53 protein-coding genes and 1 pseudogene are annotated in these 42,430 nt (G+C 42.8%); 34 read left to right on the forward strand and 20 right to left on the reverse strand.

Features of this window, described 5'->3' with window-relative positions; translation table 11 throughout:
• Together lhgO and OSCI_RS06075 are read right to left on the reverse strand one after the other, a co-directional pair.
• Positions 1-1,235 (reverse strand): L-2-hydroxyglutarate oxidase (gene lhgO / locus OSCI_RS06070; protein ID WP_083811282.1); only part of this gene is annotated, 1,235 nt, incomplete at its 3' end.
• Positions 1,236-1,277: 42 nt separating this feature from the next.
• Entirely contained in the window at positions 1,278-2,207 is a 930-nt protein-coding gene (locus OSCI_RS06075) for a WD40 repeat domain-containing protein (protein ID WP_007353997.1), read from the reverse strand.
• Between the two features lie 394 nt (positions 2,208-2,601).
• Between OSCI_RS06075 and OSCI_RS28240 the strand changes: the two genes are divergently transcribed.
• Entirely contained in the window at positions 2,602-2,775 is a 174-nt protein-coding gene (locus tag OSCI_RS28240) for a DUF4347 domain-containing protein (RefSeq protein WP_007353998.1), read from the forward strand.
• Here OSCI_RS28240 and OSCI_RS28245 read toward each other — a convergent pair.
• Positions 2,764-2,901: pseudogene (locus OSCI_RS28245) on the reverse strand (transposase); the annotation flags it as partial. The gene OSCI_RS28240 and the pseudogene OSCI_RS28245 overlap by 12 nt on opposite strands.
• Positions 2,902-3,320: 419 nt before the next feature.
• On the opposite strand from OSCI_RS28245, the gene OSCI_RS30585 reads away from it, so the two are divergent.
• Positions 3,321-3,839, forward strand: a complete 519-nt coding sequence (locus OSCI_RS30585; protein ID WP_007353999.1) for a hypothetical protein — start codon at positions 3,321-3,323, stop codon at positions 3,837-3,839.
• 148 nt (positions 3,840-3,987) lie between these two features.
• On the opposite strand, the gene OSCI_RS06085 is transcribed toward OSCI_RS30585, so the two are convergent.
• The 5 genes from OSCI_RS06085 to psbN all read right to left on the reverse strand — a co-directional run bounded on the left by OSCI_RS06085 (position 3,988) and on the right by psbN (position 7,770).
• Positions 3,988-4,998 carry a hypothetical protein gene (locus tag OSCI_RS06085; protein WP_019487921.1) on the reverse strand — a complete coding sequence of 337 codons (1,011 nt, stop codon included), beginning with the start codon at positions 4,996-4,998 and terminating at the stop codon, positions 3,988-3,990.
• 3 nt (positions 4,999-5,001) lie between these two features.
• Complete coding sequence (locus OSCI_RS06090; protein ID WP_007354001.1) at positions 5,002-5,235, reverse strand: hypothetical protein; 234 nt, start codon at positions 5,233-5,235, stop codon at positions 5,002-5,004.
• A gap of 180 nt (positions 5,236-5,415) precedes the next feature.
• On the reverse strand, positions 5,416-6,327 hold the full coding sequence (locus tag OSCI_RS06095; RefSeq protein ID WP_007354002.1) for an MBL fold metallo-hydrolase: 912 nt from the start codon (positions 6,325-6,327) through the stop codon (positions 5,416-5,418).
• A gap of 1 nt (position 6,328) precedes the next feature.
• Positions 6,329-7,429, reverse strand: a complete 1,101-nt coding sequence (gene aroC, locus OSCI_RS06100; RefSeq protein WP_007354003.1) for a chorismate synthase — start codon at positions 7,427-7,429, stop codon at positions 6,329-6,331.
• Positions 7,430-7,638: 209 nt separating this feature from the next.
• Positions 7,639-7,770 (reverse strand): photosystem II reaction center protein PsbN, encoded by a 132-nt coding sequence (gene psbN / locus OSCI_RS06105; protein ID WP_039961802.1) that lies wholly within the window; start codon positions 7,768-7,770, stop codon positions 7,639-7,641.
• 84 nt (positions 7,771-7,854) lie between these two features.
• Between psbN and psbH the strand changes: the two genes are divergently transcribed.
• The 8 genes from psbH (at position 7,855) to OSCI_RS32365 (ending at position 11,558) form a co-directional block, all read left to right on the forward strand.
• A complete protein-coding gene (gene psbH, locus OSCI_RS06110) occupies positions 7,855-8,058 on the forward strand; it encodes a photosystem II reaction center phosphoprotein PsbH (RefSeq protein WP_007354004.1) in 204 nt (67 codons plus the stop codon).
• Between the two features lies 1 nt (position 8,059).
• A complete protein-coding gene (locus tag OSCI_RS29675) occupies positions 8,060-8,203 on the forward strand; it encodes a hypothetical protein (protein ID WP_019487922.1) in 144 nt (47 codons plus the stop codon).
• Between the two features lie 3 nt (positions 8,204-8,206).
• Positions 8,207-8,461 carry a TatA/E family twin arginine-targeting protein translocase gene (locus OSCI_RS06115; protein ID WP_007354006.1) on the forward strand — a complete coding sequence of 85 codons (255 nt, stop codon included), beginning with the start codon at positions 8,207-8,209 and terminating at the stop codon, positions 8,459-8,461.
• A 12-nt stretch (positions 8,462-8,473) separates the two neighbouring features.
• Positions 8,474-9,109, forward strand: a complete 636-nt coding sequence (gene pth, locus OSCI_RS06120) for an aminoacyl-tRNA hydrolase (RefSeq protein ID WP_007354007.1) — start codon at positions 8,474-8,476, stop codon at positions 9,107-9,109.
• Positions 9,106-9,369, forward strand: a complete 264-nt coding sequence (locus tag OSCI_RS06125; protein WP_007354008.1) for a DUF3146 family protein — start codon at positions 9,106-9,108, stop codon at positions 9,367-9,369. The genes pth and OSCI_RS06125 overlap by 4 nt, the downstream gene beginning before the upstream one ends.
• 131 nt (positions 9,370-9,500) lie before the next feature.
• Positions 9,501-10,610: a DUF262 domain-containing protein gene (locus OSCI_RS06130; protein ID WP_007354009.1), complete on the forward strand. Its 1,110-nt coding sequence runs from the start codon at positions 9,501-9,503 to the stop codon at positions 10,608-10,610.
• Positions 10,607-11,257, forward strand: coding sequence for an MAE_28990/MAE_18760 family HEPN-like nuclease (locus OSCI_RS06135; RefSeq protein ID WP_007354010.1), 651 nt, complete (start codon positions 10,607-10,609; stop codon positions 11,255-11,257). Before OSCI_RS06130 ends, OSCI_RS06135 begins: the two co-directional genes overlap by 4 nt.
• 133 nt (positions 11,258-11,390) lie before the next feature.
• Positions 11,391-11,558 carry a ribbon-helix-helix domain-containing protein gene (locus tag OSCI_RS32365; protein ID WP_083811283.1) on the forward strand — a complete coding sequence of 56 codons (168 nt, stop codon included), beginning with the start codon at positions 11,391-11,393 and terminating at the stop codon, positions 11,556-11,558.
• On the opposite strand, the gene rsmI is transcribed toward OSCI_RS32365, so the two are convergent.
• Positions 11,525-12,379, reverse strand: coding sequence for a 16S rRNA (cytidine(1402)-2'-O)-methyltransferase (gene rsmI / locus OSCI_RS06140; protein ID WP_007354011.1), 855 nt, complete (start codon positions 12,377-12,379; stop codon positions 11,525-11,527). The two genes, OSCI_RS32365 and rsmI, sit on opposite strands and share 34 nt — an antisense overlap.
• 78 nt (positions 12,380-12,457) lie before the next feature.
• Between rsmI and OSCI_RS29680 the strand changes: the two genes are divergently transcribed.
• From OSCI_RS29680 to OSCI_RS06165, 6 genes are all read left to right on the forward strand, one after another.
• Positions 12,458-12,601 carry a hypothetical protein gene (locus tag OSCI_RS29680; RefSeq protein ID WP_007354012.1) on the forward strand — a complete coding sequence of 48 codons (144 nt, stop codon included), beginning with the start codon at positions 12,458-12,460 and terminating at the stop codon, positions 12,599-12,601.
• Between the two features lie 36 nt (positions 12,602-12,637).
• On the forward strand, positions 12,638-13,516 hold the full coding sequence (locus tag OSCI_RS06145) for a sugar kinase (protein WP_007354013.1): 879 nt from the start codon (positions 12,638-12,640) through the stop codon (positions 13,514-13,516).
• 286 nt (positions 13,517-13,802) lie between these two features.
• The gene (locus OSCI_RS06150; protein ID WP_007354014.1) at positions 13,803-16,541 is read left to right on the forward strand and encodes an adenylate/guanylate cyclase domain-containing protein; all 2,739 of its coding nucleotides are present in this window, start codon (positions 13,803-13,805) and stop codon (positions 16,539-16,541) included.
• Between the two features lie 79 nt (positions 16,542-16,620).
• Positions 16,621-17,745: a cupin-like domain-containing protein gene (locus OSCI_RS06155; RefSeq protein ID WP_007354015.1), complete on the forward strand. Its 1,125-nt coding sequence runs from the start codon at positions 16,621-16,623 to the stop codon at positions 17,743-17,745.
• Between the two features lie 249 nt (positions 17,746-17,994).
• Entirely contained in the window at positions 17,995-18,867 is an 873-nt protein-coding gene (locus tag OSCI_RS06160; RefSeq protein WP_007354016.1) for a 3'(2'),5'-bisphosphate nucleotidase CysQ family protein, read from the forward strand.
• Positions 18,868-19,181: 314 nt separating this feature from the next.
• Entirely contained in the window at positions 19,182-19,478 is a 297-nt protein-coding gene (locus tag OSCI_RS06165) for a hypothetical protein (RefSeq protein WP_007354017.1), read from the forward strand.
• A gap of 3 nt (positions 19,479-19,481) precedes the next feature.
• Here the strand turns inward: OSCI_RS06165 and OSCI_RS06170 are convergent, their stop codons facing one another.
• The gene (locus OSCI_RS06170; RefSeq protein WP_007354018.1) at positions 19,482-20,027 is read right to left on the reverse strand and encodes a GNAT family N-acetyltransferase; all 546 of its coding nucleotides are present in this window, start codon (positions 20,025-20,027) and stop codon (positions 19,482-19,484) included.
• A gap of 284 nt (positions 20,028-20,311) precedes the next feature.
• Here OSCI_RS06170 and trxA point away from each other — a divergent pair, with 284 nt between their 5' ends.
• Together trxA and OSCI_RS06180 are read left to right on the forward strand one after the other, a co-directional pair.
• Positions 20,312-20,635 (forward strand): thioredoxin, encoded by a 324-nt coding sequence (trxA, locus tag OSCI_RS06175; RefSeq protein WP_007354019.1) that lies wholly within the window; start codon positions 20,312-20,314, stop codon positions 20,633-20,635.
• Positions 20,636-20,879: 244 nt separating this feature from the next.
• Positions 20,880-21,947: an LOG family protein gene (locus OSCI_RS06180; protein ID WP_007354021.1), complete on the forward strand. Its 1,068-nt coding sequence runs from the start codon at positions 20,880-20,882 to the stop codon at positions 21,945-21,947.
• Here OSCI_RS06180 and OSCI_RS06185 read toward each other — a convergent pair.
• A complete protein-coding gene (locus OSCI_RS06185; protein ID WP_007354022.1) occupies positions 21,929-23,353 on the reverse strand; it encodes an NB-ARC domain-containing protein in 1,425 nt (474 codons plus the stop codon). The genes OSCI_RS06180 and OSCI_RS06185 overlap by 19 nt on opposite strands.
• A gap of 203 nt (positions 23,354-23,556) precedes the next feature.
• Between OSCI_RS06185 and OSCI_RS06190 the strand changes: the two genes are divergently transcribed.
• Positions 23,557-23,976 (forward strand): hypothetical protein, encoded by a 420-nt coding sequence (locus tag OSCI_RS06190; protein ID WP_019487924.1) that lies wholly within the window; start codon positions 23,557-23,559, stop codon positions 23,974-23,976.
• A gap of 187 nt (positions 23,977-24,163) precedes the next feature.
• Here the strand turns inward: OSCI_RS06190 and OSCI_RS06195 are convergent, their stop codons facing one another.
• Positions 24,164-24,628, reverse strand: a complete 465-nt coding sequence (locus OSCI_RS06195) for a hypothetical protein (protein WP_007354024.1) — start codon at positions 24,626-24,628, stop codon at positions 24,164-24,166.
• Positions 24,629-24,915: 287 nt separating this feature from the next.
• On the opposite strand from OSCI_RS06195, the gene OSCI_RS06200 reads away from it, so the two are divergent.
• A complete protein-coding gene (locus OSCI_RS06200) occupies positions 24,916-25,455 on the forward strand; it encodes a hypothetical protein (protein WP_007354025.1) in 540 nt (179 codons plus the stop codon).
• Positions 25,456-25,596: 141 nt separating this feature from the next.
• Here the strand turns inward: OSCI_RS06200 and OSCI_RS06205 are convergent, their stop codons facing one another.
• From OSCI_RS06205 to OSCI_RS06225, 6 genes are all read right to left on the reverse strand, one after another.
• A complete protein-coding gene (locus tag OSCI_RS06205; protein ID WP_007354026.1) occupies positions 25,597-25,854 on the reverse strand; it encodes a type II toxin-antitoxin system HicA family toxin in 258 nt (85 codons plus the stop codon).
• Entirely contained in the window at positions 25,847-26,053 is a 207-nt protein-coding gene (locus OSCI_RS06210; RefSeq protein ID WP_007354027.1) for a type II toxin-antitoxin system HicB family antitoxin, read from the reverse strand. Before OSCI_RS06210 ends, OSCI_RS06205 begins: the two co-directional genes overlap by 8 nt.
• 60 nt (positions 26,054-26,113) lie before the next feature.
• Entirely contained in the window at positions 26,114-26,248 is a 135-nt protein-coding gene (locus OSCI_RS31870) for a hypothetical protein (protein WP_007354028.1), read from the reverse strand.
• A 93-nt stretch (positions 26,249-26,341) separates the two neighbouring features.
• Positions 26,342-26,596 carry a hypothetical protein gene (locus OSCI_RS06215; RefSeq protein WP_234708709.1) on the reverse strand — a complete coding sequence of 85 codons (255 nt, stop codon included), beginning with the start codon at positions 26,594-26,596 and terminating at the stop codon, positions 26,342-26,344.
• Between the two features lie 5 nt (positions 26,597-26,601).
• Positions 26,602-26,832 (reverse strand): hypothetical protein, encoded by a 231-nt coding sequence (locus OSCI_RS06220; protein WP_007354030.1) that lies wholly within the window; start codon positions 26,830-26,832, stop codon positions 26,602-26,604.
• Positions 26,805-27,068, reverse strand: coding sequence for an element excision factor XisH family protein (locus tag OSCI_RS06225; RefSeq protein WP_083811284.1), 264 nt, complete (start codon positions 27,066-27,068; stop codon positions 26,805-26,807). Before OSCI_RS06225 ends, OSCI_RS06220 begins: the two co-directional genes overlap by 28 nt.
• Positions 27,069-27,118: 50 nt before the next feature.
• On the opposite strand from OSCI_RS06225, the gene OSCI_RS06230 reads away from it, so the two are divergent.
• From OSCI_RS06230 to OSCI_RS06240, 3 genes are all read left to right on the forward strand, one after another.
• Positions 27,119-27,340: a hypothetical protein gene (locus tag OSCI_RS06230; RefSeq protein WP_007354032.1), complete on the forward strand. Its 222-nt coding sequence runs from the start codon at positions 27,119-27,121 to the stop codon at positions 27,338-27,340.
• Positions 27,298-27,660, forward strand: a complete 363-nt coding sequence (locus tag OSCI_RS06235; RefSeq protein WP_019487926.1) for a type II toxin-antitoxin system PemK/MazF family toxin — start codon at positions 27,298-27,300, stop codon at positions 27,658-27,660. The genes OSCI_RS06230 and OSCI_RS06235 overlap by 43 nt, the downstream gene beginning before the upstream one ends.
• A 216-nt stretch (positions 27,661-27,876) precedes the next feature.
• Positions 27,877-28,362, forward strand: coding sequence for a hypothetical protein (locus OSCI_RS06240; RefSeq protein ID WP_007354034.1), 486 nt, complete (start codon positions 27,877-27,879; stop codon positions 28,360-28,362).
• 168 nt (positions 28,363-28,530) lie between these two features.
• Here the strand turns inward: OSCI_RS06240 and msrA are convergent, their stop codons facing one another.
• Positions 28,531-29,184 carry a peptide-methionine (S)-S-oxide reductase MsrA gene (gene msrA / locus OSCI_RS06245; RefSeq protein ID WP_007354035.1) on the reverse strand — a complete coding sequence of 218 codons (654 nt, stop codon included), beginning with the start codon at positions 29,182-29,184 and terminating at the stop codon, positions 28,531-28,533.
• A gap of 93 nt (positions 29,185-29,277) precedes the next feature.
• On the reverse strand, positions 29,278-29,892 hold the full coding sequence (locus OSCI_RS06250; RefSeq protein WP_007354036.1) for a TetR/AcrR family transcriptional regulator: 615 nt from the start codon (positions 29,890-29,892) through the stop codon (positions 29,278-29,280).
• 106 nt (positions 29,893-29,998) lie between these two features.
• On the opposite strand from OSCI_RS06250, the gene OSCI_RS06255 reads away from it, so the two are divergent.
• The 11 genes from OSCI_RS06255 to OSCI_RS06305 all read left to right on the forward strand — a co-directional run.
• Positions 29,999-31,399: a biotin/lipoyl-binding protein gene (locus tag OSCI_RS06255; RefSeq protein ID WP_007354037.1), complete on the forward strand. Its 1,401-nt coding sequence runs from the start codon at positions 29,999-30,001 to the stop codon at positions 31,397-31,399.
• Positions 31,396-32,580 carry an ABC transporter permease DevC gene (devC, locus tag OSCI_RS06260; RefSeq protein WP_007354038.1) on the forward strand — a complete coding sequence of 395 codons (1,185 nt, stop codon included), beginning with the start codon at positions 31,396-31,398 and terminating at the stop codon, positions 32,578-32,580. Before OSCI_RS06255 ends, devC begins: the two co-directional genes overlap by 4 nt.
• A 317-nt stretch (positions 32,581-32,897) precedes the next feature.
• Positions 32,898-33,635 (forward strand): DevA family ABC transporter ATP-binding protein, encoded by a 738-nt coding sequence (locus OSCI_RS06265; RefSeq protein ID WP_007354039.1) that lies wholly within the window; start codon positions 32,898-32,900, stop codon positions 33,633-33,635.
• Positions 33,636-33,971: 336 nt separating this feature from the next.
• A complete protein-coding gene (locus OSCI_RS06270) occupies positions 33,972-34,190 on the forward strand; it encodes a hypothetical protein (RefSeq protein ID WP_007354040.1) in 219 nt (72 codons plus the stop codon).
• Between the two features lie 85 nt (positions 34,191-34,275).
• Positions 34,276-34,893, forward strand: a complete 618-nt coding sequence (locus OSCI_RS06275; protein WP_007354041.1) for a DUF3611 family protein — start codon at positions 34,276-34,278, stop codon at positions 34,891-34,893.
• Positions 34,894-34,977: 84 nt separating this feature from the next.
• Complete coding sequence (locus OSCI_RS06280; RefSeq protein ID WP_007354042.1) at positions 34,978-36,267, forward strand: DUF389 domain-containing protein; 1,290 nt, start codon at positions 34,978-34,980, stop codon at positions 36,265-36,267.
• Between the two features lie 15 nt (positions 36,268-36,282).
• A complete protein-coding gene (locus tag OSCI_RS06285; RefSeq protein WP_007354043.1) occupies positions 36,283-37,098 on the forward strand; it encodes a potassium channel family protein in 816 nt (271 codons plus the stop codon).
• Between the two features lie 207 nt (positions 37,099-37,305).
• On the forward strand, positions 37,306-38,721 hold the full coding sequence (locus OSCI_RS06290; protein WP_007354044.1) for an Nramp family divalent metal transporter: 1,416 nt from the start codon (positions 37,306-37,308) through the stop codon (positions 38,719-38,721).
• A gap of 63 nt (positions 38,722-38,784) precedes the next feature.
• Positions 38,785-39,678 carry a haloacid dehalogenase-like hydrolase gene (locus tag OSCI_RS06295; RefSeq protein ID WP_007354045.1) on the forward strand — a complete coding sequence of 298 codons (894 nt, stop codon included), beginning with the start codon at positions 38,785-38,787 and terminating at the stop codon, positions 39,676-39,678.
• 133 nt (positions 39,679-39,811) lie between these two features.
• Complete coding sequence (locus OSCI_RS06300; RefSeq protein WP_007354046.1) at positions 39,812-41,434, forward strand: alpha-amylase family protein; 1,623 nt, start codon at positions 39,812-39,814, stop codon at positions 41,432-41,434.
• A 32-nt stretch (positions 41,435-41,466) separates the two neighbouring features.
• The coding region (locus OSCI_RS06305) for a TIGR03885 family FMN-dependent LLM class oxidoreductase (RefSeq protein ID WP_039961807.1) at positions 41,467-42,430 on the forward strand (964 nt) is incomplete at its 3' end.

The raw sequence follows: 42,430 nt of genomic DNA on the forward strand, positions 1-42,430 counted from the left end.
TGTTCAGTAATTTGAGCAGCTATCGCTTCTCCAATTGCTAGGGAAGCAGTAGCAGCCGGCGAAGGTGCATTACAAACATGAATCGCATTTTGTCCTTTAACTAATAAAAAATCATCCACTAATTTACCATCATTTGTTAAAGCTTGAGCGCGGACACCTGCATGGGTGGGGACTAAATCTTGAGCTTGTACTTCAGGAATTAACCTTTGTAAACTCCTGACAAAAGCAGCTTTGCTAAAAGAGCGAATTACCTCTTCAATCCCAACTCCTGCATATTTTGCTGCCAATTTCCAGAAGCCAGGATAAGTAAAAACCTCCGCTGCATCGCGCCAGTCAATATCAGTTTTTCGGTAGCCTTCTCGTTTCAAACTCAGCACAGCATTCGGGCCGGCGTGAATAGTCCCGTCAATCATCCGGGTAAAATGAACTCCTAAAAAGGGAAAATTAGGATTAGGAACTGGATAAATTAAGTGCTTGACAAGATAACGTTTCTCTGGTATTAGTTCGTAGTATTCTCCCCGAAAAGGTACAATCTGAATTTGGGGATTAACTTGACCGAGTTTGGCAACGCGATCGCTTTGAAGTCCCGCACAATTTACTATAAATTTTGTCTGGAAAGCACCTTGATTAGTTTCGAGGATGTGAGTGTTGTTGCTAGTAATAATCTTCTCAACTTTGGTATTGAGATGCAGTTCGCCTCCTCTTGATTCAACTAACTCAGCATATTTTTGGGAAACTTGCTTGTAGTTGATAATTCCTGTACTTGGAACGCGAATGGCGGCTAAACAACTTACGTGGGGTTCAATTTCCTTTACTTGTTCGTTAGAGATTTTTTCAACCTTTAATCCATTTTCTAAACCGCGTTGATAGAGGTTTTCTAATAATGGTAGTTCTTGCGGTTCTGTAGCGACAATTATTTTCCCACAAATTTCGTAATCAATCCCATGCTCTTGACAGAATTCTACTAAAGATGTATTACCATCGCGGCTGAATTTTGCTTTTAGGCTCCCTGGTTTGTAGTAAATTCCAGAGTGAATTACTCCGCTGTTGTGTCCTGTTTGATGAGGTGCCCAGTTGGACTCTTTTTCTAAAACTAAAATCCGGCGATCGGGGTAAGTGCGACTTAAAGCCATTGCCGTAGAAAGTCCGACAATTCCACCGCCAATAATTGCGAAGTCATATAAGTTTTGGGTTGGGGATGTAACTGGAACCATTAAATCAGTATTAATAGACATAGTTGATAATCTCTTATTCGATCCTCTTCCTTCTTTTTTCTTCTAGAGTTTTTGCCAAATTTTAATTGTAGCGTCATTACTGCCACTAGCGATCGTGTTCCCATCAGGACTAAAGGCTACAGAGCGAACTGAGTTTGAATGGTCTGTGAGAGTGCGATCCGGAGATATTTTTACTCCTACTTCTAAATCTTTACTTAATTGCCATAGCATCACAGTTCCATCTATACTCCCGCTAACTAAAGTATCACCTTGAGGGCTAAAAGCTAGAGATTCAACAGAATCTGAATGACCGATCAGGGCAGCAAAATCTCTACCCATACTTAGCTGCCAAATTTTTATAGTTTTATCGCCACTACTGCTAGCCAGAAGCGTACCGTCGGGGCTGAAAGCAACAGACCAAACTGGATAAGAATGACCTAATAAGGTAGCCAAGGGTTTGTTGGTACTTACATCCCACAGACCAATAGTGCCATCGCCGCTACCACTGGCTAGGGTTTTGCCGTCGGGACTGAAGGCAACAGACCAAACTGGGTAGGAATGGGCGTTGAGGGTGGTGAAGGGTTTGCAGTTGGTTAAATCCCAGAGTCCAATTGTGCCATCAGAACTGCCAGCAACGAGGATCTCGCCGTCGGGACTTAAAGTAATGGAACAAACTGGCACGGAGAAACCGCTTTTGATGTCTAGTTTTTGATTGCTGGCAACATCCCATAAGTCGATCAGTTCGTCGCTGCCACTGGCGAGAGTTTGGCTATCTGGGCTGAAGGCGAGGGGGTAAAAGGAAAAAACTAAGTCTGGTTCGGGGTTAAGGGTGCTCTCTTGCCCGGTTTTCAGATCCCATAGTTTAACGGTTTTGTCGTTACTGCTGCTGGCTAGGGTGTTTCCGTCGGGGCTGATGGCGATCGCCCTAATTCCTTGTGTGTGCCCCGTGAGGGTTCGCACGCATTCCCAAGTCTGGTTTTGAGGCTTTGGCATGGACTGAAATAATTGTACCGTTAGGGGCTATGCCTGCGGACTTCGGCTCTGCGCTCAGTCGAATGCTGGCTACGCCTATGCACTGCTATTGACAAGTTATAGCAGATTCGGCTGTATGGGAATAGTTTATTGTTTATTTTGGATTGTGGGCGCTACGGGTTTTGGCTGTTAGGGGGTGGCGATCGCGTTAATTGTTAACTATTTAAGCTGATTTACCATTAGACACTTCATTTTACTTAAGAGCTAATATTTTAATGCAATTAACTCATATCATAAAACTTCCTAAATCCATGTGCATTATTGTCGCCACATCAAAAGAAACATAGATTGTTGACTTTGACGAGTTACGAGTATTGATATCTAAAAGCAGTCCAAAATTGTCAGGGCATTTATCATGAACCAAGAAATCATTTTCGTTGACTCCTCCGTACAAGATTATCAAAGCCTAATTTACAACAACGATGCCGCTCAAACTTTTATTATAAATGAAAATTTGAGCGGCATTGAACAAATTACCAATACTTTAGTAAATCAAAAAAATATGGGTCTTCCGTACTTACTGTGCTAAAATATTAGGTGAATGCCAAAAAAGTAAAGCTCTGACTTGAAAGTTTTGAAAGTTTTTAAATCCAAAACCACAGCGTTTTAACAACTTTAATTTGTTGTTGATTCCTTCGACTATTCCGTTGGTTGTTATGAGCGACATTCTTCAGATGATTTAATCAGGTTACGTTTAGGCGATCGCTTTCAGATAAAGGGAAAGCGATCGCCTTTTAGTATTTAAAACCCTGTCCCTAGCTATATAGCACCCCATCGTCACAACCTCAACCGATAAGGGTATTAGAAACAGGACTTACGCAGCCAACCAAAGAAACCGGGTTTTTTGACGAAAATACTTCGTTTTTACCCACAGATGCTCTCAAAAACCCGGTTTCTGTGACGACCTGCGTAAGTCCTAAGAAATTTGCGATCGAAGTACCAAGATTTCTATACAACCCAAGTTTTAATGACAATTTTGTGATAAAGAGTTATAAATGTGGGGTACTACCCTTCAGGGGTATTAACAAGGTACGAGGGGTTAGAACCCTTATGTTATAAACCGGAGAAAAGGTTATGCCTGAATTATTGCAATGTATGGAATGCGGTGCTCAATTAAGTTCCGACGCTGAAGAATGTCCCCATTGCCATACAGAATATCCTCGTGGGGTGGTATGTCTAGGTTGTTTTGAAACTCTCAAACAATCGGAAGCAGTTAAACATGAGACTCACAACACGCATTCTACTAAATATTTTCATGCCGCTTGCTATCATCAAGTCATGAAACCCCTGATCTTAGATTCAAGCTTTTCTAGAGGAAATTTTACTCCTTCTAGTATAGGAAAAACTTACGATCGAAAGACTCTAAATGCGCTAATAAAAGCTGACGCTAAAAGAGTTAAGAAACAAAATAGTAGAAATCGCTATGAACATCTAAAAAAGATAGTCAGTAAAGTTTTTACCATCTTATTACTGTTAATAATAGAATTTATTTTTTGGGCAATAATCTTGAATTTAATGTTTGGAGAAATTGGATTAGTAATTGCATTTATAGTTACCATCCTTCTTACTCTAGTAATTGTTAAAGAGATGTAAAATTGACTTTTAACTAATAGCTAATAGCTAATTGAGGTCAGTTAATAATCATAGAACTTACACAGCGATCGCGTAACAATGCCAACAGGCGTGGTGACTTTACCGCACCTGTTGGCGGCGTTACGGATAGTTTTGCATAAGTCCGAAATCAGTATTTAAAGTGATATGAAATACTGCCTTCTTTTTTAACTTCACAAGTAGCATTGAAAGCTTCAGCTTGTTGATTCAAATATTGCTGAGCTTCCTCAGCGGATAGCTTTGTTTCCATCGCAAAACGAACAAGAGTTATTTCTCCGCTACCTTCTTGGATCAGCCGATATAAAGTTGCTTGCAAGCGATCTTGCTCTTGTTTTCTGTAAACCGCTTTCTGTCTCCCAGTAGCAAATAACGGAATTAAACCTAAACTGACTGCTAAACCAACAAATAAACCACTTCCCAAAATAATAAGAACAATAGGATTAGAACCTGGATAAGCGATAATTTGGGGAGCTTGAGAGAATGCTAAACTACTGCTTATTTCTTTCTCTGCTGCTTTTGCATCTGCTAAAGCACTCTGGGTTTTATCATAAATTCCTTCCTGAAGTTTGACTTGTTCTTCGAGACGCGATCGCTCTCGTTCATCATCTTGATAAAATTGGTCGAGGTTTTGTTCGGCTTGTTTGAGTTCTTTCGTTACTTCTTCTAAACGCTGATTAATCGATTGATTAATTAGTTGCCATTTATCTAAATTAATCAGGCGGCTTTTTTCAACTATCGCCTTCATCAGTACATCTGCTGTTGTAAGTGTTTGTTGGCGATCTCCGGCTCGATATTCAACTGCAATCTCTAAGGGTTTTTCCGGTTCAGAAACTTTGACGCTAGCATTTTTGCGGACTTGCTGCGGATCAATTTTGGCTGCATCTGCTACTGCTTTGACTACATTATCCGCTAGCAAATCATCGGTAGTTAGTTTCTCACCTTGCTTGAGAATTGCACCGCCAATAGTAGAAAATTTTACAGGTGGAGTGTTAACAATTAGAGTGCCTTTAGCAGTATATCCAGGCGGCGGCGCTAGGCTGTAAGCAGTTATGCTAGAAGCCGTCATAATTGTCGCAAACGTTATTAAGGCAATACTTTTGTATTGATTTAAAGTTGTTAAATAAATTGATTTAGTTGTCATAGTTCAAATATTGTCGTAAATAGCATCTTCCTCACTATATCCAGCTAAGAGTTGTTCGGCTGCAAGGCGATGCCAAGCAGCGTTTTCCTCTATTTCATTTTCTTCTATATCTATCGATTCATTTACTAAAACTATAATCCTCACTTCTTTGTTATTTGGCAAGTGTTTTAAAATATTATCGGGGAATTCGATTTTCCCTTCTGCTGTAACTTTTGCTCGAAATTCGTAGGCTTTCATAGAATATAGCTAGGGGCTAGGGAAGAAGGGAATAGAATCTATGGTGGCAGGAAATCATAACGTCCTAACCGCCTTAGCGGTTGCTATAATTTGGAATAGAGTAAAAATTAGATATTTTTTACTAATAACTAATGGCTAATTACCCACTGCAATTAGCCATTAGCCATTAACAATTAAACTTTATAAACCTATCGGCAAAATTAGTCCTTCACGAGCCATAACAGCCTTCGGGAAAACGTGCTGGACTTCCTCACCTATTTTGTCCAAAACATCATCGCTGTGAGCAGGATCGTGATGAAAAATCACCACTCGTTTTACCCCCGCCGCCTGAGCCATTTTTACTGCTTCCTGCCAAGTTGAGTGACCCCAACCCACCTTGGGAGATTTAGGATTATGATACTCTTCATCGGTGTACATCGCATCATAAATTAGCACATCAGCATCAAGGGCTAACTCATACACATTTTCATCTAAACGGTCTGGGAAATGTTCAGTATCCGAACAATAAACAACTGATTTCCCCCGCCAGGTAATCCTATATCCCATTGCAGTATTTGGGTGGTTGAGGCTACCCGTTCTAATTTCAATATCGTCGAGCATCATTGTCTCGTGACGCTTAAGTTCGTAGAATCTTAAATCAGCCTGTATTCCCTGTAAAGGCACTGGCGAATTTGGGTGCAAAACTCGTTCAATAAAATGCCTTTTCATCGACTCGCTATCAGGGGGAATCGATCCGTAAATGTGAAAGCAATTGCCGGGAATAAAAGCTGGAGCAAATAGAGGAAATCCTTGGATATGATCCCAGTGATAGTGAGTAAAAAACATATAAGCTTCTACTGGCATTTCTTGCTGCAACTGTTCTCCCAGCATTCGCAAGCCAGTACCACCGTCAAATATGAGGCGTTTTCCTCCTACTCGCATTTCTAGACAAGAGGTATTGCCACCGTAACGGACGGTATCTTTTCCAGGGGTGGGAATACTACCTCGGACACCCCAGAACTGGACAACAAAATCGTCTATCCTTTCAATTGGTTCGGACGGGTGAGGGCAATCCAGGGGATTTGCCGCGACTGAGGAAGGGCTGATTTCCATTTTAAACTTCAGGCTTCAAGGTTCCACATTGTCCATGATGGCGCAGGAGATGGTCGCACAACACTAAAGCAACCATTGCTTCTACCATAGGCACGGCTCTTGGCAAAACGCAAGGGTCGTGTCTTCCTTTTGCCGCCAGCAAGGTTTCTTCACCGCTGCTGGTGACTGTACGCTGTTCTTGACGAATTGTAGCAGTTGGTTTAAATGCTACTCGCAATATAATATTTTCACCGTTGCTAATCCCACCCTGAATTCCGCCGGAGCGATTAGTTGCTGTGCGGATGGCACCCTGTTTATCAGTATAGTATTCATCGTTATGCTCGCTGCCTGTCAGGAGTGTTCCTGCAAAACCGGAGCCGATTTCAAAGCCTTTGCTGGCTGGCAAAGACATGACTGCTTTGGCTAGGTCTGCTTCTAGTTTATCGAATACGGGCATCCCTAGACCTTTGGGGACGTTCCTAGCGGCACATTCGACAACGCCGCCGATTGAATCCCCATTATGGCGTACTTTTTCTATTAGTTCTATCATCCGTTCGGCACATTCTGTATCGGGAGTGCGGACGATATTGCTTTCTACTTGTTCTAGGGTGACGGTATTGGGGTCAACTAAGCTTTCTATGTCTTTAATGCGTTTGACGTAGCCGATGATTTCTACGCCTGCAAATTGTTTGAGGATTTTTTTGGCGATCGCACCTGCTGCTACTCGCCCGATGGTTTCTCTCGCTGAAGACCGTCCGCCGCCCTGCCAATTTCTGATACCATATTTAGCGTCATAGGTCGCATCCGCATGGGATGGGCGGTATTTTGTCGCCATTTCATCATAATCTTGGGAGCGGGTGTCTTGGTTCCGCACTAAGATGGCGATCGGCGTTCCTAAAGTTTTGCCTTCAAATACCCCAGATAAAATCTCGCAGGTATCGGCTTCTTTCCGGGGCGTGGTAATTTTACTCTGACCGGGGCGACGGCGATCGAGTTCAAATTGAATCTCAGCGGCGCTAATTTCCAGTCGGGGCGGGCAACCGTCAATTACGACCCCCACACCGCCGCCGTGAGATTCGCCAAAAGTTGTAATCCGAAATAGATGTCCGAAAGTGTTGCCCATTATGCGATCGCTAAAACTCTAAAAATGTTTAATCTCAAAAAATTCAATATTCTTTCCTAGTTTTCGATTTTAACACTGGCGGCGATCGCTGAGCTTAGCCGAAGTGCAGCTAAAATCGCGCCCGGAGCCAAACCTCATGTCTGGACAAAATAGCCTAGACAGTAAATGGCTTTTAGTCCGGGTCGCTCTGGAGCCGATGCGATCGCGCTTTAATCTTCGTGTTCTTCAAAGGGATCTCTCAATTCTTTAGAAGGTGGGCCAAAAGAAGTGTAGATTGAGAAGCCAGCTATAGCTACAAGGCATAAGCCCAGAGAAATGCTAAGAACTGTTGCAGGTTCCATAAGATAAAAAAAATTATGAGTGCTATCCCCCTATAATATTACAAAACATTAAATATTTCTGTAGAGATTCATCACAGGTGACTTATGGCACAACGCACTTTGTTGGGAGATATACTCAAACCCCTAAATTCTGAGTATGGTAAGGTGGCTCCTGGTTGGGGCACAACCCTACTGATGTCAGTGTTTATGGGGCTGTTTTTCGTCTTTTTGCTAATTATTCTCCAAATCTACAACTCCTCACTGATCCTTGAGAATCTAAATGTCGATTGGTCAAGTCTAGGAAGTTAAGATGAGTGAGGATGGGGAAGATGAGGAGGATGGGGAAGATGGGGAAAATTTAGCTACCCGATCTCCCTCCTCTCTCTTATCTTTCCCATCTCCCCCCTCTGCTTTCCCCCAGTTTAAAGACGTAGAACGACATCGCAGGAGATAGAAAGTGAATATTTTTGGCATTGGTCTACCGGAGATGGGCGTAATTTTGGTAGTAGCCCTGTTGATATTCGGCCCGAAGAAGTTGCCAGAAATCGGTCGTAGTATGGGAAAAGCCCTTCGCGGATTTCAGGACGCTTCGCGAGATTTTGAATCCGAGTTTAAGCGAGAAGCACAGCAGCTAGAGGAGGCGGTAGCTATTACGAAGCCTGAAGCTGAAAAAGCGATCGCAACCCCTAAAGATGACATTACTGGCAGTTAAGCACTCAAGATCATGAACGAGGCTACACCGCCGAAGGTTTTGGTAATTCCCCAGTTGATAGTTGGCCTGGGGAATCCAGAACCAAAATATAACCGCACCCGGCATAATATCGGTTTTGCCGCCGTTGATGCTTTGGCGAATTCTTGGCAAATATCGCTTTCGGAGAATCGCAAGTTTCAGGCGGAGTTTGGCGAGGGTATGGGGCCGCAAAGGGAGAAAATTCGGTTGCTGAAACCACTGACTTACATGAATTTGTCTGGTCAGGCAATTCGTGCGGCGATAGATTGGTACAAGCTACCGCCAGAGTCGGTGCTTGCGGTTTACGATGATATGGATTTGCCTGTGGGAAGGTTGCGGCTGCGGCTATCTGGTTCTGCGGGGGGTCATAATGGTATGAAGTCTGCGATCGCACATCTCGGTACTGACAAATTCCCACGCTTGCGAATTGGCATTGGTAAACCCCAATCCTCTAGCAATGATAAAGAAACTATTTCTCATGTTTTAGGCAAATTTTCTCTAGAGGAGAGCCAGTTAATGGATAAGGTGCTTAAACTGGTAGTAGAAGCAGTAGAACTGAGTCAAAAGCAGGGGGTAGAAAAAGCGATGAGTCTTTATAATAGTCGCACGGTTGCAGAAACAATAGGGTGAGTTCTAGATTACCTAAAACGACTGCTTATGTCCGCGTCACTCGCCAGTCTTGGCAACAAGGCACTATTGAAGGCGAGGTGAGCGCTGGTGCTTTTGAGTGGCAGTTTCAATGGCGATTTCGAGAGGAGAAGACTTTGGTAATTGAGCCTTCTCAAGGTCGCGCTTTAATTCAGGAACCGTTAAATCGTTTTCTGGAAAAATGGGATTATCAATTGGAACCTGGGGGCGATTATTCGTTTACAATTCGCGCTCAGTTTTAGGTTGAGAACTTTGTGAGAGTGCGGAAGTATTGAACTTACTAAAAATATCAACTATTTTAGTGATATTATATTTTAATACTGCTGTTCTGCAAGAATAGCTATACAAAATAATACTTAGGACTTCTTAAGCCATGCCTTTACAAGAAGAAATTGACAAAACAAGGCAAGAAATTCGGACAGATCGATACTCAATGTCTATTGGCGAGTGGATCAGTCTTTATGAAAACAAAGAGATTGACATTCATCCTGAGTTTCAAAGATTTTTTCGCTGGTCAGACCATCAAAAATCAACTTTTATAGAATCAATTCTTTTAGGCATACCGATTCCACCAATTTTTGTGAGTCAAAGAGATGATGGTATTTGGGATGTGATCGATGGTTTACAGAGACTTTCAACTATCTATGAATTTGTAGGTCTTTTGAAACCCGAGCGTCAAGACCAAGATACATCTTTTTTCACTTTACAAGAAACCACCTACTTACCTTCCTTAAAAGGTAAAAAGTGGGACGACCCAGACGATAAAGATAACTCTCTAACTCAGACACAACGTTTATTGATAAAGCGAGCAAAAATAGCTGTTAATATTGTTGAAAAAGAAAGTGATGAAATGATTAAATATGAGCTATTTCAGCGGCTAAATACAGGAGGATCAATTGCAACACCACAAGAAGTCAGAAATTGCATTCTTTTAATGTTAAATAAAGATTTATATGATTTGATGCGTTCACTTGCAGATCGTGAGTCATTTAAAAGCTGTATTGCTTTGAGTGATAGACTTTATGAAGAACAGTACGATATGGAATTAGTATTGCGTTTTATTCTTCTATTCGATCAAGATGATGCAAGTCTTCAAAAGTTGGGTGGTGATGTGAGCGAGTTCCTAACTGCTAGAATGCGTGAAATGGCACTTAACACAAATTTGAATTACAGCCATATAAAGAAAGCATTCGATGTCACCTTCAATATTCTTAATCAAGCTATGGGAGATAATAGCTTCAAGCGATATAAATCGGAAGGTAACAGATTTCTTGGAGGCTTTCTATTGTCTGCTTATGAAGTAGTAGCACTGGGAATTGGATATAACTATCAAAATCCACTTCCAACAGACAAAATATCTGAGCGTATAAAAAGTATTTGGTCAGCTCCGACTTATCAAAAATGGTCGGGAGCAGGGGTAAATGCTGCAAGACGTTTACCCCATCTTATTAAGCTTGGTAGAGAGGAATTTTCCCCTTTATGAGCATCCGAACTGCTGAACAATTAAGTGATAAGCTGTCTACCGATCTTGCTTGGCGAAAGAAAGAATTTTCAGAAATTAAATCTTTAGTAGAGACAAAAAGTTTTTCTGACCAAAGACATAAAGCATTACTTCGGAGTGGAGTATGTATTCTCTATGCTCATTGGGAAGGTTTTGTTAAGTTAGCAGGCAACTCTTATTTAGAATATGTTAAGTTCAAAAGGCTTACCTATAAAGAGCTTTCTAGTAATTTTTTAGCTTTGGTCATGAAAGAAAAACTTAAAGAGGCAAAAGAGACAAATAAGCCATCATTGTATATTCCTGTTTGTGACTTCTTTCTTTCCGAATTAGATAAAAGATGTCTCCTGCCTAAAGATGCAATATCTACTGCATCTAATTTATCTTCTGAAATTTTAAAAGAAATAACTGATATTCTCGGAATAGACTTTTCAGTATACTCTACTAAGTCCGTGTTAATCGATACTAAGCTTTTAAAGACAAGGAACGAAATTGCACACGGCGAGTATGCAGTGTTTGATAAGGATGAATATATAGAGTTACATATAGAAGTTATAGGAATGCTTGATATATTTCGTAACCAGATAGAAAATGCAGCTATTGAGAAAAAATTTATGCAGAACTCACCTTAGAGTTTTCATAGCCAAAACGCGATCGCACAGAACCGCTACCTAAATTGTGCGCGATCGCCGCCCTGCAACTGTAGTATACTTATTATTAAATAGATTTGTGTAAGTCCTGACATAGTTTGAATAAAAATTTACTATGAGCATTAATCTAACACTTGAGCAAGAAGGTTTTATTCAAACCAAGCTTCAAGCAGGGAAATACCAAACCGCTGAAGAAGTCCTTGAAACTACCTTGCGGTTACTAAATTTTGAACTTATCAAAACCGAGTGTTACTCACCATCAACAATTGTCAAAGCGAGTTGATAAATTTGGCGGCGAGGAAGAGAGGTTTTTTCTGCTAATTCTCGACTGGCCTGAGATTTCGTCACACCCTGACCGATTAACTCTTGCAACTGGGCCTTAATCTCCTCTTCCGACAATATGGGCACTACCGCTGAATCACCCGCGATAACTATGGTAAACTCACCTTGGGGCTCGCGAGTAGCGTAATGTGCGATCGCATTTTCAACCGTACCCCGCCAAAATTCCTCATACAATTTAGTTAACTCCCTAGCTAAAACTACCCCCCTATCCATACCCAAAAAATTACCCAAATCTGCCAAAGTTTGGCGCAAACGGTGGGGAGATTCATATAAAATTATTGTCCGAGATTCGCTTTGCAAAGCTTCCAAACTCCGCCGCCTTTCCTTACCTTTCGCCGCTAAAAAACCTTCAAACACAAATCTATCTGTAGGCAATCCCGAACCACTTAAAGCTACAATACAAGCACAAGCACCAGGAATGGGAATTATCGGAATATTAGCATCCGCAGAAGCTTTAACAAGTTCGTATCCCGGATCGGAAATTCCCGGCATTCCCGCATCAGTCACCAACGCAATTGTCTGGCCTGTAACTAACTTATCAATTAATTCTGGAAGTCGCTGATGTCGATTATGTTCGTGGTAACTAATTTGAGGAGTTTTAATCTGAAAATGATGTAAAAGTTTACCCGTATGCCGCGTATCTTCTGCCGCAATCAAATCGACTTCTTGCAAAATTCGCAAGGCCCGAAAAGTCATATCTTCCAAGTTGCCAATCGGCGTGGCCACAATGTAAAGTATTCCTAGCTTTGAATCTACCTGCATCTTTGTTACTTCGTAATTTTAGGACTTACGGACTATCGGCTAAAAACAAAGGGTTGCGATTACTTCGCTGGGCTCGTAATGACAAAAATACGTTTAGGAGTTACACATGGGACTCCAGAAACCGGGTTTTTGAGAGAATCTGCGGGTAACAATGAAGTATTTTCGTCAAAAAATCCGGTTTCTTTGGTTGGGTGCGTAAATCCTGACTATGATTTTGCATAAGTCCTATTGCTAACAAAAATCATCTTCAGCAAACCAATGGCTAAAAAAGGATTATTTATAGGATTAGTAACCTTAGACTTCGCCTATTTAGTCACAGATTACCCCAGCCAAAATCAGAAAGTAGTCGCTAATGACTACACCGCTACTGCTGGTGGCCCCGCTACTAATGCCGCAGTGACATTTAGCTACTTAGGCAATCAATCCAACTTGTTAGGAGTAATCGGTTGCCATCCCATAACTCAGCTAATTAAAGCTGATTTAGGAGAATTCCATATTAACCTCATAGATTTAGACCCGACGCGCCCAGAATCACCACCCGTTTCCTCTATTATTATCACTCAAAGTACAGCAGATCGCGCAGTAATTTCTATCAACGCTACCAAATCTCAATCTCGCCAAAATATCAACTCAGATATTTTAAAAGCAATTGATATCATCCTCATTGATGGCCACCAAATGGCAGCCAGCAAAGAAATTGCTCAAATTGCTAAATCTAACAATATTCCTATTGTAGTTGATGCTGGCAGTTGGAAAGCTGGATTTGAAGAAATATTACCTTTAGTTGATTATACTATTTGTTCTGGTAATTTTTATCCGCCCAACTGCCACAATAGCAAAGAAGTATTTACTTACTTGTCAGCAATAGGAATTCCCCACATCGCCATCACTTGCGGAGAAAAACCAATTCAATACCTCAGCGGCGGTATAAGTGGCATAATAGAAGTGCCTCAAATCAATCCTGTCGATACCTTGGGTGCAGGAGACATTTTTCACGGTGCTTTCTGCCACTATATTTTACAAGCAAATTTTATAGAGGCCTTAGCGGCGGCAGCCAAGGTAGCATCTCATTCTTGCCAATTCTTCGGTACTCGCCGCTGGATAGAGAATAGACCTATTGCCAAAATTACGCTATAAATAATAGGACTTCTAACTTTGAGTCATTTTATCCTGGTCAATAACTAAATCCTTCTGACTTTATAGATAGCTAAATCCTTCTACCTTTATAGATAACTAAACCCTTCTGCTTTCTACTCTCTACCTTTTGCCTTTTATTTACAGCAACCGCCACGATACGTTAGGACACTCACTCATGGCCCAAACTATTGACTCTCTTCCCCTTCTTTCCCTAGCCCCTAGCCCCTAGCCCCTAGCCCCCAACCGCCTTGGCGGTTGCTATACAAGCCAGTTTAGGTAACAACAGATGCTATTAAAAGCTCTGACTCGTCGGATTGCTAAGGGTTCTCAAAAGATACCGTTGCGCCTCGTTTTGGTAGTGCCATTTGTGCTACAAATTTTCGGTACTGTTGGGTTAACTGGATACATCTCGTTACGGAATGGACAAATAGCTGTTAACGATGTTGCTCAGCAATTGCAGGTAGAAATAGGTGTTCGCATTGAACAAATGCTTACTCATTACCTACAATTACCGATCGTTATCAATCGAATCAATGTTAATGCTATGAAGTTGAATCAGTTAAATACAAAAGATACTTCTAGCATGACTCGTCATTTTTGGAACCAAAGATTGTTATTTGATTCAGTGAAAATATCTGCTATCTATTTTGGTAGTAATGAAGGAGAATTTTTTGGTCTAGGATGGCAAGATAATCAAAGTTGGCAAATTGGCAGGTCGGGAAAACAAACTAAAAGCAGATTCCACAGCTATGCTATTGATAATGAAGGTAATCCTACAACTTTATTAGAAGTTGGAAATGTTTACGATCCTAGACGGCGACCTTGGTATAAAAAAGCAGTAGCAGTTGGCAAATCAGTCTGGAGTGAAATTTACATTGATTTCAAAGAACCTCGGCTAAAAATTACTCTAGCACAACCCATTTATAATAATCTAGGCAAACTGGGAGGAGTAGTCGGTGTTGATTTTATTCTCTCTGATATTCAAGACTTTCTCAAAAGCATAAAAATTGGCAAAACTGGACATACTTTTATTATAGAGCGTTCGGGACTACTTGTCGCTTCTTCTACAGATCAACAACTATTTACTAGAGATAAAAATGGCAAAATCAAAGAGCGCATTCAGGCGAAAGATAGCTCGACACTTGTGATTAAAGCTACGGCGGAATACTTAAATAGTCAAAAGGAAAAATTGACTAAAATTAATAGCGTTCAACATTTCATTTTTGAGATAGATGGAACTAAACAATTTCTCCAAGTAACTCCCCTCAAAGATGCACGCGGAATTGACTGGTTAATTATAATTGTAGTTCCAGAATCCGATTTCATGGAGCAAATTCATGCTAACACCCGCACTACAATCTGGCTGTGTTTGGGGGCATTAATTGTAGCTACGGCTTTGGGAATTTTTACTGCTCATTGGATAACTGCCCCCATTTTGAGATTAAGTGAAGCAACTCAAGCTTTAGCTAAGGGAGAATTAGACAGAAAAGTTAAAGAAAAAGGTACGAGAGAACTCAAGGTTCTTGCTAGTAGTTTTAACCAAATGGCACATCAGTTGAAAAAAACTTTTGCTACTTTAGAAAAGACAAATGAAATATTAGAAGCCAAAGTAAAAAAGCGCACAGCAGCACTAACTGAGAGCGAACTTCAAAATCGAGCCATCCTCGCCGCCATACCAGATTTAATGATTAGACTCAGCAAAGAAGGTGTCTATTTAGAATTTATCCCCTCTAAAGATTCAGAAGCAATATTGCTGGTAAATAACGATCGGATTGGCAAGCATATTTCGGAAGTATTACCACCAGATATAGCCGAGCTTCAATTACAATATATAAACAGAACAATTGCCACTGGTGAAACCCAAATTTATGAGCATCAATTTTGGAGTGGCGGTCAACTTTGCGAACAAGAAGTCCGAATTGTTGTCAGCCGTACAAATGAAGTTTTACTAATTGTTCGCGATATTACTGAGCGCAAACGTTTGGAAAGAGAATTGTCACAAACCAGTAGATTTCTTAATAGTATTGTGGAAAATATTCCTTTAGCTTTGTTTGTCAAAGACGTGAAAGATGACTTCCGTTATGTACTTTGGAACCGGGCTGCTGAGAAAGTTTACTCAATCCCTCGCAACCAAGTAATCGGGCACACTATTTACAATTTTATGAACATAGAAATTGCGGCTTCCGTACAGTCAGAACACCAAACAATCATTGAAGGAGGTAAATTAATTGTAGATGAGGAGATATTTAATAGTAAATTCAAGGGTAATATTTGGCAGCGAATCATGAAACTGCCATTAATTAACGAGCAAGGAGAAGTAACGCACTTAATGTATATTGCCGAAGATATCACGGAGCGCAAACAGGCAGAGGAAGCGCTACGAATAGCACAAGAACAATCAGAGCGTTTATTATTAAATATTTTGCCTAAAACCATAGCGGATAAACTTAAACAAAACCAGAGTGCCATCGCTGAACAATTTGAGGAAGCGACAATTCTATTTGCTGATATTGTTGGTTTTACTCCGCTTTCTGCGAGGACACCCCCAATAGAATTAGTGAGTTTACTCAATCATATTTTTTCCACCTTTGACGAATTAGCTGAACTGCACGGTTTGGAGAAAATTAAAACTATTGGTGATGCCTATATGGTAGCAGGAGGTTTGCCAGTGCCGATGGAATTTCACGCCGAAGCCGTCGCTCAAATGGCTTTAGATATGCAAACTGCAATCGCTCGTTTTCAAGCTGAAAAGGGTCAGCCATTCCAAATTCGCATCGGCATTAATACTGGTGCTGTTGTCGCTGGTGTAATTGGCATCAAAAAATTTATTTACGATCTCTGGGGAAATACAGTAAATATTGCTAGCCGAATGGAATCTCAGGGAATTCCAGGGCGTATTCAAGTTACAAATGCTACTTATAAGCGTTTAAAGGATAAGTATTTATTTGAAGAGCGAGGTGCGATTGCGATTAAAGGGAAAGGGGAAATGATCACCTATTGGCTTACAGGCAAAAAAGTTGACTAATTTAGGTAAAATTATCCGGTTTTAATAGTTTCCTGCTTGAAATATTTTTTAGACCATCATTGAAAAATAGATAATATTTATGCCTGAATCCAAACCCGTGAATATTACTCTCCCTCCTTTACGGATTACTCTGACAGATGAGCAACAGGTTACTCTGGAATGGCTGACGCAAAATTTGGCAAATTTGGCAGCGGAAACTAAAAAAGAAATTCCCGATAATTTAAGGCGATGGATGGCAATTAAGAAGTTGCTGAAAGAGCCAGATGATGCCATTATTCAAATGCTGGTTAAAATGGGTATCGATCCCAATTTGGCAACAGAAGAAGTCAGAGTAATTGCTGCTCATCCTTACTTCCAACTCTGTACCAATTTTGTGCAGTTATTGCAGAAAATGGAATCCCAGTTACAAATTCAGACTCAACTAGCCGCGCTTTCTTCTAAGTTTGGCACAATTGAACGCAAAAGCAATCTTTCCAGAGCCGAGTTTTTAGAGAATTACTACGCTACAAATACTCCAGTTATTCTCACAAATGCTATGAGTAATTGGCCGGCGATGCGGCTGTGGACTCCGAATTATCTGGGACATAAGTATGGTCATGCAACAGTTGAAATTCAGGCTAACCGCCAGTCTGACCCGGAATATGAAATTAATTTAGAAAAACATAAGCAAACAGTTTTGTTTGGCAAATATGTCGATATGGTTGTCAGTAGCGGTGAAAGTAATGATTATTACATGGTTGCTAATAACCAAAATCTAGAGCGGGAAGAATTTAAAACTTTGTTTAATGATATCGAAATCTTCCCTGAATATTTGAACCCCGCAGATACAAGCGGGAGAGTATTTTTCTGGTTCGGCCCTGCGGGTACGATTACGCCGCTACACCATGACCCAGTTAATTTAATTTTGGCTCAGGTTTTAGGACGCAAGCGGGTGAGGATGATTTCACCGGAGCAAACGCCTTTGATGTACAATCATGTAGGGGTATTTAGCAAGGTAGATGGTGAAAATCCTGACTTGGAAAAATATCCGCTCTACAGAAATGTTAAAATTTTAGAGTTCATTTTGGAACCGGGAGAAGCGATTTTTATTCCTGTTGGTTGGTGGCATCATGTTAAGTCGTTAGATATCAGTATTTCAGTTTCGTTTACTAACTTTGTATTTCCCAATTATTATGAGTGGAAATATCCTCAAGTTCAGTGGTAATTGTTAGTGGTAAAGGGGCTAGGGGCTAGGGGCTAGGGGCTAGGGGCTAGGGAAAGAGGAAGAGAGGGGGAAGATAGGGAGGATGGGGGAGATGGGTAATTAGCCATTAGCCATTAGCCATTAGCCATTACCAATTACCAATTACCAATTACCAATTACCAATTACCAATTACCAATTACCAATTACCAATTACCAAAATATGATATTATTAATTTTGCGTTTACCTACTTAAGACAGGACTTTTTGTAATGAAAACATTAGAAGAACTTAGCACGATCGCACGTTCGGTCGGCTGGGGTGCAGCAGATATATTACAATCATATTATCGGGGCGGTTCGAGGGCTGAAAACCTTAATATTCAAGAAAAAAGTGATGGGCCAGTTACCGCCGCAGATATTGCTGTTAATGCCTATATCTTGGAGCAATTGCAAACCGTTTTAGATGATCGAGAATTTGGTTATCTCAGCGAAGAAACTTACAAATTCCATTTAGCAGAACACGGTCAAGCTCCTTTACCCCAGCGTTGGGTTTGGATTATTGACCCTCTTGATGGTACTCGCGATTTTATTGACCGCACGGGCGAATATGCAGTACATATTGCTTTAGTTTACGACGGTAGACCAGTCTTAGCAGTTGTAGCTTGGCCGGAAGCTCAAAAACTTTATTCAGCTATTAAGGGCGGCGGTGCTTTTGTCGAAAATCGAGACGGTTTGCCCGTACAATTGTACGTATCTGGACGGAGTGCGATCGCAGATTTATCTCTGGTAGTCAGCCGCACTCACCGCGATGAACGCTTTGATAAATTATTACAACAATTGCCAATTCAAAATCAGCTTGCAGTCGGTAGTATTGGCTGCAAAATTGCGACTATTATCGAGCAGCGAGCTGATGTTTACGTTGCCCTTTCTGGTAAATCTGCTCCCAAAGATTGGGACTTAGCCGCCCCAGAATTAATTCTCACAGAAGCAGGCGGTCAATTGACCCATTTTGATGGCACTGCTTTGCATTATAATCAGGGGGATATCAATCAATGGGGAGGGCTGTTAGCTACTAACAGTCTCTGTCACGGGGAGCTTTGCCATCAAGCGCAAAAACTTTTAGCAGAGATAGATAGTGACTAACTATAGCTAGCTAGGGGCTAGAGCGAGGCTAGGATGCTGAGGAAAGAAAGAATTGGAATCAAGGGCTTTGCTGTGGATTTCGACAAGTTCACCTTCTGCTGGGCCGAAGGTTTTAGGAATTTACCATGTCCTAGCCCTCTTTGCAGTTGCTATACCATAGTGCGATTAAGCTTACTGTGATTTCGGTCACAGGAAATACTTAAAGTTGTCACGGGGCTAGACCTAGTAAAATCACTGAGAAGACTTCGGGTAGAACCGATAATCAGAATAGTTAGAAAGTTATTGTTGACTTGGAGTTGCTAGCAAATCTAGATATGAAAAACTTAACTGAAACCTTTGTAAATAATTCTTTGAACAGCGCAACCCCTACAGATGCAGCTATCCCAGATCCAGGGGAATGGGTGGAAGAGCATCATTTCCTAGCCAGTTTTGTTCATACCCTCACGCATTTGAAGCACGCATTTCCTGATAGTATCTTCCACGAAGATGAAGAGGACTCTGCCGAGGGGCAATTATTGATTGACGGCAATACTAGAGATTTACTGAAAGCTAACTATACTGACGATCGCTGGCAGTATTTGGAAAATTACTTATTGGCGTGGGAAGCTTAGAATTTATCTCAGGCGTTTTGCCATGAAGATATCTGGTTTTCCAAGTCCGTTGGCATCAGGCATTACTCCGACGATCGCGAAACCCACTTTTTGATAAAACTCGTAAGGATGGCACCGCAAATTTCTAATTTTAGCGATGTGCTCCCCAATATTCGGATAAAGATTGACATTGGAAAGGGTGGTCTGATTTTCTTCATCATCCGTACCTACCCAGAGAGTAATTGCGCCGCGTTTTCTCACCTCCGCCTCTAAGTCATTAACTAGCGATCGCCCAATTCCTTGTCTGCGAAACCCCGCTTTCACTACTAGCGGGTGCAGTTCCCAAACATTCCCATCATATTGCTCGATCGCGCCAATCCAGCCTAAAACCGTACCGCGATCGTCAACCGCCACGCGACTGATGCGATCTACTCCTAAAGATGCTTGCACTTCTTGCAAAGCAACATCTAGATGCGGCCAAGCATTCGGCCAGAGTTCTGTTAACCATTGTGCCAACTGTTGAATAATCTCTTTGTCCGCAGCAGTCAAATTGTTAATTTTTATATCCATTAATCCCAAATTAGATGCGATCGCCCCTTCCCTGCGGCTCCTTGACCCTTAAACTTATACAACTGAGTAAGCGATCGCCCTAACCTCCTTAAGCAGAAAGGCATCTCCTACTCTTGTCCCCTCAAAGCTCATACACCCGATTGGTCTAGCTTACCCCAAGGTTTAAGATTGTAAGGAACCAAGCAACCTCTCACAACTCAAAACTTTAAAAGCTTTCGTACCAAAGGTAACACTTTTTGCTAAACTGATAAGCTGAGAAATAATATGCACAAGGATGGCTAGGGATGTCAGCAGCCGCACAAGTTACCGACTCTACCTTTAAGCAGGAAGTGCTTGAGAGCGAAGTTCCAGTTTTAGTGGACTTCTGGGCTCCCTGGTGTGGCCCCTGCCGTATGGTCGCACCTGTCGTAGATGAAATTGCCCAGCAGTATGACGGGCAGGTGAAGGTAGTTAAAGTTAATACAGACGAGAACCCCAACGTCGCCAGCCAATACGGTATCCGCAGCATTCCGACGCTGATGATATTCAAAGCCGGTCAACGGGTTGATATGGTGGTGGGTGCAGTCCCTAAGACTACACTCTCCAACACTTTAGAAAAGTACCTTTAACTCTAAGTGCGGTCTAGTCCCCGACTGTCGCCGACGGCATATTGGGGACAAATCGCACCGTAGAGTCGGAATTGGCGGCAGTCCTAGTCTGTACTGAGATGAAACTGATTTTGCATAAATTCCACTTCAAGCGCGGCAAATCAGTCGAGCTTAAACTTTTTATGTTTGCTTAGCGCCTCAAAATTTTGGCTTAAAGGCGCATTTTCAATAAATAGTTACAGCTCTGCTCGTTGGGAAAATTTTAATGAGTTCCTCATCCTCTGGCCAAGCAATTGAGTCCCTCCAGGCCGAGGTGACTGATTTGATTAATCAGCTACCAAATTTAAAGCACGAAGTGTGGATTGCGGGATCGCTCTCAACGATCGCACGGATGGCGGGGGAAGAACTCGATCGCCTCGACTGGAAAATCATCGCTGCTTCTCTGCTAGATATGGAGAGAGCGTTTAAGCTTTTTTACCCCTACCGCCACATTCGCAAAATAGCGATCTTCGGCTCTGCGAGAGTGTCGGCAGATAGTCCAGAATACGCGATGGCGAGGGATTTTGCCAGTGCGATCGCCAAACAGGGGTTTATGGTGGTGACAGGGGGCGGCGGTGGCATTATGCAGGCGGGGAATGAAGGTGCGGGTGCAGAACATTCTTTTGGGTTGAATATTCAATTACCTTTCGAGCAAGGTTCTAACCCCTTTATCGCAGGCGATCGCAAATTACTTACATTTAAATATTTCTTCACTCGCAAGTTATTTTTCCTACGGGAAAGTGATGCTTTGGCTTTATTCCCCGGTGGTTTTGGCACTCTGGACGAAACTTTTGAGTGTTTGACTTTGATTCAGACGGGCAAATTTGGCCCTGCACCAGTGGTATTGATCGATCGCCCCGGCGGGGACTATTGGCATGATTGGAATGCTTTTATTTGCAAGCAAATGATGGGTCGCGGTTTAATTAGTAAGCACGATCCCAGTGTTTACACGATTACGGATAGTTTGGATGTGGCTTGTGATGCGATCGCCAGTTTCTACCGAGTTTATCACTCCAGCCGCTACGTGGAAGATCGGCTTGTCATCCGTCTCAAGTCTGAGTTATCCGATGAGGATGTCGAACAGTTAAATGCTGATTTCAGTGACATTTTAGTTAAGGGGAAAATTGAAAAAAGCAAAGCTTTACTTCCAGAACTAGGTGATGAAACTGCCGATTTGCCGCGCTTGGTTTTGTATTTTAATCAGCGAGATTTGGGAAGACTTTATCAGTTGATTGCTTTTATTAATCAATTGGGTGCAGACTCTCCGGCGGCGGCTCATCCAGAAGAAAAGTAGGACAGGATATATTGTTTGAGCGCAGGTTGCATTGTAAAAACTGTTTCCGATTCACAGCTTATTTTGTCAATCGTTCCCCGTCTCTCTAAGGATTGTATTGCCTTCAATAAGTCAGCTTGGTTTCCTTGATATTTTGCGATTAATTGGGTACGCGAGATAGGTTCAGTTTCATTCGCAAGGAGAGCGATCGCCTGTTTTTCGATTTCAGATAATCTTTGATAATGCTGTTGCAAAATCAGTGTCAATTCGTCACTTAAAAATACTGGTTGACAACTTAAATATTGAGCTACTTTTCCGTCAAATAAGTTATTAATGGTTTGAGCGACTAATTTTAACCAGAGAGGATTACCTTGATAAAGGTTAATCAATTCTGGCCATTTTTCTTCATCTAATAAGCCTTTTTCTCTCAGGATTTCTGTTGCGGCTTCACCTAAACCAGTTAATTGTAATAAACATACTGCTGAACGATCGTCAGTGAATGTGAGAATATCTAAAGGGGGTTCCCAACTATTGAGGATTAAGCAACTATGATGGGGGAAGTCGCCAATCATTTTAAATAAGGTTCCGTAGTTTTCATATCCAGGTTTATAATAGCCTGCAAGTTGTCCGCTATTAAGGATGTATTGCACGTCATCTAAGATGATGAGACAGCGATGAGTGTGTAAAGATTCTATTAGTATTTCTAGTTGGGTATCAATATTTTCAGGTAAAACCCCAACTTCGCCTTGGTAAGAGGCGAAGGGAGGGTTTTGATTTGAGAGAAATTGAATCAGGTTTTTGAGGGTGGTTTCGAGGGGTGGGGAAGTGCGGAGACTGCGCCAGATGATGCGATCGAAGTGGGTTTGAATTTGGGGGATGAGGTGACGCGCGATCGCGCTTTTTCCCGTGCCACTCATGCCTGTGATGGTGAGGAGGCGACAGTTTTGGTGTGCGATCGCATTTTCCAGGGTGGTGAGTTGGGAGGTGCAGTTGTAGAAGGTTTTGATATCTGGTGCGTCTCTTAAGTCGAGTTTTTGTTGGGTATTATTTTCATTTGAGGTTTGTGTTGGGGGTGAGTTTTGGGAATTTTTGGGAGGGTAGGATGTTTCTGTGCAGACATTCATGCTACCAATTGATACATCTTTCCAAAAAGAAGAAATATTATTAGAAAAATCCATCCTATCTAATGTAGCTTTAAAATTCGATTTATTAACATCTTCATCTAACGTTGCTGAGAATAGCTGCCATATTTCTGATGCGACTTTTTTAACATGGTTCTCAGTACAGTTACAAGTTTCCGCTATCTCCCCGTATTTTTGACTAGACCAAACGCCAGTTAGTATTGTTTCCTGCAAACTGCTTAAGTGTTTGCCCGTTTTGGTAAACACTAACTCGTCTGCCCACTTCAAAACTTCTTGAACGTCCATAGGTTGGGGGAATGTGGAAATTTTGATGATTATCCCACTTTTTCCCACTTTTTGCAACCTTAAGTTACTAAATTCTGCTTTTTCCCACTTTGTACAAGGATTAATTTTATATTTTCTTTATGTAAATCCTACTTTTTACTACTGACAAAACCCTATAAAGGCTCAAAAATAAGTTATACCTACTTTCTTATTACTCAAAAATAATGAGCAAAAATTTGACTATTTTCAGTTGGATTATTTTGCATTACCTCGCTGGCACAGTAGTATTATCTAACTTAACTACTGGCTGTACTGCAATAACACAGACTCAAGCACTTTCCACAAGTAAAGCGCAAAAAATGGTTAACAAATGGAAAAATTCGGGATCTATCCAAGTAATGGGAGTTAGGGAAGATTCAAACAGTAGTGCTGTGGCAACATTGCAAGTCTCAAATTTAAACCTGCGAGTTAATGATCATCTTTCTAACAAAGAACAGTCAGTCAACTACTCTGGGCCAGGAAAAGCAAAATTCTCTCGCTATACAGATGGGACTTGGGTACTAACAGACCTAGAGTTTAATAAAGGAGATGGCGATCTGCAAAATGCTTTTGTTATTAACAACTTAAATATAAAAGATGATTGAATGAAATGATAATTAAGGTAGTTCTTTGGTCAATGATTAATTATTCTCAGGAATCACCTTGATATCTTTCAATCTATCGAAAATAACAAATATTTTCAATACTTATAGTTATGGAGAAAAGGTTTTATTTATATTTTTAGGAAGCAGGGGGAGTTCGCTCTCATTTCAGCTAGCCAGAAACCCTTTATTAATTATAGTCCCAGTATTGAATAGCGTAAATACTCGCGTCTCTACCCGATCCTCTATAACCGATTTGTTGATAACTTACCGTATAATTAGTAACACCCCGCAGATCAATAGAAAAAGCAGTGACAGATCCTCGCAAAATATTCACTGTTTTAGATAAGTTACCCTCGATATAGATTTGTACTTTCACACTCTCAATCTCAGAAGTATCAGGAATAGCTAAACTAACATTGACAATACTTACGTTTTCTAACAGTTTACAAGTTACTTCGAATGGATTACTCAAATCAAGTCTGACATCAGGATTATAAACTTTTCTGCCAACAACAATAGAACCATTAAACCTCCCCCAATCATAACCACTGATTTTCACACAGTCTTGTCGAACTTGTCTTGCCTCTACTGGGGCAAAGGAGAGAAAAGAAGAACTAAAAATAATCCCTGCTGCTAAGATTTTTTTCCACATAGTGAAGACTATCTAAATAAGCAAAATAGTTGTCAATTTTAACTTGTACAGAACTTACACCCTACAGCGAAGTGTCCAAGGTTTAAGGATAGTCTTTAACCTTGCTCTGCTTTAGCTTTTTGTCTGGGACGTAACTGCTAATATAGATGCTAATGTAACCTCCCAGAAAGAGCAAGGCGGGAAAAGTCGGATAATGGCGGGACTTTTATTAACATACTTTACAAAAGTCGGATAATGGCGGATAATGGCGGATGTCTCCCACACCATCAAAATCCTAAACCCCAAATATGGACGTGCAAGAGGTGCTTAAATATATCGACGAACTAATCATGGCAAAAACTGGAAAGCAGCTTGATACCCTGCAATTGGCGCTCCTTAAAGGTGTACTTAATGGACAAAAATATAAGGACATAGCTGAAGAATATAATTGCACTCCTGGTCATGCTAAAGATGAAGCCTACGAACTCTGGCGGATTCTCTCTAAAACTTTGGGTGAAGATGTAAATAGAGCTAATGTGCGTGCTATAATTGAAAGGATTGTCATAAAAAATTCTCAAAATTTACAATTTCCTAATTCTTTTAATATCAATTTTTGTTCTAATTCTACGCCTATTTCTAAGACTTACACACCAGAGGAGCTGGAATTGGTTGGCGGTGATAATACAAAAAATTCTCCGACCAAAAATCAGGAAGATATCATAAAAAATACCAGACGAAAAGCTAAATTAGAAACTGTCCCCCACTTGGCACAAATGGGATTAACCGCATCACAAATCGCACAAGCGTTAGATTTACCATTAGCAGAAGTGCAGGAGTTGATGTCTTAAGTTGTGGCAATTCATCATCTTAATAACACTTCATCGACCAGCCTTTTACCATCAGCAACAACTAAATTAATATCCTAAATCTTGACTACGAAAAAGCGATCGCCGTTCCTTTAGTGAAAAGCGATCGCCCTTTCAATATCTCTAAAGATTCCTCAAAAAATCTTCAACAGAAATCCCTGCCTGATTTAGAATACTTTTGAGGGTTCCAAGTGCCAAAGTTTTGCGCTGCATTGGTATTACACAACCAACCTCGATCGCGCCTTGAGGATTATCTTCATCATCTATCGGTAATCGTTTCTTCAAAATAGCATGACTGCCTCGCTGCCTTACTTTAATAAAGCCTAAGCCTTCCAAAGCGCGGATGGCTTCTGCACTACTAACTCGTGGTAATTTAGGCACTCAATACCTCAAATGTAGTTAGCAGACGGGGGGAAGTTTTAGGTAGAGGGAATTCTTCTAAATAAAGTTCGGTTGCTTCTTTGAGATTGGCGATCGCCTCTTCTATCGTATCTCCTTGGCTAGCCGTTCCCACTTCAGGACACTCGGCTACATAAACATCCTCTTCCCAATAAACAATTGCCGTGAAAGTATAAGACATTTTTTTGCCAAATTCTTTTTACTCAATATAGCATATCCAGTATCGATCGCACTTCTATCTCTACCCCAGCGTCAATACTCCCGTCCCAAAATTAACAGCCAAAGGTAGTAGTTTCAACCACTGCAAATCTGGGGATATCGTAAATTCAGGAAATAACCTACCTCGACGGCCAGGGCGACTTGTTGTTTGAGTCATAGCTATAATTTCCTATTCAACTAATTAATTTGCTTCTGATTGTTCTCTGATCTAGGATAGCACTGTAAGAGCCAGAGTGGAAGTATCGCTTATTTAGCCAAAAAATCTTTCATAATCATCGTGACTGCCAATCCAAAACCACGTTACAGTTCCAGCTTCTAAAACCCCAAGCGCCCTATAACTCCGTGTAATTCTAACTGACCATATATCTTCCTCCGTGTTGATACACTTGAAGTGTAAAGACGGGTGAAATGGATTTTGTAGCCATAACCCATAGACTTTCTTAGCTTGTTGTTTAATAGTAGTATCAAGCAAATAGTATTTTTCCCAAAAGGTCGGCAAAGTCATTGATTTCATAATTGCTCGATATCTAATGGCTGTGCTTTTCCTTCAGAAATTTCCTGTTTAGCCCTTTGTGCAGCCATAATCAGCGATTGTTGTGTATTCTGAAAAGATAAATCCCACTGCTCTTCATCCTTTAAGTCTTCAATATATTCTTGCAGGTGTTCAACGACTCGATTTTGCAAATTTTCTGGCAAAGATTCCATAATTTTTGTCAAGGTAGCGATCGCACTTGATGACATAAGTTTTCCTCCTTTTTTTCAAGTATCCTCCTCTCTAGGATACCACTGTCAGAGCCAAAGCGATCGGCAAAAATGATTAAATATACTTGATAGTCGGCTCTAATGATTTGACCAAGTGGTTCAGACAATAATTCGCAAAAGACTGATTGTGTAATAGCTAGATAGAGCTTTCTCTCAGGCTCAGTTCTAGCGAGTACAGAACGGTAAACTAAGTATCGCTCTTTCGCTACTTGCATTCTCAACCCTTAAAATGCTATACTACCAAAGATATAATTAAAAGTAGCTTATGGCTCAAATCTCTATCTCCCTACCCGATGACCTACTCGCATACCTCGACCAAAAAGTTGAGAATCGCAGCGTCCTAATAGAATCTATCTTAAAACAATGGCAGCAGCAGCAAGAAGAGCAAGCCTTAGCAGATGCTTGCAGATTAGTTGACGAACTTAATTTAGGTTGGGATAGTGAATGGCAAACGCAAGCAATTACCGACTGGGAAGCATCTGGATAGTTAAATTTGAACCGTCAGTAGGAACAGAAATCCGCAAAACGCGACCAGGTTTAATCATTTCTGGCACAATTTTTAACGAACAGCGAACCAAAATAACTGTTTTGCCTTTTACCTCTGCTCGCTCTAATGACCCTCGAATTTCGCCAGCACTCGTATTTGTGCCATCCTCCCCACAAAATGGTTTAAATACAGATAGTTTGCTAGTCTGTGTTGACCCTATGACTTTTGATAAATCAAGAATGGTGCAACAAGTTGGTGAACTGGAAACAGAATTACTAAATCAAGCTCAAGATATTTTACGCCGATATCTTTTATTGTAGACTGGTAAACAACGATATCGACCAATATTGTAGTGAATTTTGATCGAGATCGAGAATTTTATCTTAGCATGACAGCAGCAAGAATAGGGAGCCTTAGCAGATGCTTGCAGATTAGTGGACAAACTTAATTATTGATTTTATTCCCTCTTCCCCTAGCCTCTAGTCCCTAGCTATAAAACTTGGTTTTACAGAAATTCTCATCTTGGAGGTTTTACCATGTTTCCTTATGAAAAATTTACCATTAATACTTCCCTACATCCTGAGATAGTCCGTCAAAAATTACTAGCAGTTGTAGAACCTAGAAAAGCAATTCGATGGAACATCAATAATTATGGAAAACCTTATGAGGGTGAAGTTGGCGACCATTCTTTTGAAATTAATCGCATCATCAATTATCGGAACTCTTTTTTACCTATAATTAAAGGAAGAATTTACCCTGAAGGCATGGGTAGCAAAATTGATATTAAGATGGCAATGCACCCTTTTGTCATAGTGTTTATGTCAATTTGGTTAGGGATAGTGGGAAATATATGGATATTGGCTGCGATCGCCACGATCGCCGAAGGAAAGTTTGACTCATCTATACTTGTCCTATCGGGGATGTTGCTGTTTGGTTTGTTATTGCCGTTACTTGGCTTTAAACCGGAAGCAAATGACTCTAAGAAATTTCTGATTGATTTACTATACATCTCCAGAAATTAGATATGAAGTAACCCGCAAATCATTTTTCCTACAAGGTAATGGGGTGGAATAAATCGATGAATTAACATTAAGAATTACGCAAAAGTATCCGTAACGCCGACATCCTGGGGGTTAAAGAAACTTCAGGATGCCGGCGTTACGTAAAGTCTGCATAAGTCCTATTAGAATTTAAGAAAGAACTCCCACAGGGCATTCTACTTTTGTGCCACCTAAACCGCAATAACCGCCGGGATTTTTGGCTAAGTATTGCTGATGGTAGCCTTCTGCATAGTAGAACTCAGGAGCGTCTAAAATCTCAGTTGTAATCTCGCCGTAACCCGCTCCTGAAATGGCTTTTTGATAAGCATCCCGTGTAGCTTCAGCCTGTTTTCTTTGACTGTCTGAATAGACATAAATTCCTGAACGATACTGTGTTCCAGTGTCATTTCCTTGACGCATTCCTTGGGTGGGATTGTGACTTTCCCAAAACACTTTCAAGAGTGTTTCGTAACTAATAACTTTCGGGTCAAACACCACTAGGACTACTTCGTTGTGGCCAGTTTTTCCCGAACAAACTTCTTGATATGTGGGGTTAGGTGTTATCCCTGCGGCGTAGCCAACTGCGGTTGTAAAAACTCCTTCTAGTTGCCAGAATTTGCGTTCGGCTCCCCAAAAACAACCCAGACCAAATATTGCCATTTCCATACCTTCTGGAAAAGGAGGTTTGAGGGGATTGCCGTTGACGAAGTGACTAGAGGGTACAGGCATGGATTCTGCTCGTCCTGGCAATGCTTCTTCTTTTGTAGGCAGGGTTAGCTTTTTGCCCAATCCGAATATGGCCATAAGTTCTAATTTTGTTTGAGTGACAGCTTTACGTTCCTTAATAATAGCACTTATGATTTGAAGTTGCTAGAAACGATCTAAGCTGTTAGGCATCTAAACTGAATTTTTAGATGCTAAAATCAAGTGCATTAAACCATTGATTAAGCGATCGCGCTCCATGGGGATAATCTCTGCACCGTGCAGGATCTCTTGGGTCATCAGATAATATACTACTGACCCAATAAAAATTCGCGCCGTTGCTTCTGGATCGGGTAGATTCAGCTCTGGGTGAGAACTTAAGTAATAAGTTAGTCGCTGTATGCCAATTTTGGCGAAGTTGCTAATAAACATTTGTGCTAATTCGGGAAAACGCCCCGATTCGCCCACGACTAATCTAATAAATATCAGAAACTCGGCATCGCATTTCTTGTGTTCGATCAAAGTCAGGGCTAATTGCCGCAGAGCTTGCTCTGGGTTCTCTGACTCTAGTTGAATATACAGAATTTTTTCTTCCGCCAACCGCTGCATCAAGGCACTAAATAACCCTTCTTTATCCTTAAAGTGGCTGTAAACCGTCGCTTTGGACACTCCCGCCGCCGTCGCTACCCGATCCATGCTCGTTGAGGCGTACCCGTGAGTCAGGAACTCCTGCATCGCTCCCAACAGGATTTTTTCGGCTTTGTCAACGGTGGTGGCGGGGTCTAGTTCGTTCAGTTTTGCTCGTTTCATAGTGGTTATCTAAAAGTTTGGTTTGGGGGTTGACATCATTATACTAGACAGTTTAGTATAAGTTTAACACAAAACTAAACCGTATAGTTCTTCACTGAGGTGTGTTATGGTACACCGCGCCACCGCCGAAAGTTTCTTCTCAAATCCGTCTCTCACCCGCCAACTCCTAACCCTAGCCGCAGTCACAACTGTAGTTGCTGCTGGTGGAACTGCTTACGTGCTGCGATCGCACTCCCCCCAGGAAGTCGCGATCGCCACCGTCCCCCAAATCACCACCGTCACCGCCTTGGGAAGACTCGAACCCCAAGGGGAAGCGATCGCGCTTTCCGCCTCTAGTTCCGCTGAAGGCAATCGCATCGACAAACTGCTAGTAAAAGAAGGAGATTGGGTAAAAACAGGACAAACGATCGCCATCCTTGATAGTCGCGATCGCCTGTTGGCCGCCTTAGAGCAAGCACAACAACAAGTCCGAGTCAGCCAAGCCAAACTCGCCACAGTCAAAGCGGGGGCAAAAAGCGGAGAAATCCAAGCTCAAGAAGCCGCGATCGCCCGTTTACAAGCCGAACGCCGCACGGATATTGAAGCCGCCGAAGCCGTACTCAACCGCTTAGAAGCCGAACGACGCACGGATATTGAAGGACAAAAAGCTGCGATCGCTCGTATTCAAGCTGAAAAAGAAGGTGAAATCGCAGGTCAAGAAGCCGCGATCGCCCGACTCAAAGCCGAACTCGAAAACGCCAAAACCGAAGCCCAGCGCTACGAACAACTCAACCAAGAAGGAGCCATTTCTACTCAACAACGAGACAGCAAACAGCTAACTCTGGAAACCGCGCAACAGAAACTCAACGAAGCCCGAACCAACCTCACCCGCATACATTCCTCCCGCCAACAACAACTCAACGAAGCCGAGGCCAAACTCAGCCAAATTTACCAATCACGGGCCTCCCAAATCGACGAAGCCAAAGCCAAACTCAACCAATCCCAAACAGCACAACGCGCCCAGATTATAGAAGCTGAAGCTAACCTAGATCGCATCTCCGAAATCCGGCCCACCGACATCCAAACCGCAGAAGCCGAAGTCAGCGCTGCGATCGCCACCGCCAAGCAAGCCCAAGCCAACCTCGATCTCGCCTACATCCGCGCCCCCAAAGACGCGCAAGTGCTCAAAATTTACACCTATCCAGGGGAAAAAGTCGGTAATGATGGCATCGTCCAACTCGGACAAACTCACAATATGTACGCCGTAGCTGAAGTCTACGAAAGCGATATTGAAGGAGTAAAAATTGGGCAAAAAGCCAAAATTACTAGCACTTCTTTAAGCGGCGAATTACAGGGAAACGTAGAACAAATTGGGCTACAAGTTCTCAAACAAAATGTAATTAATGCCGATCCTTCCGCCAACATTGACGGTCGCATTATTGAAGTGAAAATCCGGTTAAATGAAACCTCCAGCCAGAAAGTTGCAGGATTAACAAATTTGCAAGTTAAGGTGGTAATTGAAAAATGATTGGATTAATTAAACACCTCCAAGAACTTCAACGCCGCACTCCTTTAGGATGGCTACAACTCAGTCACGACAAAGGGAGAATGTTAGTAGCCACTGCCGGAATAGCCTTTGCCGACATCCTGATGTTTATGCAGTTTGGCTTTCAAAATGCCCTTTATAGCAGTAATACCCGCCTGCACCAAGTCCTCGATGCTGACATAGTTTTAATCAGTCCCCAAGCTCAAAACCTGATCAATTTATCAGATTTTCCGAGGCGGCGTTTATATCAAGCCATGAACGTGCCCGGAGTGGAATCAGCAGATGTTTTTTATGCCAAAGTAGCCCGCTGGAAAAACCCTCAAACCCGCGAAAAAAGTTCTATATTAGTAATTGGTTTTAACCCTGAGCGTCCAGCCTTTGACTTGCCAGAATTAAAACAGAATACGGCAGATATTAAACTCCCGGATACAGTTTTATTCGATCGAGGTTCTAGGGGGGAATACAAACAGGCGATCGCTCAAATTGAACAGGGAAAAACCGTCACAACAGAAATCGACCGACGCACAATTACGATTAGTGGCTTATTCAATGTTGGCGCATCTTTTGCGGCTGACGGTAGCATAATGACCAGCGATCAAAACTTTCTGCGGTTATTTCCTAAGCAAGAAGCTAGTAGCATTAATGCAGGTTTAATTTATTTGAAAGCTGGTGCCGATCCCGTGCAGGTACAAACAGCCTTAAAAGCTTACCTACCAAATGATGTTAAAGTATTGACAAAAACAGAGTTTATTGAATTTGAAAAAGAATATTGGTTTACCAATACAGCCATTGGTTTTGTCTTTAATATAGGCGTAGCAATGGGTTTCATGGTAGGTGTGATTATTGTCTATCAAGTGCTTTCTACGGATGTCAGCGATCACTTGGCTGAATATGCGACTTTTAAAGCAATGGGATACCGTAGTATGTATTTACTGAGTATCGTCTTTGAAGAGGCATTAATTCTTTCTATTCTGGGATTTTTGCCGGGAGTTGGAATTTCTGTAGGGCTTTATTCCTTAACCAGAAAAGCCACAAATTTACCCATGTATATGACATTAATCAGAGCTTTCATGGTATTAAGTTTAACGCTGATTATGTGCCTAATTTCCGGTACGATCGCTACTCGGAAATTGCAAGCAGCAGATCCTGCTGATATATTTTAGCTAATTGCTAATTGCTAATATCAAGTTCGTTTGATTGTAACTTGCATAATATCAAGTTTTGTAGGGGCGGGTTCGCCTAAATATTTGATACCTACCGACAAACTGGATAAACCCGCCCCGGCCATGCTTATCGGTTGCTACCGGACTTGATATACTTGCTAAAATTATCTCTGATATTAAGTCGGGTAACAGGAAACTTGGGTGCGGGGCGAGTTTATAAAATTTGTCGCTATTGCAATATCTGGGCGAACCCGCCCCTACAAAATTTGACAGAATACAAGCCTGGATCGAGCCGTTCACTAACTGAATTAATCGCTATGAAATCCATAGAAATAGACTACAAAACAGATAAAAGTTCAACTGTAAACTTTCCATCTCAACCTGTAATTGACATTCAACATCTCAACCACTATTTCGGTGAAGGACAACTAAAAAAGCAAGTATTATATGATATCAACCTCGAAATTAATGCTGGAGAAATTGTCATTATGACAGGGCCATCTGGCTCAGGCAAAACAACCCTCTTAACGTTAATAGGAGGATTGCGATCCGCACAGATAGGAAGCATCAAAATTATTGGTAAAGAACTCTGCGGTGCTAGTGAAGAAAAATTAGTCCAGGCGCGACGCAAAACAGGCTATATTTTCCAAGCACATAATTTGCACCGGAGTTTGACAGCGCTACAAAACGTACAAATGGGATTAGAATTACATCGAAAGATATCTAAAGCAGAAATGCGCGATCGCGCCGCAAAAATGTTAGAGTTAGTAGGATTAGAACAACGCATCAATTATTATCCCGATGACTTATCTGGCGGTCAAAAACAACGGGTAGCGATCGCGCGTGCTCTCGTTAGTCAGCCGCAAATAGTCTTAGCAGATGAACCTACCGCCGCACTAGATAGCAAATCCGGCCGAGAAGTGGTAAATTTAATGCAAAAGCTTGCTAAAGAACAAAGTTGTACGATTCTGTTAGTCACCCACGATAATCGAATTTTAGACATTGCCGATCGCATCGTTGATATGGAAGATGGGAAATTAACGTCAGAGAATTAAGTTCAGACTTCGATCGCGCCTGTAGTGCAACACACTCTTTTTGCTGAGTCTGAATTTTCTGCGCGATCGCCAGCCCAAAAGTCCCTTGTTTCGTGGCGATTACACTCCATCGAACTCACGTTTATCAACCTTCTAATTCCTTCTAATTTTGATTCAGCTTAACTTAAAGAATTTCTACCGCAAGAAATAGATCGAACTCTATCTCATGAGGGATATCAATATAAAAAAAAGTAAATGTAGCAACTGTTTAATGACTTATCTGGCTCAAAAGGTACATGACTTTCATCCTATTAATGATTAAGGTTTGGGTGAAATGACAAATTTAGGAGAACAGTAATGAAACTTCGTTATTGGTACACCTCGACGTTAGGCGTAACACTGCTCACTTTAGGACTTGCGGCGGGCGCAATTGCACCTTATCTTGTTACCACTTCGACTCCGGCACTAGCGACTTCACCTGCAAATACGAGCTTTCCTGATACACAAAATTATTGGACACAGCCCTTCATTCATAATTTGGCAGAACGCGATATTGATTATCACAGGCTATCCTGACAATACCTTCCGCCCTGAACAACTCGCAGACCAACCAGCGGCTCAATATGTGGTGGGTCGTTAGTCTTATTGAGAGAGAGCTTTTATGCAAAGGGTTGAAAAACAATCACTAGAGTCGAAACTCGAAAAAATCGGCAATGTTTTGCGCGTAACTGGGTGGATTGGACTTTCTGCTCAAATTGGCTTTGGCGCAATTGCTTTATTGATGGTTGTGTTCGCGATCGCGGGTCGAAATTTCAGTCAGGTGACTGCACTTCCATCGGGCGTAACTCCCGGTATTGGCGTGAATCTCAACCGAGGTGTCACTCCAGGCATTGGAATTGGAATCTTTTGGGCAGTCTGTGGCATTCTGGCGCTGCTGGTGGGGATTTACTTTGCTTTTCGTCAAACACGATTTGCCAAACGTTTGCGCCATGCAGACACCATGAAACATCCGCCAAAATCGGAGGTCATGAAAGTCCTACGTTTAAGCGCGATCGTCGGCCTAGTGGGAATGCTGCTAACGATCTTAGGTGGAGGCGCAACGTTAGGGGTACTGTTCTCCAAAGCGATCGCTCAGCCCCAAGGTGTTGCTATTTACAACCCAACTCGCGTGATTCGTTCGCTCGATATCATCGTGGCAATGGCAAACATGAGCGGCATTGCTGCCCACTTTGTGGGTACTGTTGCTTCTCTGAGCGTGTTTGAATGGCTGCATCGTTAATTCACTAATAAGCTCAGCTTCAATGAGCTAATAGCTTGATGCTTGAGAACTGGAAAAACGCTTCTGTTAGAGGATGAAAAGCCAATGCGACAGCTTCTTATGCAAGTGCCACAGGGATGTGGAAAAACAGTTTTAGAGATTGCGAAAGCTTGTGACGGTACTAACCTGGCAAAAATTGAAGCGACGGGAGTTCAGCAACCGTTGGACTTGGTATTTGTTCATATTTCCAATGGCAAGCTGGAAAAGCTGCTTGAGAAACTGCAAGATATACCGGATTTAAGCTTCACGCTGCTGCCAACTGGGATTATGGCACTCCATCCACCTGCTGATGGTGCTGCTACTCAGGTGACAAATGTTGAAGAGCGTAGTCCGATCGAAATCTTTCTTTCAGGTCTGCAAAGTACCGGATCTTGGAAAGGATTTATCAGCTATGCAGCGATCGCCGGAGTCATCGTATGGATTGGCTTGTATACCAGTACCAGTTACCTCTTGGTAGCCGCGATGTTGCTAGCTCCGTTTGCCGGCCCCGCGATGAACACAGCTCTGGCAACCGCAAGGGGCGATCGCCAACTGCTTCGGCGCAGCGTTGTCCGGTATTTTGCCGCTTTAGGCGTGACGATCGCTACTACTGCTTTACTCAGTTGGATACTCCAGCAGCAGATTCCATCCAATTTGACGATCGACAGCAGCCAAATTTCCACAGTTTCAGTTTTGATTCCGCTGACAGCGGGAGCAGCGGGAGCGTTGACCTTAATCCAGTCCGATCGCAGCAGTTTGGTATCGGGAGCCGCTACTGGAATGCTGGTTGCGGCATCGCTGGCTCCACCCGCAGGCATTGTCGGCATGGCAGGGGCGATCGGGCGTTGGGATTTAGTCACCAATGGGCTCTTTTTACTACTGCTGCAACTGGGTGGTATCAATTTCTCTGCTGCACTGGTGTTTCGTCTGTTTGGAGGGCTATCCACTCAGGGAGCGCGTTATCAGCGTGGGCAACGGGGCGTATTTCCAATCTCAGTGGGGATAAGTGCGATCGTGCTGGTCGGCTTGCTGATTTGGCAATTTTCTAGCCCGCCCAACTTAGAACGCTCTAGTCGCGCTCAGCGGGCAAATGCTGAATTGCAGCAGGTCGTGCAGCAAAATGATTCCGCTCAACTGGTTGAGTCCAACGTGCGTTTTACCAGAGCTAATATTCAGGGGCAAAATACCTTGCTGTGTGTGGTGTATGTTCAGCGTCAGCCAGAGGCGACTCAATCGACTGAACAAATCCGCACCGATTTGACTCAAGCTATTCAAGCTCACCTGTTAGCACAAGGGTTTAATGCGATGCCCCTGGTCAACGTAATTGTGCTGGAAAAACCTGCTGTTAAAACATGACATTCAATTATCGTGATGAACCCCTTGGAGCGATCCGAAAAGCAAGCAATAGAATACGAGCAACAGCAAATCTTGCAGCAGCTTGAAGATTGGCTGGAACTGCCAATGCTCGTCTTGAGTTTTGCTTGGCTTGGTCTATTTGTAGTGGAATTGATTTGGGGACTGACTCATCTTTTAGATGCAATTGGCATCGTCATTTGGGGCGTGTTTATTCTGGAATTTATTCTTAGACTATCGCTTGCGCCCCGCAAGGCTGCTTATCTTAAAACAAATTGGATTACAGCCATTGCACTGCTTTTACCCGCCTTGCGCGTGTTGCGGTTTATGCAGGTGTTGCGGATTTTACAAACTACGCGAGCAGTTCGAGGCTTACGGCTGTTGCGGGTGATGACTCGCACCAATCACAGTATGCGATCGCTTGCAGGCAACTTTGCGCGGCGTGGTTTTGGCTACGTGATGATGACGACAGCAATCATCACGCTAGTTGGGGCTGCGGGAATGTATGCGTTTGAGCAAGATGCTCCAGATTTGCCCGGATTTGATAGCTACAGCACTGCGCTTTGGTGGACAGCCATGCTGATGACCACAATGGGATCGGACTACTTTCCCAAAACGGCAGAAGGTCGCATCCTCTGTTTTCTGCTGGCGCTGTATGCGTTTGCTGTATTTGGCTATGTAACAGCAACGTTAGCCACATTCTTTATCGGACAAGATGCTGACGATGACGAAGCAGAAATTATCGGAGCAAAATCGATCGATGCCCTGCGAGACGAAATTACAGCCTTGCGAACCGAGATTCAGAGCTTAAGACAGGAGAATTCACAACTTTAGAGAGAAGTTAGTTCTCATGATTTCCTTATATGGTGTTGACATTAGACTTGTCGATTAATAACAAGAAAAATGGCTGAAAAACCTGCTACGCATAGGTTGCAGCGATTTTAGCCCCAAGGCTGAAATGCCTACTAGATAAGGATTTCAAGGGTTTTGCGTCTGATTTCCAGACAACTCTATTAATTGTCTTTACTACTTTTTTCAGTTATGAACAATCAAAATAGCCACTATTCGGCTAATCAAACAGAAGATCGCTCGTCAACTCCTAACAATCAACAAGTGCCACAACCACCGCAGGGGTGGAATCAGTTGAAGTGGTTGGGTCCTAGTTTTATTTGGATGCTGTCTGCTGCGGGTTCTGGTGAACTGTTATTTACACCCCGAATTGCCGCCCTCTATGGATATGAATTGTTATGGGCATTGTTAGCAGCGGTGATTTTGAAGTGGTTTATCAACCGGGAAGTTGGACGGTTCACAGTCTGCACTGGAGCCACGATTTTGGAGGGCTTTCAACACTTGCCTGGACCGAAAAATTGGGCAGTTTGGTTAATTCTGCTTCCTCAATTTGTAGTCGCCATTTCTACGGTTGCAGGTATGGCAGGTGCAGCAGCAACCGCGTTGATTCTGGTTACAAGCGGAACGGTTCAACTTTGGACGGTAATCATCATCTTGGTGACAGCCGCGATCGTGTTCTTAGGACAGTACAACATTGTTGAACAAGTTTCATCCTATGTCGGCATTGGTCGTACACTTGCTGTCGTCATCGCTGCAATTTTTGTCTTTCCCAGCATTAGGGACTTAGCATCGGGTTTAGTGCCTCAAGTTCCTCAAGATGTCCAGTATCAAGAAGTGTTGCCCTGGTTAGGCTTCATGTTGGCAGGCGCAGCCGGAATGATGTGGTATTCCTACTGGGTGGATGCACGCGGCTACGGTGCGACTGCCTTGAAGCAAGAGCAACCGCTGGAGGTGAAGCAACTCAATGCTGACCAACAGCAGCGATTGCAGGGATGGATTAGTCTCATGACTCTCTCGAATACTTTAGCTGTTGTGGGAGCGCTGCTGGCGGCGCTGGCGTTTCTCATTCTAGGTGGCGAACTGTTGCGCCCAGAAGGACTGGTTCCGCAGGAAAGTCAGGTGGCTGAAACGCTCGGTCGATTGCTGGGCGATCTGTGGGGATCGTTTGGCTTCTGGTTTATGATTGCGATCGTCTTTATTACCTTTTGTAGCACTACGCTCTCAGTGCAGGACGGCTTTGGGCGGATGTTTGCTGATGGCACTCAAATTTTGCTGCAAGGCTTTGGCGTGCGCGGACGCTGGACAAACGAGCAGTTTCTCCGCAAGTTCTACCTGGTTACTTTGTTAGCTGCGTTGCCAGTTGCCGTTTACCTACTCTTTGGCGAACCTGTTAGCTTATTGCAAACCGCAGGCGGAATTGAAGCAGCACATATTCCGGTCGTCACCGGATTAACACTTTATTTGAATCACCGAATGTTGCCTGAAAAATTACGTCCATCCAAATTTATTTTCGCTGGAACAGTAATTGCAGGTTTATTTTTTGCGGGGTTTGCTGGAATTTATTTGCTGCAATTAACAAGCGTTATAGGAGGCGCTAATGGAGCTTGATGTAGTCAGAAGCCACTTGCATTAGTTTTGCTGATTTTCTAGTTACTGAGGAGGAATTTATCTATGGCTAAGCCTGCTGTCGCTCAATCCACAAGTTCAATTTCAACTAAATCAGTTTGTAATCGAATTGCGATCGTCTTTGACTTTGATGATACGCTTGCCCCTGATACCTTTGACGAATTAATTGAGAGTTTAGGATTGAACGTTGACCAATTTCGTCAGCAGCAGTATGAACCCCTAAAGGCCGCAGGTTGGGATCACGTTGCAGCAAGGTTCTATTGCTTAATTCAAGAATCTAAACGCCGTAAAGACATTGAGGACAAAATTACAAAAGATTCTTTAATGCAATTTGGGCAGCAGCTACAGCCGTTTGCGGGCGTTACTGAAATGTTCGATCGCCTCCGTCAGCACGTTCATCATCTCAATTCAAAAATAAATCTAGAGTTTTATGTCATCACCGGTGGATTTGCTGAAGTCGTTCGCAACACCTCGATCTCGCCCTATTTTGAGCAGATTTGGGGATGCGAATTTCACTATAGCGAAATGGGCGAAATTGAATTTCTCAAACGCAGCATCAGCCACACCGAAAAGACACGCTACTTGATGCAAATTGCTAGCGGTAAAGAGGAAGTAGAGGCAGACGGACGCTCGTTTGCCTACCGCGATGTCCCAAAATCAGAACTGTATGTCCCGCTGTCTCAAATCATCTACGTTGGCGATGGAGTATCAGATGTGCCCTGTTTTTCGATCGTCAATGATGAAGGCGGCATTGCGATTGGTGTTTACAAAAATGCTCAGGAATGGAATCGCCGAATTCAAATTAGTGAAAGTCAGCGGGTTGCGAATCTGGCGCTGGCAGACTATCGCGAGGATTCGGAATTGATGCGATCGCTCACGCTGGCAGTTGAAAGCCTCTGCAAACAAATCGCCCTGCGTCAATTAAGTGTAGGAGAGTAAGTGTAGGAGATGACGCAACCCGATCGGGAATTGAGTTTAATTTACTGCCTTTGATAATCGTGGCGATCGCAGTTAGTTTCATCAGCTATGCACTTCAACGTAGGTAAAACTGAAAAAATACGGGTAATTTAGGATGCACAAACATTGGTACAAAAATACAATTGTTTACTCGCTCGATGTCGAAACCTTTATGGATGCTAATGGTGACGGCATTGGTGATTTTCAAGGATTAACGCAGCGTTTAGATCACCTGTCAGGATTAGGAATTACCTGTCTCTGGCTGTTACCGTTTTACCCATCCCCCAATCGAGACAATGGCTACGATGTCATGGATTACTACAACGTCGATCCCCGGTTGGGAACGTTAGGCGATTTTGTTGAATTCATACATCAGGCGCGAGAGTGTGGTATCCACGTTATTATCGATCTGGTCATAAATCACACTTCAATTGAGCATCCCTGGTTTCAGAAAGCCAGAAGCGATCGCCACTCGCGCTACCGTGACTATTACGTTTGGTCTGAGCAGCCGCAGGAAAATCTGAGCCTGATTGCGTTTCCAACGGTAGAAGATAGCCTCTGGGAATATGATGACCAGGCAAACGCCTATTATCTCCATCATTTCTTCAAAGAACAGCCCGATCTTAATATTACTAACCCTGCCGTTCGAGAAGAAATTTGCAAAATTATTGGCTTTTGGCTGGAGCTAGGGGTATCTGGGTTTCGCATTGATGCGGCTCCGTATGTTGTTGAAGAGTTTGGTCTGGATCAAATCAGTAAGCAAGACTTGCATCTCTTTCTGGAAGAACTGCGATCGTTCCTCACCTCACGTCGCGGCGATGCAATTTTTCTAGCAGAAGCAAACGTGGAGCCAGACAAAATTTCTATTTATTTTGATGACGGCGATCGAATGCAAATGCTATTCAATTTTTTGCTGAATCAGTATTTGTTTCTCGCCCTTGCTCGTCAACAAGCAGCACCATTGCGGCAGGGCTTGCAAAGCTTGCCTCAGATTCCGCAATCTTGTCAGTGGTTAAACTTCGTTCGCCATCACGATGAACTGACACTCGATCGCCTTAGCGACTCAGAACGACAAGAAATTTTCAGCGCCTTTGCTCCCCAGGAAAATATGCAGATTTTTGGGCGGGGTATTCGTCGTCGTCTGCCGCCGATGATGCAGGCTGATACCCGCCGAATTCAACTCACCTACAGCCTGATGTTTAGCCTACCCGGTACGCCACTGCTGCGTTATGGCGACGAAATTGGGATGGGTGATGATTTGTCTTTAGAAGGACGCACCAGTGTCCGAACCCCGATGCAGTGGTCGGACGAGCCCAATGGGGGCTTTTCTAGTGCTGAACCAGAAGCGTTAACTCGACCGATGATTGCCGAGGGTAACTATCGCTACCAGCGGGTTAACGTTGCTGCCGAGCAGCGTAACCCCACATCTTTAGTTAACTGGATGGAGCGAATTATTCGCATTCGCAAGCAGTGTCCTGAATTGGGTGAGGGAACTTTGAGCTTCATCGATGTTGACGATCCCGGTGTATTGGCTCATTGCTGTGAGTGGCAAACCAAAGCCGTTCTTGCGGTTCACAATTTGACCGACCAAGATTGTACTGTCCGGCTCAAATCCCACCCAGATCAGCACTTAACTGACCTGTTTGGCGATCGTCAATATGAATCTTTGGGCGATGCCAACACAATTTTTCTTTCTGCTTACGGCTACCGTTGGTTTCGCATCAGTTCAACGCATTAATGCAATGACAAATCCAGAATGGAGACAGTAATATGGTGCAAATTGGCTATCACGCTTCTCACGAACAGTTCAAGCCGAGTGCTTTGCTCAAGGCTGTGCAGATGGCAGAGCAGGCAGGGTTTACGCTAGTACTTTCTTCCGATCACTTTCACCCCTGGAGCGAAGCACAGGGACAAAGTGGCTTTGCCTGGTCGTGGCTGGGTGCGGCAATGCAAGCAACGCCAACCCTTTCTTACCGGGTTGTCTGTGCGCCCGGACAGCGGTATCATCCCGCCATCATTGCCCAGGCTGGGGCAACGCTTGCAGAACTGTTTCCGGATCGCTTTTGGCTAACTGTTGGCAGCGGTCAGGCACTCAACGAACATATTACCGGAGACAAGTGGCTGTGTAAGCGCGATCGCAATGTTCGATTGAAAGAATGCGTGGACATCATCCGGGCGCTGTGGGCAGGTGAAACAGTGACTCATCAAGGACTCGTGTGTGTTGAAGAAGCTAAACTTTACACTCGTCCTGAGACAAAACCGCCGATCGTTGGCGCAGCAATTACGCCTCAAACAGCGGAGTGGTTGGGCAGTTGGGCAGATGGACTCATTACGATTTCTCGTCCACCAGAAAAGCTAAAAGCAGTTGTGGATGCCTTTCGGCGAGGCGGTGGTGAAGGCAAGCCCATGATTTTGAAAGTGCAGCTTTCCTATGACCAGGATCGAGAGAGCGCCTGTCGAAAAGCACATCAGCAGTGGCGCAATAACATTTTCAAAAATATTGTTATGACTGAATTGCAAACCCCCCAGCAGTTTGATGCAGCCGGAGAGTTTATTAAGCCAGACGAATTAAACGAGCACGTCCGCATCTCAGCCGACCTCCAACAGCACATTGAATGGCTGCAAAAAGACATCGAATTGGGTTTTGATGAGTTAATTCTGCACAACGTCAATTGCGAACAGAGACAGTTTATCGAAGTGTTTGGGGAGAAAGTTCTACCTATTCTGGCGCAAC

Source organism: Kamptonema sp. PCC 6506, from assembly GCF_000180455.1.
Lineage (GTDB): Bacteria > Cyanobacteriota > Cyanobacteriia > Cyanobacteriales > Microcoleaceae > Kamptonema > Kamptonema formosum.

Bases quoted from the DNA above. Each gene is read 5' to 3' on its own strand.
- OSCI_RS06075 (WP_007353997.1), bottom strand. From the start codon at position 2,207: ATGCCAAAGCCTCAAAACCAGACTTGGGAATGCGTGCGAACCCTCACG.
- OSCI_RS28240 (WP_007353998.1), top strand. From the start codon at position 2,602: ATGAACCAAGAAATCATTTTCGTTGACTCCTCCGTACAAGATTATCAA.
- OSCI_RS30585 (WP_007353999.1), top strand. From the start codon at position 3,321: ATGCCTGAATTATTGCAATGTATGGAATGCGGTGCTCAATTAAGTTCC.
- OSCI_RS06085 (WP_019487921.1), bottom strand. From the start codon at position 4,998: ATGACAACTAAATCAATTTATTTAACAACTTTAAATCAATACAAAAGT.
- OSCI_RS06090 (WP_007354001.1), bottom strand. From the start codon at position 5,235: ATGAAAGCCTACGAATTTCGAGCAAAAGTTACAGCAGAAGGGAAAATC.
- OSCI_RS06095 (WP_007354002.1), bottom strand. From the start codon at position 6,327: ATGGAAATCAGCCCTTCCTCAGTCGCGGCAAATCCCCTGGATTGCCCT.
- aroC (WP_007354003.1), bottom strand. From the start codon at position 7,429: ATGGGCAACACTTTCGGACATCTATTTCGGATTACAACTTTTGGCGAA.
- psbN (WP_039961802.1), bottom strand. From the start codon at position 7,770: ATGGAACCTGCAACAGTTCTTAGCATTTCTCTGGGCTTATGCCTTGTA.
- psbH (WP_007354004.1), top strand. From the start codon at position 7,855: ATGGCACAACGCACTTTGTTGGGAGATATACTCAAACCCCTAAATTCT.
- OSCI_RS29675 (WP_019487922.1), top strand. From the start codon at position 8,060: ATGAGTGAGGATGGGGAAGATGAGGAGGATGGGGAAGATGGGGAAAAT.
- pth (WP_007354007.1), top strand. From the start codon at position 8,474: ATGAACGAGGCTACACCGCCGAAGGTTTTGGTAATTCCCCAGTTGATA.
- OSCI_RS06130 (WP_007354009.1), top strand. From the start codon at position 9,501: ATGCCTTTACAAGAAGAAATTGACAAAACAAGGCAAGAAATTCGGACA.
- OSCI_RS06135 (WP_007354010.1), top strand. From the start codon at position 10,607: ATGAGCATCCGAACTGCTGAACAATTAAGTGATAAGCTGTCTACCGAT.
- OSCI_RS32365 (WP_083811283.1), top strand. From the start codon at position 11,391: ATGAGCATTAATCTAACACTTGAGCAAGAAGGTTTTATTCAAACCAAG.
- rsmI (WP_007354011.1), bottom strand. From the start codon at position 12,379: ATGCAGGTAGATTCAAAGCTAGGAATACTTTACATTGTGGCCACGCCG.
- OSCI_RS29680 (WP_007354012.1), top strand. From the start codon at position 12,458: ATGACAAAAATACGTTTAGGAGTTACACATGGGACTCCAGAAACCGGG.
- OSCI_RS06145 (WP_007354013.1), top strand. From the start codon at position 12,638: ATGGCTAAAAAAGGATTATTTATAGGATTAGTAACCTTAGACTTCGCC.
- OSCI_RS06150 (WP_007354014.1), top strand. From the start codon at position 13,803: ATGCTATTAAAAGCTCTGACTCGTCGGATTGCTAAGGGTTCTCAAAAG.
- OSCI_RS06155 (WP_007354015.1), top strand. From the start codon at position 16,621: ATGCCTGAATCCAAACCCGTGAATATTACTCTCCCTCCTTTACGGATT.
- OSCI_RS06160 (WP_007354016.1), top strand. From the start codon at position 17,995: ATGAAAACATTAGAAGAACTTAGCACGATCGCACGTTCGGTCGGCTGG.
- OSCI_RS06165 (WP_007354017.1), top strand. From the start codon at position 19,182: ATGAAAAACTTAACTGAAACCTTTGTAAATAATTCTTTGAACAGCGCA.
- OSCI_RS06170 (WP_007354018.1), bottom strand. From the start codon at position 20,027: ATGGATATAAAAATTAACAATTTGACTGCTGCGGACAAAGAGATTATT.
- trxA (WP_007354019.1), top strand. From the start codon at position 20,312: ATGTCAGCAGCCGCACAAGTTACCGACTCTACCTTTAAGCAGGAAGTG.
- OSCI_RS06180 (WP_007354021.1), top strand. From the start codon at position 20,880: ATGAGTTCCTCATCCTCTGGCCAAGCAATTGAGTCCCTCCAGGCCGAG.
- OSCI_RS06185 (WP_007354022.1), bottom strand. From the start codon at position 23,353: ATGGACGTTCAAGAAGTTTTGAAGTGGGCAGACGAGTTAGTGTTTACC.
- OSCI_RS06190 (WP_019487924.1), top strand. From the start codon at position 23,557: ATGAGCAAAAATTTGACTATTTTCAGTTGGATTATTTTGCATTACCTC.
- OSCI_RS06195 (WP_007354024.1), bottom strand. From the start codon at position 24,628: ATGTGGAAAAAAATCTTAGCAGCAGGGATTATTTTTAGTTCTTCTTTT.
- OSCI_RS06200 (WP_007354025.1), top strand. From the start codon at position 24,916: ATGGACGTGCAAGAGGTGCTTAAATATATCGACGAACTAATCATGGCA.
- OSCI_RS06210 (WP_007354027.1), bottom strand. From the start codon at position 26,053: ATGTCTTATACTTTCACGGCAATTGTTTATTGGGAAGAGGATGTTTAT.
- OSCI_RS31870 (WP_007354028.1), bottom strand. From the start codon at position 26,248: ATGACTCAAACAACAAGTCGCCCTGGCCGTCGAGGTAGGTTATTTCCT.
- OSCI_RS06215 (WP_234708709.1), bottom strand. From the start codon at position 26,596: ATGACTTTGCCGACCTTTTGGGAAAAATACTATTTGCTTGATACTACT.
- OSCI_RS06220 (WP_007354030.1), bottom strand. From the start codon at position 26,832: ATGTCATCAAGTGCGATCGCTACCTTGACAAAAATTATGGAATCTTTG.
- OSCI_RS06225 (WP_083811284.1), bottom strand. From the start codon at position 27,068: ATGCAAGTAGCGAAAGAGCGATACTTAGTTTACCGTTCTGTACTCGCT.
- OSCI_RS06230 (WP_007354032.1), top strand. From the start codon at position 27,119: ATGGCTCAAATCTCTATCTCCCTACCCGATGACCTACTCGCATACCTC.
- OSCI_RS06235 (WP_019487926.1), top strand. From the start codon at position 27,298: ATGGCAAACGCAAGCAATTACCGACTGGGAAGCATCTGGATAGTTAAA.
- OSCI_RS06240 (WP_007354034.1), top strand. From the start codon at position 27,877: ATGTTTCCTTATGAAAAATTTACCATTAATACTTCCCTACATCCTGAG.
- msrA (WP_007354035.1), bottom strand. From the start codon at position 29,184: ATGGCCATATTCGGATTGGGCAAAAAGCTAACCCTGCCTACAAAAGAA.
- OSCI_RS06250 (WP_007354036.1), bottom strand. From the start codon at position 29,892: ATGAAACGAGCAAAACTGAACGAACTAGACCCCGCCACCACCGTTGAC.
- OSCI_RS06255 (WP_007354037.1), top strand. From the start codon at position 29,999: ATGGTACACCGCGCCACCGCCGAAAGTTTCTTCTCAAATCCGTCTCTC.
- devC (WP_007354038.1), top strand. From the start codon at position 31,396: ATGATTGGATTAATTAAACACCTCCAAGAACTTCAACGCCGCACTCCT.
- OSCI_RS06265 (WP_007354039.1), top strand. From the start codon at position 32,898: ATGAAATCCATAGAAATAGACTACAAAACAGATAAAAGTTCAACTGTA.
- OSCI_RS06270 (WP_007354040.1), top strand. From the start codon at position 33,972: ATGAAACTTCGTTATTGGTACACCTCGACGTTAGGCGTAACACTGCTC.
- OSCI_RS06275 (WP_007354041.1), top strand. From the start codon at position 34,276: ATGCAAAGGGTTGAAAAACAATCACTAGAGTCGAAACTCGAAAAAATC.
- OSCI_RS06280 (WP_007354042.1), top strand. From the start codon at position 34,978: ATGCGACAGCTTCTTATGCAAGTGCCACAGGGATGTGGAAAAACAGTT.
- OSCI_RS06285 (WP_007354043.1), top strand. From the start codon at position 36,283: ATGAACCCCTTGGAGCGATCCGAAAAGCAAGCAATAGAATACGAGCAA.
- OSCI_RS06290 (WP_007354044.1), top strand. From the start codon at position 37,306: ATGAACAATCAAAATAGCCACTATTCGGCTAATCAAACAGAAGATCGC.
- OSCI_RS06295 (WP_007354045.1), top strand. From the start codon at position 38,785: ATGGCTAAGCCTGCTGTCGCTCAATCCACAAGTTCAATTTCAACTAAA.
- OSCI_RS06300 (WP_007354046.1), top strand. From the start codon at position 39,812: ATGCACAAACATTGGTACAAAAATACAATTGTTTACTCGCTCGATGTC.